Source organism: Streptomyces sp. NPDC093097 (genome assembly GCF_044754325.1).
Taxonomy (GTDB): domain Bacteria; phylum Actinomycetota; class Actinomycetes; order Streptomycetales; family Streptomycetaceae; genus Streptomyces.
Map to the genome: position 1 here is coordinate 1 of NZ_JBIVOW010000032.1, position 56,915 is coordinate 56,915.

Annotated in this window: 51 protein-coding genes and 1 pseudogene (1 of these 52 running past the window's edge); 7 read left to right on the forward strand and 45 right to left on the reverse strand. The window is 72.0% G+C overall.

Annotation, left to right across the window (positions count from 1 at the left end):
• Positions 1–124 precede the first annotated feature (124 nt).
• Entirely contained in the window at positions 125–1,510 is a 1,386-nt protein-coding gene (locus tag ACIQE0_RS35430; protein ID WP_402339754.1) for a uracil-xanthine permease family protein, read from the reverse strand.
• A gap of 371 nt (positions 1,511–1,881) precedes the next feature.
• Between ACIQE0_RS35430 and ACIQE0_RS35435 the strand changes: the two are divergent.
• The 3 genes and pseudogenes from ACIQE0_RS35435 to ACIQE0_RS35445 form a co-directional block, all read left to right on the forward strand.
• Positions 1,882–2,706: pseudogene (locus ACIQE0_RS35435) on the forward strand (solute carrier family 23 protein); the annotation flags it as partial.
• Positions 2,707–2,862: 156 nt separating this feature from the next.
• Entirely contained in the window at positions 2,863–3,618 is a 756-nt protein-coding gene (locus tag ACIQE0_RS35440; RefSeq protein WP_366336799.1) for a DUF5995 family protein, read from the forward strand.
• 102 nt (positions 3,619–3,720) lie between these two features.
• Positions 3,721–4,653, forward strand: a complete 933-nt coding sequence (locus ACIQE0_RS35445; RefSeq protein ID WP_402339654.1) for a TIGR03619 family F420-dependent LLM class oxidoreductase — start codon at positions 3,721–3,723, stop codon at positions 4,651–4,653.
• A gap of 175 nt (positions 4,654–4,828) precedes the next feature.
• Here the strand turns inward: ACIQE0_RS35445 and ACIQE0_RS35450 are convergent, their stop codons facing one another.
• Together ACIQE0_RS35450 and ACIQE0_RS35455 are read right to left on the reverse strand one after the other, a co-directional pair.
• On the reverse strand, positions 4,829–6,520 hold the full coding sequence (locus ACIQE0_RS35450; RefSeq protein WP_402339657.1) for a flavin monoamine oxidase family protein: 1,692 nt from the start codon (positions 6,518–6,520) through the stop codon (positions 4,829–4,831).
• A gap of 163 nt (positions 6,521–6,683) precedes the next feature.
• A complete protein-coding gene (locus tag ACIQE0_RS35455) occupies positions 6,684–7,490 on the reverse strand; it encodes a carbon-nitrogen hydrolase family protein (RefSeq protein ID WP_402339660.1) in 807 nt (268 codons plus the stop codon).
• A gap of 343 nt (positions 7,491–7,833) precedes the next feature.
• Here ACIQE0_RS35455 and ACIQE0_RS35460 point away from each other — a divergent pair, with 343 nt between their 5' ends.
• Positions 7,834–8,358 (forward strand): nuclear transport factor 2 family protein, encoded by a 525-nt coding sequence (locus ACIQE0_RS35460; RefSeq protein ID WP_402339663.1) that lies wholly within the window; start codon positions 7,834–7,836, stop codon positions 8,356–8,358.
• A 25-nt stretch (positions 8,359–8,383) separates the two neighbouring features.
• Here ACIQE0_RS35460 and ACIQE0_RS35465 read toward each other — a convergent pair whose 3' ends face one another.
• From ACIQE0_RS35465 to fmt, 10 genes are all read right to left on the reverse strand, one after another.
• Positions 8,384–8,839 (reverse strand): Lrp/AsnC family transcriptional regulator, encoded by a 456-nt coding sequence (locus tag ACIQE0_RS35465; RefSeq protein WP_366336809.1) that lies wholly within the window; start codon positions 8,837–8,839, stop codon positions 8,384–8,386.
• A gap of 10 nt (positions 8,840–8,849) precedes the next feature.
• A complete protein-coding gene (locus ACIQE0_RS35470; protein ID WP_366336811.1) occupies positions 8,850–10,322 on the reverse strand; it encodes an amino acid permease in 1,473 nt (490 codons plus the stop codon).
• A gap of 352 nt (positions 10,323–10,674) precedes the next feature.
• Entirely contained in the window at positions 10,675–12,138 is a 1,464-nt protein-coding gene (locus ACIQE0_RS35475; protein WP_366336813.1) for a GuaB1 family IMP dehydrogenase-related protein, read from the reverse strand.
• A gap of 167 nt (positions 12,139–12,305) precedes the next feature.
• The gene (locus ACIQE0_RS35480) at positions 12,306–12,749 is read right to left on the reverse strand and encodes a barstar family protein (RefSeq protein ID WP_366336815.1); all 444 of its coding nucleotides are present in this window, start codon (positions 12,747–12,749) and stop codon (positions 12,306–12,308) included.
• Positions 12,746–13,219 (reverse strand): ribonuclease domain-containing protein, encoded by a 474-nt coding sequence (locus ACIQE0_RS35485; protein WP_402339668.1) that lies wholly within the window; start codon positions 13,217–13,219, stop codon positions 12,746–12,748. Before ACIQE0_RS35485 ends, ACIQE0_RS35480 begins: the two co-directional genes overlap by 4 nt.
• A 58-nt stretch (positions 13,220–13,277) precedes the next feature.
• Positions 13,278–14,267 carry a sugar-binding transcriptional regulator gene (locus ACIQE0_RS35490; RefSeq protein ID WP_402339671.1) on the reverse strand — a complete coding sequence of 330 codons (990 nt, stop codon included), beginning with the start codon at positions 14,265–14,267 and terminating at the stop codon, positions 13,278–13,280.
• A gap of 205 nt (positions 14,268–14,472) precedes the next feature.
• A complete protein-coding gene (gene rpe, locus ACIQE0_RS35495) occupies positions 14,473–15,153 on the reverse strand; it encodes a ribulose-phosphate 3-epimerase (RefSeq protein WP_366336821.1) in 681 nt (226 codons plus the stop codon).
• Between the two features lie 209 nt (positions 15,154–15,362).
• Positions 15,363–17,585, reverse strand: a complete 2,223-nt coding sequence (locus tag ACIQE0_RS35500; RefSeq protein ID WP_402339675.1) for an NADP-dependent isocitrate dehydrogenase — start codon at positions 17,583–17,585, stop codon at positions 15,363–15,365.
• A gap of 147 nt (positions 17,586–17,732) precedes the next feature.
• The gene (locus ACIQE0_RS35505; protein WP_366336824.1) at positions 17,733–19,172 is read right to left on the reverse strand and encodes a transcription antitermination factor NusB; all 1,440 of its coding nucleotides are present in this window, start codon (positions 19,170–19,172) and stop codon (positions 17,733–17,735) included.
• 105 nt (positions 19,173–19,277) lie between these two features.
• On the reverse strand, positions 19,278–20,216 hold the full coding sequence (fmt, locus tag ACIQE0_RS35510; RefSeq protein ID WP_402339678.1) for a methionyl-tRNA formyltransferase: 939 nt from the start codon (positions 20,214–20,216) through the stop codon (positions 19,278–19,280).
• A gap of 250 nt (positions 20,217–20,466) precedes the next feature.
• On the opposite strand from fmt, the gene ACIQE0_RS35515 reads away from it, so the two are divergent.
• Positions 20,467–21,006, forward strand: a complete 540-nt coding sequence (locus ACIQE0_RS35515; RefSeq protein WP_402339680.1) for a hypothetical protein — start codon at positions 20,467–20,469, stop codon at positions 21,004–21,006.
• A gap of 282 nt (positions 21,007–21,288) precedes the next feature.
• Here ACIQE0_RS35515 and ACIQE0_RS35520 read toward each other — a convergent pair whose 3' ends face one another.
• The 14 genes from ACIQE0_RS35520 to pyrR form a co-directional block, all read right to left on the reverse strand.
• Positions 21,289–23,418: a primosomal protein N' gene (locus ACIQE0_RS35520; RefSeq protein ID WP_402339683.1), complete on the reverse strand. Its 2,130-nt coding sequence runs from the start codon at positions 23,416–23,418 to the stop codon at positions 21,289–21,291.
• A gap of 114 nt (positions 23,419–23,532) precedes the next feature.
• Positions 23,533–24,741 carry a methionine adenosyltransferase gene (gene metK / locus ACIQE0_RS35525; RefSeq protein ID WP_366336832.1) on the reverse strand — a complete coding sequence of 403 codons (1,209 nt, stop codon included), beginning with the start codon at positions 24,739–24,741 and terminating at the stop codon, positions 23,533–23,535.
• Positions 24,742–25,016: 275 nt separating this feature from the next.
• Positions 25,017–26,282, reverse strand: a complete 1,266-nt coding sequence (gene coaBC / locus ACIQE0_RS35530) for a bifunctional phosphopantothenoylcysteine decarboxylase/phosphopantothenate--cysteine ligase CoaBC (protein ID WP_402339686.1) — start codon at positions 26,280–26,282, stop codon at positions 25,017–25,019.
• 105 nt (positions 26,283–26,387) lie between these two features.
• Positions 26,388–26,663: a DNA-directed RNA polymerase subunit omega gene (gene rpoZ / locus ACIQE0_RS35535; protein ID WP_039638039.1), complete on the reverse strand. Its 276-nt coding sequence runs from the start codon at positions 26,661–26,663 to the stop codon at positions 26,388–26,390.
• 78 nt (positions 26,664–26,741) lie between these two features.
• A complete protein-coding gene (gmk, locus tag ACIQE0_RS35540) occupies positions 26,742–27,359 on the reverse strand; it encodes a guanylate kinase (RefSeq protein WP_384102771.1) in 618 nt (205 codons plus the stop codon).
• Positions 27,360–27,397: 38 nt separating this feature from the next.
• Positions 27,398–27,721 carry an integration host factor gene (locus ACIQE0_RS35545; RefSeq protein ID WP_016572363.1) on the reverse strand — a complete coding sequence of 108 codons (324 nt, stop codon included), beginning with the start codon at positions 27,719–27,721 and terminating at the stop codon, positions 27,398–27,400.
• A gap of 205 nt (positions 27,722–27,926) precedes the next feature.
• A complete protein-coding gene (pyrF, locus tag ACIQE0_RS35550) occupies positions 27,927–28,763 on the reverse strand; it encodes an orotidine-5'-phosphate decarboxylase (protein WP_366336837.1) in 837 nt (278 codons plus the stop codon).
• Positions 28,760–29,869, reverse strand: a complete 1,110-nt coding sequence (locus ACIQE0_RS35555) for a quinone-dependent dihydroorotate dehydrogenase (protein WP_366336839.1) — start codon at positions 29,867–29,869, stop codon at positions 28,760–28,762. The genes pyrF and ACIQE0_RS35555 overlap by 4 nt, the downstream gene beginning before the upstream one ends.
• An 81-nt stretch (positions 29,870–29,950) precedes the next feature.
• Complete coding sequence (gene carB / locus ACIQE0_RS35560; RefSeq protein WP_402339692.1) at positions 29,951–33,262, reverse strand: carbamoyl-phosphate synthase large subunit; 3,312 nt, start codon at positions 33,260–33,262, stop codon at positions 29,951–29,953.
• The gene (gene carA, locus ACIQE0_RS35565; protein WP_366336843.1) at positions 33,255–34,397 is read right to left on the reverse strand and encodes a glutamine-hydrolyzing carbamoyl-phosphate synthase small subunit; all 1,143 of its coding nucleotides are present in this window, start codon (positions 34,395–34,397) and stop codon (positions 33,255–33,257) included. Before carA ends, carB begins: the two co-directional genes overlap by 8 nt.
• Positions 34,394–34,978 (reverse strand): hypothetical protein, encoded by a 585-nt coding sequence (locus tag ACIQE0_RS35570; protein ID WP_366336845.1) that lies wholly within the window; start codon positions 34,976–34,978, stop codon positions 34,394–34,396. Before ACIQE0_RS35570 ends, carA begins: the two co-directional genes overlap by 4 nt.
• Complete coding sequence (locus tag ACIQE0_RS35575; RefSeq protein ID WP_402339696.1) at positions 34,975–36,261, reverse strand: dihydroorotase; 1,287 nt, start codon at positions 36,259–36,261, stop codon at positions 34,975–34,977. Before ACIQE0_RS35575 ends, ACIQE0_RS35570 begins: the two co-directional genes overlap by 4 nt.
• Before the next feature lie 5 nt (positions 36,262–36,266).
• On the reverse strand, positions 36,267–37,289 hold the full coding sequence (locus ACIQE0_RS35580) for an aspartate carbamoyltransferase catalytic subunit (protein WP_402339699.1): 1,023 nt from the start codon (positions 37,287–37,289) through the stop codon (positions 36,267–36,269).
• Positions 37,290–37,384: 95 nt separating this feature from the next.
• Positions 37,385–38,023, reverse strand: coding sequence for a bifunctional pyr operon transcriptional regulator/uracil phosphoribosyltransferase PyrR (gene pyrR / locus ACIQE0_RS35585; protein ID WP_366336851.1), 639 nt, complete (start codon positions 38,021–38,023; stop codon positions 37,385–37,387).
• Positions 38,024–38,245: 222 nt separating this feature from the next.
• On the opposite strand from pyrR, the gene bldD reads away from it, so the two are divergent.
• Positions 38,246–38,746 carry a transcriptional regulator BldD gene (gene bldD / locus ACIQE0_RS35590; protein ID WP_018539834.1) on the forward strand — a complete coding sequence of 167 codons (501 nt, stop codon included), beginning with the start codon at positions 38,246–38,248 and terminating at the stop codon, positions 38,744–38,746.
• Between the two features lie 234 nt (positions 38,747–38,980).
• Here bldD and nusB read toward each other — a convergent pair whose 3' ends face one another.
• From nusB to rpsD, 15 genes are all read right to left on the reverse strand, one after another.
• On the reverse strand, positions 38,981–39,418 hold the full coding sequence (gene nusB / locus ACIQE0_RS35595; RefSeq protein WP_366336853.1) for a transcription antitermination factor NusB: 438 nt from the start codon (positions 39,416–39,418) through the stop codon (positions 38,981–38,983).
• A 2-nt stretch (positions 39,419–39,420) separates the two neighbouring features.
• The gene (gene efp, locus ACIQE0_RS35600; protein ID WP_016572352.1) at positions 39,421–39,987 is read right to left on the reverse strand and encodes an elongation factor P; all 567 of its coding nucleotides are present in this window, start codon (positions 39,985–39,987) and stop codon (positions 39,421–39,423) included.
• 66 nt (positions 39,988–40,053) lie between these two features.
• A complete protein-coding gene (locus tag ACIQE0_RS35605) occupies positions 40,054–41,160 on the reverse strand; it encodes an aminopeptidase P family protein (protein ID WP_402339705.1) in 1,107 nt (368 codons plus the stop codon).
• Positions 41,161–41,226: 66 nt separating this feature from the next.
• A complete protein-coding gene (locus tag ACIQE0_RS35610) occupies positions 41,227–42,150 on the reverse strand; it encodes a Pro-rich N-terminal domain-containing protein (protein WP_402339707.1) in 924 nt (307 codons plus the stop codon).
• A 229-nt stretch (positions 42,151–42,379) separates the two neighbouring features.
• Positions 42,380–42,820: a type II 3-dehydroquinate dehydratase gene (gene aroQ, locus ACIQE0_RS35615; RefSeq protein ID WP_366336859.1), complete on the reverse strand. Its 441-nt coding sequence runs from the start codon at positions 42,818–42,820 to the stop codon at positions 42,380–42,382.
• A gap of 73 nt (positions 42,821–42,893) precedes the next feature.
• A complete protein-coding gene (gene aroB / locus ACIQE0_RS35620) occupies positions 42,894–43,985 on the reverse strand; it encodes a 3-dehydroquinate synthase (RefSeq protein ID WP_366336861.1) in 1,092 nt (363 codons plus the stop codon).
• Positions 43,982–44,539, reverse strand: coding sequence for a shikimate kinase (locus tag ACIQE0_RS35625; protein ID WP_366336863.1), 558 nt, complete (start codon positions 44,537–44,539; stop codon positions 43,982–43,984). Before ACIQE0_RS35625 ends, aroB begins: the two co-directional genes overlap by 4 nt.
• Positions 44,536–45,720 carry a chorismate synthase gene (gene aroC, locus ACIQE0_RS35630; protein WP_384102745.1) on the reverse strand — a complete coding sequence of 395 codons (1,185 nt, stop codon included), beginning with the start codon at positions 45,718–45,720 and terminating at the stop codon, positions 44,536–44,538. The genes ACIQE0_RS35625 and aroC overlap by 4 nt, the downstream gene beginning before the upstream one ends.
• A gap of 112 nt (positions 45,721–45,832) precedes the next feature.
• Positions 45,833–46,660, reverse strand: coding sequence for a shikimate dehydrogenase (locus tag ACIQE0_RS35635; RefSeq protein ID WP_366336867.1), 828 nt, complete (start codon positions 46,658–46,660; stop codon positions 45,833–45,835).
• A gap of 10 nt (positions 46,661–46,670) precedes the next feature.
• On the reverse strand, positions 46,671–48,458 hold the full coding sequence (mltG, locus tag ACIQE0_RS35640; protein WP_366336869.1) for an endolytic transglycosylase MltG: 1,788 nt from the start codon (positions 48,456–48,458) through the stop codon (positions 46,671–46,673).
• Positions 48,459–48,584: 126 nt separating this feature from the next.
• Positions 48,585–49,049: a Holliday junction resolvase RuvX gene (ruvX, locus tag ACIQE0_RS35645; protein ID WP_384102850.1), complete on the reverse strand. Its 465-nt coding sequence runs from the start codon at positions 49,047–49,049 to the stop codon at positions 48,585–48,587.
• A 14-nt stretch (positions 49,050–49,063) separates the two neighbouring features.
• Complete coding sequence (gene alaS, locus ACIQE0_RS35650) at positions 49,064–51,733, reverse strand: alanine--tRNA ligase (protein ID WP_402339713.1); 2,670 nt, start codon at positions 51,731–51,733, stop codon at positions 49,064–49,066.
• Positions 51,733–52,068 carry a DUF6167 family protein gene (locus ACIQE0_RS35655; protein WP_366336873.1) on the reverse strand — a complete coding sequence of 112 codons (336 nt, stop codon included), beginning with the start codon at positions 52,066–52,068 and terminating at the stop codon, positions 51,733–51,735. Before ACIQE0_RS35655 ends, alaS begins: the two co-directional genes overlap by 1 nt.
• Positions 52,069–52,076: 8 nt before the next feature.
• Positions 52,077–52,511, reverse strand: a complete 435-nt coding sequence (locus ACIQE0_RS35660; protein WP_366336875.1) for a DUF948 domain-containing protein — start codon at positions 52,509–52,511, stop codon at positions 52,077–52,079.
• A gap of 413 nt (positions 52,512–52,924) precedes the next feature.
• Positions 52,925–53,536: a 30S ribosomal protein S4 gene (rpsD, locus tag ACIQE0_RS35665; protein ID WP_366336877.1), complete on the reverse strand. Its 612-nt coding sequence runs from the start codon at positions 53,534–53,536 to the stop codon at positions 52,925–52,927.
• Positions 53,537–53,718: 182 nt separating this feature from the next.
• On the opposite strand from rpsD, the gene ACIQE0_RS35670 reads away from it, so the two are divergent.
• Positions 53,719–54,513, forward strand: coding sequence for a DUF2470 domain-containing protein (locus tag ACIQE0_RS35670; protein WP_402339718.1), 795 nt, complete (start codon positions 53,719–53,721; stop codon positions 54,511–54,513).
• Between the two features lie 27 nt (positions 54,514–54,540).
• On the opposite strand, the gene ACIQE0_RS35675 is transcribed toward ACIQE0_RS35670, so the two are convergent.
• The 3 genes from ACIQE0_RS35675 to hisS all read right to left on the reverse strand — a co-directional run.
• Positions 54,541–55,899 (reverse strand): replication-associated recombination protein A, encoded by a 1,359-nt coding sequence (locus ACIQE0_RS35675; protein ID WP_402339721.1) that lies wholly within the window; start codon positions 55,897–55,899, stop codon positions 54,541–54,543.
• Positions 55,900–56,002: 103 nt separating this feature from the next.
• Positions 56,003–56,644: a vitamin K epoxide reductase family protein gene (locus ACIQE0_RS35680; RefSeq protein ID WP_402339724.1), complete on the reverse strand. Its 642-nt coding sequence runs from the start codon at positions 56,642–56,644 to the stop codon at positions 56,003–56,005.
• A 192-nt stretch (positions 56,645–56,836) separates the two neighbouring features.
• Positions 56,837–56,915, reverse strand: the 3' end of a protein-coding gene (hisS, locus tag ACIQE0_RS35685; protein WP_402339726.1) for a histidine--tRNA ligase. The gene runs 1,184 nt beyond the window's last position; the window shows 79 of its 1,263 coding nt (coding positions 1,185–1,263); its start codon lies off the right edge, out of view; the stop codon is at positions 56,837–56,839.

Sequence of the window (56,915 nt, forward strand, 5' to 3'; positions counted from 1 at the left end):
CCCGCAGTACCGGCCCGAGACCCTCGACGGCTTCATAGCCGGCACCGGCCTGACCCTCGACACCCCAACGTCACCCTGACAAGCCGAAGTCAGTAACGCGATTGAAGCAGCGGTTGGCCTTATCTCAGCCGCTACTGCCGGCAGAACCGTCGTAGTCACTGGTCCCAGCGTCAAGGAGCGGCATACCGCGCTGCCCGGCTACCTGTGAGAGCCAGCGCAGGCCGTGGTAGCCCGTCAGCACGATGAGCGTCCCGAGTGCGATGCCGCCGAGTTCGAAGTTCTTCGTGAACTTCAGGGAGACGCCGCCGATTGCCATGATGATGCCGGCAGCGGCAGGGATGAGGTTCAGCGGCACGGTGAAGTCGACCTTGTTGCGAATCCAGATCTGCGCGCCCAGCAGGCCGATCATGCCGTAGAGGATGACGGTGATGCCGCCCAGCACCCCGCCGGGGATCGCGGCCACCATCGCGCCGAACTTCGGGCACAGGCCGAACAGCACTGCGAAGCCGGCTGCGGCGGAGTACGCAGCGGTGGAGTAGACCCGGGTCGCCGCCATCACACCGATGTTCTCGGCATACGTCGTGGTGGCGGGGCCGCCCACAGCGGTGGACAGAACTGTCGCCGTGCCGTCGGCGACGATGGCCATGCCCATCTTGTCTTCGAGCGGGTCGCCGGTCATCTCACCGACCGCCTTGACGTGCCCGGCGTTCTCGGCCACCAGCGCCACCAGGACGGGCAGCGCCACCAACACCGCCGAGGCCGAGAAGTTCGGCGCGTGGAACGTGGGCAGCCCGATCCAGTCAGCCTTTTGAACGCCGGAGAAATCGATGCGCCAGTGGTCGGTGATCTTCCCCGCGCCGTTGGGTGAATGAATCATCCCCGTGGTGCGGTCGAGCACCCAGGACAGGACGTACCCGAAAACCAGGCCCAGGAAGATCGCGATCCGCGACCAGAAACCTCGGAGCACAACGAGGGCGAGGCCGGTGAACAACATGGTCGCAAGCGCCGTCCACTGATCCTGCGGCCAGTAGGTCGACGCCGTCACAGGGGCGAGGTTGAAGCCGATGAGCATGACGACTGCGCCCGTCACCACGGGCGGGAGAACTGCGTGGATCACACGCGCTCCCAGAATGTGGATGACGATGCCGCACCCCGCCAAGGCAGCACCCACCACGAGCATCGCGCCCGTCAGGGTGCCGGCGTCGCCTCCCTGCCCCGCGATCACGGCCGATACGCCGACGAAGGAGAGCGAGGACCCCAAATAGCTCGGGATGCGTCCGCGGGTCATCACCAGGAAAAGCACCGTGGCAACGCCAGATGCCATGAGGGCGAGACTGGGGTCCAACCCCATAAGAACCGGAGCGACAAAACACGCGCCGATCATCGAGACGACGTGCTGGGCACCGAGCGCGATCGTGCGGCCCCACGTCAAGCGTTCTCCAGGCTTGACGACCTCACCTGGCTTGAGGTTCCGCCCATCTCCGTGAACCTTCCACCCCAAGCCGACCATGAACACTCTCCACTTCTGCAACGCCCTGCACGTCAACAGAGCCGAGGTGATTCATAGTCGAACTACTGCTTCAGGACAAACTTGACCCGAAGTAGTTGCCGATCCGCGGCATTAATCCACTTCTGTCTCCATATCTATCCTGCGCTGCCTACAAGATCGCTAACGTCCCCATATGGATCTTGGCGATTGCCGCACGGTTGGCGATCGGCCTCGGACGCCCCGCTCCATGCCGGAGCCGGACGCGGCTACGAAGTTCTTGGCCAACACGCTCGCGAACATAGCCGCTTGGCGGGCGGCAGATACCGCGCAGCAGCCGCAGACAGGTGCCGCTCAAGAGCTGGCCGCGCGGTTCACCCCGCGAGAGTTCGAGCACGTGGTTCGGCTGCTCACTGTCGTTCGTCGGCGTCGCGGCCGTCATCCGGGCGCAGGGCGGCACCAGCGCCACGGTCACCGGCGCGGTGCTGGTGGTCGGCGTGGCGCTGTTCCTGATCGGACTGGCGGTGCAGCGGTTCGGGGCGCGGATCATCCACGCCGCGATGCCGCCGGTGGTGACCGGCGCCGTGGTGATGCTGATCGGCTTCAACCTGGCACCGGTGACGGCTGGCACGTACTGGCCGCAGGACCAGTGGGTGGCGCTGCTCACCATGCTGTTCACCGGGCTCGCGGTGGTCTGCCTGCGCGGTTTCTGGTCGCGGATCGCGATCTTCCTGGGCCTGGTCTTCGGCTACGGCATCTCCTGGGTCTTCGACCGGGCCTTCGGGATGATCCACTCCGTCAACGGCGCGGGGAAGGTCACCGACCACTGGCGGCTCGACTTCTCCGCGGTCGGCAAGGCCGACTGGATCGGCTTGCCGTCCTTCCACGGCCCCAGCTTCCAGTGGTCGGCGATCCTGGTGGCGCTGCCCGTCGTGATCGCCCAGATCTGGGTGCACAACAAGGTGGACCTGCGCAATCCGCTCAACCTCGTCCCGGTCGCCGCGGGCATCATCATCGGCATCGGCGGCGTCAGCCTGCACCTGACCCCCACCTTCGAACTGAGCGGCATCGCGCTGGGCACCATCGTGGTGCTCACCGGCTACCACGTCCTGCGGGCCCTGACCCCCGCGCACCTCAAGCAGCAGCAGCCGCTGCTGGACGAGGGCACCTCGGCCTACGACCGGCCGGACGGCCCGGAGGCCCCGGGCGACCGGGCGTAACGCCGGCGCGGTGATGGTCCGGGCCCGACCGCTCGACAGGCCCCGCCCGGACCGTCACCCGGCGCGCCCCGCAGCAGGCCGCGGGTTTGCCCTGATCCGCTCAACACACCCCCGCCATCGGCGTATTTCGGGGCATAGCGATGCCACGCTGAGCGGATGACGACCCTTCAGCAGCACGGCGGCAGCGGCCCGCAGCGCACCGCCGCAGAACCCGCCCCCCACGTCGCCGACGGCGCCGGACCCGCGCCGGCCACCGGGGTGGCACACGTACTGGAGCGGATGCGGGCGCTGGACCGGGCGCTGCCCGCCGACGACGGGGTGGCCGTCTTCAACCGGGTCTATCTGACCGTCACCGAGGCCGTCGCCCGGCAGGTGGGGGACGGCGCGTTCGAGGACGCCGAGGCCGCCGGGGAACTGGACGTCCAGTTCGCCCGCCGCTACTTCACCGCCGTCGACGCCGACGCCACCGGGCTGCGGCCGCCGGCCTGCTGGCGGCCGCTCTTCCACCTGCGGGGCCACCCCGGCATCCGCCCGCTCCAGTTCGCCCTGGCCGGCATCAACGCGCACATCGGCCACGACCTCGCACTGGCCGTCGTGGACACCTGCCGGGCGCTGGACTGCGAACCGCCCGCCCTGGAAGGCGACTTCGACCGCATCGGCACGATCCTGACCGGTCTGGAGGAGGGCATCCGGGAGACCCTGATGCCCGGCCCCGACCTCCTGGACATCGCCGATCCGCTCACCCACCTCATCGACTCCTGGAGCCTTGCGATGGCCCGCGACGGTGCCTGGGCCGCGGCCCGGATGATGTGGGGTGTCCGCCGACTCCCGGACGTGGCCGAGGAGTTCGCCGACCGCCTGGACGCGAGCGTGGGGCTGATCGGCCGCTGCCTGCTGACTCCCCTGGGGTAGCTCCGACGGCCGACGCGGGGGCTGTCCTGCGGGCGGCATCACGACGCGCGGCGCGCCGCGATCCCGTGCTGTCGCCCGGCACCCCGTCGTAGGGTGCCGCCCATGACGTTACGACTGGGACTGGGCCTGCCCCAGATGCCGCAGTACGACCCGCGGCGCGACGTACGGGCCGCGGCCCGCGCCGCGGAGGAGATCGGTTACGACAGCGTCTGGGTCTTCGAGCGGACGCTGTTCCCGCGCGAACCGCTCGACGGGCTCTACGGCGTACCGGGCCTGCCCTGGCCCGACTTCTACCGCCACTGCGCCGACCCGCTGGTCACCCTCACGCTGGCCGCCGCCGTCACCGACCGGGTCCGGCTGGGCAGCAGCGTGCTGGTCTCCGGTCTGCACGCGCCGTTCCCGCTCGCCCGGACGCTGGCGACGCTCGACGCGGCCAGCGGCGGGCGGGTGCTGGCGGGCCTGGGCACCGGCTGGTCGCAGGACGAGTACCGGGCCGCCGGGGTCACTCCGCACGCCGACCGCGGCGACCAGATGGACGAGCTGCTGGATGTCTGCGCGGCCGTCTGGGGCCCCGACCCGGTCGCCTACGAGGGCCGCTGGACGCGGATCGCACCGGCCTCGATCGGGCCCAAGCCCGCGCGCCCGATCCCGGTCTACCTGGCCGCGCAGGGCCGAAGGGCGCTGGAGCGGTTGGCCCGGCGCGCCGACGGCTGGCTGCCGGTCCAGCTGACGGGCGGGCAACTCACCGGGCAGCTGGCGCGGTTGGCCGCCGCGACCGAGCGGCACGGCCGCGACGCCGCGGAGCTGGACGTGGTGCTGCGGGTCGGGGTCGGGCTGACCGACGCACCGCTGCCCGCGGCCGACCGCCGCCCGTACACCGGCAGTCACGACCAGGTGCTGGCGGACCTCGCCGGGGCCGCCGAGGCCGGGGCCCATGAGGTCCTGCTGGACTTCCAGCAGCACTGCCGGGACGGCGCGGAGCTCACCGACCGGGCCGCCGACCTGCACGCCCGGATCCGGACGGCCGGGCTGTAGCACCGGCCTCGCGCACCCGGCGGCGGTCTCGCGCTCGGGCACCGCCCCCGACTCGGAACCGGACCCGGACGACCGTGCGGACGCGAACGACGACGGGCCCCGGAATTCACATCAACCGGGGCCCGCCGTACGTCAGTTGCGACGCCGGTCAGCTGCGACGTCCGCCAGCCGGCGCTCAGTCCTCCGGGAGCTCCACCGGCGCGATCGCGTCGTAGACGTCGCCGGGGCCCGGGTTGGCCGCGTCGGTGCCGCCGCCGAGGTGGTGCATCACGCCCCACACCGCGTTGAGCGCGGTCTGGATGGCACCCTCGGCCCAGCCCGCCGTCCAGGAGATGTCGTCGCCGGCGAGGAAGATGCCGCGCTTGTCCTCGGGGAGCAGCTCCTGCATGAAGTGGGTGAACAGGCGCCGCTGGTAGCGGTAGTGGCCCGGCAGGTTGGCCTTGAACGCGCCCATGAAGTACGGCTCGTTCTCCCAGGACACGGTCACCGGGTTGCCGATGATGTGCTTCCGGATGTCGACCTTCGGATAGATCTCGCCGAGCGACTTGAGCATGACCTCCAGGCGCTCGTTGGCCGACAGCGGCAGCCACTTCAGGCTGTCGTCGCACCAGGTGTAGGACAGGCAGATGACGGCCGGCTGGTCCGGGCCGTTGTCGAGGAGGTACGTGCCACGCGTCATCCGGTCGGTGAGCGTCATCGACATCACGTCGCGCCCGGTCTCCTCGTCCTTGTCCAGCCAGAACGGCCGGTCCACGGGCACGAAGAGCTTGCTGGACTCCATGTAGTGGGTGCGCTCGATCGCCGTCCAGTGGTCGATCGGGAACAGGTCGTCGTCGCAGTCGATCTTCGACAGCAGCATCCACGACTGGGCGGTGAAGACCACGGCCTTGTAGGAGCGGATGTCGCCGGAGGCGTCGGTGACGGTGATGCGGTTGCCGTCGGTGCGGTGCAGCCGGGTCACGGCCGGGCGCGGCGCGCCGCCGTGCAGCGAGGACAGCGAGGTGCCCGGCGCCCAGTGCACGGTCTTGGCCGGCTCGCGCTCCCACAGGCGCAGCGGCAGCTGCTGGGAGCCGCCGACGATGCCGCGGTGGTGGTCGTCGGCCTCGGTGTAGACGACCCGCAGGATCTCCAGGATGGAGTTGGGGAAGTCGGTGTCCCAGCCGCCGGTGCCGAAGCCGACCTGGCCGAAGATCTCGCGGTGCCGGAAGGAGGTGAACGCCTCGGAGTCGCAGAGGAAGCCGTAGAAGGTCTGGTTGTCCAGCTTCTCGACGAGCTTCGCCCAGATCTCGCGGATGCGCGGCACATCGCGCTCGCGCATCGCCTGGTTCATGTCGGAGAAGTCCGCGCCCTCCTCCAGGCAGGCGTTCCACGCCTCGGCGACCTGGCGGTAGACCGCGGGCAGGTCGTCGACGGTCTCGGCGTAGTGCGACTCGCCCTTGAGGTCGACGACGGTCGAGGGGGTGGACTCGGCGAGCGGGTTGGGAAACGGCGAGGTCGTCAGGCCCACCAGGTCGATGTAGTACTGGAGCGCCGTCGAGGACGGCGGGAAGCGCATCGCGCCCAGCTCGCAGTTGAGCTGCTCGTCGCAGCCGTCGAAGCCGACGGTGCGCAGCCGGCCGCCGATCTGGTCCGCCTCGTAGACGACGGGCTTGAGGCCCATCTTCATCAGCTCGTACGCGGTGACGATGCCGGAGAGGCCGCCGCCGACGATGGCCACCTCGGTGCCGTGCTCGGTCGCCGGGATCTGGCCGAGGCCCGCCGGGTGCGCGAGGAAGTCGTCGTAGGCGTAGGGGAAGTCCGGGCCGAACATGGTGATCGGCGGCTGCGCTGCGGTGTGCGGGACGGCGGGGGGCACCGTGGACGTCATCGGGCGGACTCCTTGCGGGCGGTACGGGCAGGACGGGCGGATATCAGGGCGTTTCGGGCGCGAGCGGGCACGGCGGGGCACACGCGTACACGAGGGGGTGTCAGCTCACGGCAGCGGGCCGGAGCGCGTCAGGGCAGATCGGGGCCGTCGGCCGCGGGGCCGGTCACGTCAGGCCGGTGTAGAGCTCCGGCCGCCGGTCGAGCAGATAGGGGTTGTCCTCCCGCGCCTGCGCAAGGAAGGCCGGGTCGACGGCGGCCTGCACCAGCTGCTCGGTGCGTCCGGCGCGGGTGCGGACGACCCCGTCCGGTCCGGCCAGGCAGCTGAGCCCGATGAACTCCAACTCCCCTTCCGCACCGACCCGGTTGATGTACGCGACGTACATCTGGTTCTCGAAGGCGCGCACCGGGATCATCTGCTCCGGCACGATCTGGAAGGGGTGCATCTGCGCGGTAGGCACCAGCAGCAGGTCGGTGCCGGCCAGCGCGTGCGCCCGGACGTTCTCCGGGAACTCCACGTCGTAGCAGACCAGCAGGCCGATCCGGATCCCGTCCAGCTCCGCCTGGACGACCTGCCGGTCCCCCGGGGTGAACCATTCCCGCTCGTAGCAGCCGAAGAGGTGGGTCTTGCGGTAGTTGGCGAGCGGGGTGCCGTCGGGGCCGATCAACTGGGCGGAGTTGTAGACCGCGCCCGGCTCCTCGGCGGCGCGCTCGGGGTAGCCGTAGAGCACCGCGATGCCGTGTTCGGCGGCGATCGCGGCGACGGCCCGGGCGCTGGCGCCGTCGGCCGGTTCGGCCAGGCGGTGCAGGTCGGCGTCGATGGCGTAGCCGGTGAGGAAGAGTTCGGGGCAGGCCAGCAGCCGGGCGCCGGTCGCGGCCGCCTCGCGGGCCGCGTCGGCGAGCACCGTGAGGTTGTACGCGACGTCACCGGGCCGTCCCGAACTCTGGAGCAGGGCGGTGTGCAGCGGCGACATGGGACCCCTCGACGGTGACGGTACGGGCGGGACGCAATGACGGTACGGGCCGCCGATGATCCGGGACAAGGCGCCAGCGTTGCGCGGCGACGGACGATTCGTTGCGCTTTCAAGGGCCACCGCGGCGATTCGTTGCACGGGACATCCGCGCTGGTGGCGCGGGACACCGGCGGGTGACGCCAGACTCCCACGACGGGGGGCCGGTCCGCGCACCCGCCACCGCAACGACGGCCGGTCCGTCCACCCACCACCGCCCCGCCACCGCTCCCCCGCGGCGGGACGGGCGGAGCACCCGCCGCCCCGCCGTTGACCTCAAGCCAGCTTGAGGTTGCAGGATCACCGCATGACCGCGAACGAGACCGCACCCACCGCCCCCGCCCCGTCGACCGCCGAGGCCACCCGACGCCCCACCGAACGACAGCTCCGACTCCTCGTCGACCGCGCCGAGATCACCGACCTGTTGGGCCGCTATCTGCGCTCACTGGACGAGGGAGTCTTCGACGACGCGTGGGGGCGCGCCTTCTACGCCGAGGACGCCATGGCGCGGATGCCGATCGGCACGGTCCGCGGCCGGGACGCGGTGGTGGCGCGCATCCGGGAGGGGATGGCGCTGTTCGACCGGACCGTGCACCTGGGCGGCACCGCCGTCATCGAGGTCGACGGCGACCGGGCCACCGCCCGCGCGCCCCAACTGAGCACCCATGTCCTGGCGGACGGGCCCCAGGCGTTGTTCGTCTCCGGCGGCCAGGCAGACACCGAACTGGTGCGGACGCCGGACGGCTGGCGGATCGCCGCCTCCGCGCTGCACATCGCCTGGACCCGGGGCACCCCGCCGCGCCTGCCGGCCGGGTGGGGCCCGGCGGAGTAGGCCTGAGGGGCCCGAAAGACACGCCCTAGCTGGGCGCGCCCGCCCCGTAGCGCCGCAGGAGCGGGGAGAGGACGAGGACGGACTTGGTGCGTTCGACGAACGGTTCCCCGGCGATCCGTTCCAGGACCCGCTCGAAGTGCCGCATGTCGGAGGCGAAGACCTGCACCAGGGCGTCCGCCTCACCGGTCACGGTGGAGGCGGACGCCACTTCCGGGTAGCGCGACAGGCCGCGGTGGATCGCCTCGGGCGAGGTGTTGCGGCGGCAGAAGATCTCGATGAACCCCTCGGTCTCCCAGCCGAGGGCGGCCGGGTCGACGCGCACCGTGAAGCCGGTGATCGCGCCGTCCGCCCGCAGCCGGTCCACCCGGCGTTTGACCGCCGGGGCGGACAGCCCGACCTCCTGGCCGATGTCCGCGTAGCTGCGGCGGGCGTCTTCGGCCAGGGCGTGGACGATGCGTTCGTCGAGATCGTTCAGTCGCACTGCGGGTGGTTCACTTTTCTGCGGTGGCCAATCGGGAGCGGCGCATGCCGTATCCGAAGTAGATCACAAGGCCGACCGCCATCCAGACACCGAAGACCACCCAGGTCACCAGGCCGAGGCTGCCCATCATGTAGATGCAGAGCAGGAAGCCGATCGCCGGGAAGAGCGGCGCGAACGGGGTGCGGAACGCCCGCGGCATGTCCGGCCGGGTCCGGCGCAGCACGATCACGGCCACGTTGACCAGCGCGAACGCGAAGAGCGTGCCGATGCTGGTGGCGTCCGCCAGCTCACCGAGCGGCACCGCGGCGGCGAGCACACCGCAGAAGAGGGAGACGATCACGGTGTTGACCCGGGGCACGCCGGTCTTGGGGTGGATCTTGGAGAACACCGTGGGCACCAGCCGGTCGCGGGACATCGCGAAGAGGATCCGGGTCTGGCCGTAGAGCACGGTCAGCACGACGCTGGCGATGGCGACGACGGCGCCGAAGGCCAGCAGGACCGACCAGTAGCCCTGACCGGTGACCGTCTTGAGGATCCCGGCGAGCGCGGCCTCCGAGCCCTTGAACTGCTGCCACGGCAGGGCGCCCACCGCGATGGCCGCGACCAGGCAGTAGAGCGTGGTGACGATCACCAGCGAGAGCATGATGGCGCGCGGCAGGTCGCGCTGCGGGTTCTTGGCCTCCTCGCCGGCCGTGGAGGCGGCGTCGAAGCCGATGTAGGAGAAGAACAGGGTGGCACCGGCGGCGCTGACGCCCGCCATGCCCATCGGCATGAAGTTGGCGTAGTTGCCGGACTTCACGCCCTGGAACGCGACGGCGCAGAACATCAGCAGCGTGACGATCTTGACGAGCACCATGATGGTGTTGGCCCGGGCGCTCTCCCTGGCACCGCCCAGCAGGAACACCATCGCCAGCAGCACGACCAGCAGCGCGGGCAGGTTGAAGAAGCCGCCCTGGCCCGGCGGTGCGGAGAGCGCGGCGGGGATGGTGAAGCCCAGCGTCCCGCCGAGGAACTCGTTGAGGTACTGGCCCCAGCCGACCGCGACCGCGGCGACCGAGACGCCGTACTCCAGGACCAGGCACCAGCCGCAGACCCAGGCGATCAGCTCGCCGAGGGTGGCGTAGGCGTAGGAGTAGGACGAGCCGGAGACCGGGATGGTGCCGGCCAGCTCGGCGTAGGAGAGCGCGGAGAACAGCGCCGTGATGCCGGCGATGACGAAGGACAGCACGACCGCGGGGCCGGCGTCCGGGACGGCCTCGCCGAGGACCACGAAGATGCCGGTGCCGAGCGTGGCACCGATGCTGATCATGGTCAGCTGCCAGACACCCATCGAGCGGCGGAGCGTACCCCCCTCGCCCTGGCCGCCCTCGGCGACCAACCGCTCGACCGGCTTGCGGCGCATCAACCGAGTGCCGAGTCCGCTACCTGCGGGCGGCGGGGAATAGCTGTCCCCCGGGGGCGGGGCGGCGCCGTTCTCCAACACTGGGGCTCCTTCGTCGCTGCCGGTCAGACTGACACATTCCGGCACATTCCGGTGACAGGACCGCAGCGGTCGGCAGGCAGGACGAACCGCCTTGCAGCAGGAGACCGCCGAGCAGGCGGTCGCCGCCACTCCACGTACAGCGCATGACCCTACGGCCCCTCGCTGACCTGCCGTAATGCAGGTTCCTTGCGCAATCGTGGTAGATCGTTGCGCTTGGCGGCGAAGTGCGGCGAATCGTTGCGCGCTCTCACAGTCAATCACGCGCCTGTCCGGAGAACGCGACCGGCCCCGCACCTGGCGGTGCGGGGCCGGTCGAGCGGCGGTGGCCGAAAGTCGTCGGTGGGCTCGCGGGTCAGTTCCAGCTGTCGTGCAGCGGCTTGCCCTCGGCGTAGCCGGCGGCGCTCTGGACGCCGACCACGGCCTTCTCCGTGAACTCCGCCAGGGAGGCGGCACCGGCGTAGGTGCAGGAGCTGCGGACGCCCGCGATGATCGAGTCGATCAGGTCCTCGACGCCGGGGCGGGCCGGGTCGATGAACATCCGCGAGGTGGAGATGCCCTCCTCGAACAGCGCCTTGCGGGCGCGGTCGTAGGCCGACTCCTCGCTGGTGCGGTTGCGCACCGCACGCGCCGAGGCCATCCCGAAGCTCTCCTTGTACGGCCGGCCCTCGGCGGTGTGCTGGAGGTCGCCGGGCGACTCCAGGGTGCCGGCGAACCACGAGCCGACCATGACGTTGGACGCGCCGGCGGCCAGCGCCATGGCCACGTCGCGGGGGTGGCGGACGCCGCCGTCGGCCCAGACGTGCTTGCCGTACTTCCTGGCCTCGGCGGCGCACTCCAGCACCGCGGAGAACTGCGGCCGGCCCACACCGGTCATCATGCGGGTGGTGCACATGGCGCCGGGGCCGACACCGACCTTGATGATGTCCGCGCCGGCCTCGATGAGGTCGCGCACACCGGAGGCGGCGACGATGTTGCCCGCGACGATCGGGACCTGCGGGTCCAGCGCCCGGACCGCCTTGATCGCGCTGATCATCGACTCCTGGTGGCCGTGCGCGGTGTCCACCACGAGGGTGTCCACGCCGGCGTCCAGCAGCGCCTTGGCCTTGCCGGCCACATCGCCGTTGATGCCCACGGCGGCCGCGATCCGCAGCCTGCCGTCGGCGTCGGTGGCGGGGGTGTAGAGGGTGGCGCGCAGCGCGCCCTTGCGGGTGAGGACGCCGACCAGCCGGCCGTCCGCGTCGACCGCGGGGGCCAGCTTGCGGTTGGCGGCGTCGAGGCGGTTGAACGCCTCGCGCGGGTCGATGTCCGCGTCCAGCACCAGTAGGTCCTTGGACATGACCTCGGAGACCTGGGTGAAGCGGTCCACCCCGGCCATGTCGTGCTCGGTGACGACGCCGACCGGCCGGCCGCCCTCGACCACGATGCCCGCGCCGTGCGCCCGCTTGGGCAGCAGCGACAGCGCGTCCGCCACGGTGGAGACCGGGGACAGCACGATCGGGGTGTCCAGCACCAGGTGGCGCTGCTTGACCCAGGTGACGACGTCGGTGACGACGTCGATCGGGATGTCCTGGGGGATGACGACCAGACCACCGCGGCGGGCGACGGTCTCGGCCATGCGGCGACCGGCGATCGCGGTCATGTTGGCGACCACCAGGGGGATGGTCGTGCCGGAGCCGTCCCGCGAGGCGAGGTCCACGGCCTGGCGGGAGCCCACCGCCGAGCGGCTGGGCACCATGAACACGTCGTCGTAGGTCAGGTCGTAGGGCACCGAAGAACTCTCTTCGAGGGCGCCGTTCTTCGGGTTCAGGAATCGCATACCGCCAGGATACGGGCCCTGACCTGGTCTCATGCGATAGTCCTACGACCTCTCGGGGGCTGTGTGGGATCCGCCAATCCGGGGGTCCGGCCACTGGGACGCCGCCTCACGCAACGCGCCCGTGACGTCGCGGAACGGCGCCCCGCGCGGCCCCGTGAACCGGGCGGTCAGACGCCCTGCCGGCCGCGCCCGCCGGCCATGATCACCGCGAGCCCGGTGGCGGTGTCCCGCCAGTACCCGACGGCGTCCGCCAGCACCTGCTCAAACACCCCCCACTCCTCGGGAGCGGCGGACGCATACGTCTGCCAGCCGGTGACGACCAGCAGCCGGCCGCGCGACGGGGGGCACCAGGACAGATCGGTCAGGCAGTCCGCCAGCGCGTCCCAGTTGGCGCCGAAGTAGGCGGGGAAGTCCAGCGCCGCGGCGCACCGGGCCATGAAGGCGGCCTTGTCGCCCACGTCGGCGAGGTCGAGCGCGGCGGCGTTCCAGCCCGCGTCCCCGGCCGCGGCCAGGGCGTCCGCCACCGGGCGGTCGGCCGGCCACGGGAGCACCCCCGCCGGCGTCCGCCCGTCGAGCACCGCGGCCAGCGCCGGGGGCACCTCGGGGCTCACCGGAGCACCGCCTTGAAGGACTTGTAGTGGTCGTCGGTGTAGAAGAACTCGTGGTGCTTGCCGGCGATCAGGCGGCGGGCGCCGCGGTTGCGGGAACCGGGGGTGTCGACCGTGTACTCGTGGTAGTAGCCGCGCGGCTCGTTCGGCAGCCGCTTCTCGTAGTTGCCGAAGACGGTGCCGTCCTTCGGGTACGGGAACGGCCCGCCGGCGTCGATCAGCTTGAGGGTGTGCTGCGCCTCGGTGGGCAGCCCCTTCGCCGGGACGGTCGGGTAGCCCTTGGCCCAGGGCGGTGCGGTGCCGCCGCCGGGCGAGCGGTTGTCGGCCGTGGCGGTCGCGACCGGATGGTGCGCGCCGGCCGAACTCCCCTTGCCGGCACCGCCGGTGGAGCAGCCGGTCAGAACGAGGAGCAGGGCGGCGAGCAGCGCGCCGAGGACGGCGGCGGCCCGGCGCGGGGCGGTGTGGATCAGCATGCGCCGATGCTGTCACAGCCGCGCGCGGGCTGCTCGCCGGTGGGGACGCCGCCCCGGCTCAGTGCCCGTCGGGGTCCGCGCGGTCCAGCGCCGGCCGGGGGCCGGGGCCGGTCTCCAGCAGCAGGTGGTCGGCGGCGGCGGTGTCCGTCACCAGGCTCGTCACGAGCCCGGAGCGGAGCACCGCGCCGATGGCCGCGGCCTTGCGCCGGCCGCCGGCGATCGCCACCACCTCGGGGATCCGGCGCAGCCGGTCCGCCTCCACCGTGATGCACCGCTCGCCCAGGTCGCGGCCGATGCGCCGCCCCTCGGCGTCGAAGAGGTGCGCGGACATCTCGGCGGCCGCGCCCAGCGAGGCGTAGTGCTCCCGCTCCTCCTCGGACAGCATGTCGTAGACGGTCGAGACGCCCGGCTCCCAGGAGCCGATGGAGACGCAGGCGACGGTGACCTTGTCGAAGTACTCGAAGGCGCGGGAGATGCCGGTCTGGCCGCGCAGCGCGGCGGCGGTCGCCGAGTCCGGCAGCAGCATCGGCGCGTAGATCGGGTGCGCCTCGCCCCCGGAGACGTCGGCCGCGCGGCGGACCGCCTCGACCGAACCGCGGTCGGCGGTCCCGGCGTCGTAGACCCCGGTCAGCTGGACGACCGTGCACGGCGGCAGCTGGTGCAGCGCGGCCGCCATGTGGATCGTCGAACGGCCCCAGGCGAGGCCCAACACATCGCCCTCGGCGACGAGTTCGCCGAGCAGGTCGGCGGCCACCTCGCCGAGGTTCTCGGGGTCGGCGGCGTCCTCCGTGGCGTCGGCGGGCGACTCCACGACGACGGCGTGCCGCAGGCCGTAACGGGCGCGCAGGGCGTCGGAACGCTCCGCGTCCAGTTCGGAGGGCACCCGGATCTCGATCCGCACGAGATCGCGCTCCAGGGCCGTCTCCAGCACGCGGGCGACCTTGAATCGGCTGACGCCGAACTCCTCCGCGATCTGGATCTTGGACTTGCCCTCAAGGTAGAAGCGGCGGGCCATGGCCGCGGCCTGCACCAGCTCGGCAGGGCCCATTCCGGACTGTGGGCGGCTGGCTACCACGAAAATCTCCCCTTTTGCGCATCTGATCGAGTCTTTGCTCATCCTTTCAGAAACCCGAGGTGTACGGGGTCCAGGACGGGCACGACGGGCATGAACGCTCGGTAGCCGTCAGGTCAACCGACGGCGGTGCGCGCCGGACGGGCCGGGACCGGCCGCCATGGCGGGCCGTACGGCACGGTCAGTGGGCGCAGCCCCAGCTCGCGGCCGTCGCCGCCTCGGCCTTCTCCCGCAGGTCGCGGACGGCCTTGGCCGGATCGTCCGCCCCGTACACCGCGGAGCCCGCGACGAACACGTCGGCGCCGGCCTCCGCGCAGCGCTCGATGGTCTCCGCCGAGACCCCGCCGTCCACCTGGAGCCACATCTGCAGGCCGTGCCGCGAGATCAGCTCACGGGTGCGGCGGATCTTCGGCAGCATGATGTCCAGGAACGCCTGGCCGCCGAAGCCCGGCTCGACGGTCATGATCAGCACCATGTCCAGCTCGGGCAGCAGGTCCTCGAACGGCTCGATCGGGGTCGCCGGCTTCAGCGCCATCGACGCCCGCGCGCCCTTGGCCCGGATCTCCCGCGCCAGCCGCACCGGCGCCCCGGCCGCCTCCGCGTGGAAGGTGACCGAACCGGCCCCGGCCTCCACGTACTGCGGCGCCCAGCGGTCCGGGTCCTCGATCATCAGGTGCAGATCGAGGGGGGTCTCCGTCGCCTTGCTCAGCGCCTCGACGATCGGCACACCGAGCGTGAGGTTGGGCACGAAGTGGTTGTCCATCACGTCGACATGGAGCCAGTCGGCGCCCTCGACGGCCTTCGCCTCCTCGGCGAGGCGGGCGAAGTCGGCGGACAGGATGCTGGGGTTGATCAAGGCCATGCCCCCAGTATGCGGGTCCGCTCACGCCCGGACCGCGCCGGGCCGCCAGGTCCTGCCGGCACGCTCCCGTCGTCTGCCCGCGGAGCAGGCCGGACGGCGGGTGAGGGCGACGACGGGACCTGGAACCCCGCCACCCCGTACACGGGCCGGCACCAGGCCGCCCCGGCCGGACACGCGGCCCGGCCGGGGCGGACGAGGTGGTGCGGTGGTCAGCCCTTCAGGACGGCCAGCGCCTGGTTCAGCGTCTTCGACGGACGCATCACCGCGGACGCCTTGGCCGCGTCGGGGCGGAAGTAGCCACCGATGTCGGCCGGGGAGCCCTGCACGGCGATCAGCTCGTCGACGATGGTCTGCTCCTGCTCGGCCAGCGTCGCGGCCAGCGGCCCGAACGCCTCGGCCAGCTGCGCGTCGTCGGTCTGCTTGGCCAGCTCCTGGGCCCAGTAGAGCGCCAGGTAGAAGTGGCTGCCGCGGTTGTCGATGCCGCCCAGCTTCCGGCTCGGCGACTTGTTCTCGTTGAGGAACGAGCCGGTCGCGCGGTCCAGGGTGTCGGCGAGGACCTTGGCACGGGCGTTGCCGGTGGTGGTCGCCAGGTGCTCGAAGCTGACCGCGAGCGCGAGGAACTCACCCAGGCTGTCCCAGCGCAGGTAGTTCTGCTTGACCAGCTGCTGGACGTGCTTGGGGGCGGAGCCGCCGGCGCCGGTCTCGAAGAGGCCACCGCCGTTCATCAGCGGCACGACCGACAGCATCTTGGCGCTGGTGCCCAGCTCCAGGATCGGGAACAGGTCGGTCAGGTAGTCGCGCAGCACGTTGCCGGTGACCGAGATGGTGTCCTCGCCGCGGCGGATCCGCTCGATCGAGAGCTTGGTGGCCTCGACCGGGGAGAGGACCCTGATGTCCAGGCCCTCGGTGTCGTGCTCCGGCAGGTACTGCTCGACCTTGGCGATCAGCTGCGCGTCGTGGGCGCGCTCCTTGTCCAGCCAGAACACGGCCGGGTTGCCGGTGGCGCGGGCGCGGGTGACGGCCAGCTTGACCCAGTCGCGGATCGGGGCGTCCTTGGTCTGGCAGGCGCGGAAGATGTCACCGGCGGCGACGGCCTGCTCCAGGACGACGGTGCCGTCCTGGTCGACCAGGCGGACGGTGCCCGCGGCCGCGATCTCGAAGGTCTTGTCGTGGGAGCCGTACTCCTCGGCCTTCTGGGCCATCAGGCCGACGTTCGGCACCGAGCCCATGGTGGACGGGTCGTAGGCGCCGTGCGCGCGGCAGTCCTCGACGACGGCCTGGTAGACACCGGAGTAGGAGGAGTCCGGCAGCACCGCGAGGGTGTCGGCCTCCTGGCCGTCCGGGCCCCACATGTGGCCGGAGGTGCGGATCATGGCCGGCATCGACGCGTCGACGATCACGTCCGACGGAACGTGCAGGTTGGTGATGCCGTTGTCGGAGTCGACCATGGCCAGCGCCGGGCCCTCGGCGATCTCCGCGTCGAAGGACGCCTTGATCGCGTCGCCCTCGGGGAGGGCGGCCAGGCCCTTGAGGACGGTGCCCAGACCGTCGTTCGCGGACAGGCCGGCGGCGGCCAGCGTCTCGCCGTACTGCGCGAAGGTCTTCGGGAAGAAGGCGCGCACGACGTGGCCGAAGATGATCGGGTCGGAGACCTTCATCATCGTGGCCTTCAGGTGCACGGAGAACAGCACGCCCTCGGCCTTGGCGCGGGCGACCTGCGCGGCGAGGAACTCGTTCAGCGCGGCGGCGCGCATCACGGAGGCGTCGACGACCTCGTCCTTGAGCACCGGCACGGACTCGCGCAGCACGGTGGCGGCGCCGTCCTCACCGACCAGCTCGATGCGCAGCGCGCCGTCCTTGGCGATCACCGCGGACTTCTCGGTGGAACGGAAGTCGTCCGCGCCCATGGTCGCGACGTCGGTCTTGGACTCGGCGGTCCAGGCACCCATGCGGTGCGGGTGCGCCTTGGCGTAGTTCTTGACCGAGGCGGGCGCCCGGCGGTCCGAGTTGCCCTCGCGCAGCACGGGGTTGACGGCGCTGCCCTTGACCTTGTCGTAGCGGGCGCGGATGTCGCGCTCCTCGTCGGTCTTCGGGTCGTCCGGGTAGGCCGGGAGCGCGTAGCCCTGCTCCTGGAGCTCGGCGATGGCCGCCTTGAGCTGCGGGATGGAGGCCGAGATGTTCGGCAGCTTGATGATGTTGGCGGCGGGCGTCTTGGCCAGCTCACCGAGCTCGGCGAGGGCGTCGGGGATCCGCTGCTCCTCCTTGAGGTACTCGGGGAACACCGCGATGATCCGGCCGGACAGCGAGATGTCGCGGGTCTCCAGCGTCACCCCGGCCGTCGCCGCGTACGCCTCCACCACCGGCAGGAACGAATACGTCGCCAGGGCCGGGGCCTCATCAGTGTGGGTGTAAATGATGGTCGAGTCAGTCACCGGGTCCGCTCCATCCACGTCTTCAAAATTGCTCGACATCAAGATATCAACATTGCTCGACATCAAGATATCTCCTCGCCCGGTCCGCCTCCGCGGGGGTCCGCTCCCCCGCCCGACCGGAACCGGCCACCGCCGACGGCGAACCCGTCAGGCGGTCCGCCGCAGCAGCGCCAGATACATCGCGTCGGTCCCGTGCAGATGCGGCCACAGCTGCACGTCCGGGCCGTCGCCGAGCGCCGGGACGCCGGGCATCAGCGGCCGGGCGTCGATCCACTCGGCCTCGGCCGCCGGACCGCCCCGCCCCTTGAGGACGTCCTCCACCACCGCCCGGGTCTCCGCCGGATGCGGCGAGCAGGTCGCATAGCCCACCACGCCGCCGACCCGCACCGCCGCCAGCGCCTGCCGCAGCAACTCCCGTTGCAGCGGCGCGAATCCGGCGAGGTCCTCGGGGCGGCGGCGCCAGCGCGCCTCCGGCCGCCGGCGCAACGCGCCCAGGCCGGTGCACGGCACGTCCACCAGCACCCGGTCGAAGGCCCCCGGCCGCCACGCCGGGCGGGTGCCGTCCGCGGCGATCACCGCGTACGGACCGGGGTTGCCCTCCAGCGCCCGGGCCACCAGCCGCGCCCGGTGCGGCTGCTTCTCCGACGCCAGCAGGGCCGCGCCCCGCTGCGCCGCCAGCGCGCCCAGCAGCGCCGCCTTGCCGCCCGGTCCCGCGCAGCCGTCCAGCCAGGTCCGGTCCGGGCCGTCCAACGGCGCGTCGGCCAGTGCCATGGCGACCAGCTGACTGCCCTCGTCCTGCACTCCGGCGCGGCCCTCGCGCACCGCGTCCAGCGCGCCCGGCTCCCCGCCCTCGGCGAGCCGGACCGCATACGGCGACCACCGGCCCGGCACCGCGCCGTCCTCGTCCGTGGCCGCCAGCAGCTCCTCCGCGGTGGCCCGGCCGGGCCGCGCCACCAGCGTCACCTCGGGACGCTCGTTGTCCGCCGCCAGCAGGTCCTCGATGCCCGCCCGGCCGCCGCCGAGGGCGTCCCACAGGGCGGAGACGATCCAGCGCGGATGCGCGTGCACGATCCCCAGGTGCTCCTCGGGGTCCTCGTCGTACTCCGGAGCCACCCGCTCCAGCCAGCCGTCCAGATCGTCCGCCGCGACCTTGCGCAGCACCGCGTTGACGAACTTCGCCCGGCCGTCGCCCAGCACCACCCGGGCCAGCTCCACCGTGGCGCTGACCGCCGCGTGCGTCGGGATCCGCGTACCGAGCAACTGGTGCGCGCCCAGCGTCAGTACGTCCAGCACCGGCGGGTCCACCTCGCGCAGCGGCCGGTCCACGCAACGGGACAGGATCGCGTCATAGGTGCCCTGGCGGCGCAGTGAGCCGTAGACCAGCTCGGTGGCCAGCGCCGCGTCCCGGGCGTCGAAGTCCCCGCCCTCGCGCGCCTTGCGCAGCAGCGGCGGCAGGACGAGGTTGGCGTACGCGTCCCGCTCGTCCACCGCCCGCAGCGCCTCGAACGCGAGGACCCGGACCGGGTCCTTCTTCGGACGGCGGTAGGGCTTGCGGGTGCCATGGCGGCGGGGCGGCTGCTCACTCACGAAAAAGGTGCTCCGGTGTTACGGGTTCGGGTTCCGCCCCAGCCTACGCGGGCCCCTGGCCGCCGGCGCGCGCGGACGGCCCCCGGGACCGCACCGCGCGGCCGGTCAGCCGCCCAGCCGCTCCCCGGCCGCGATCCGCACCCCGCGCGCCCAGTCCGCGCCCTTCATCGGCTTCTTGCCCTGCGGCTGCACCCACACCAGCTCGACGGGGTGGCTGCCGGTGCCCACGTGCACCGCCTTCTTCGTGACGGCCAGCTCGCCCGAGGCCAGTACGGCCCCGTCGTACCCGGGGGCGAGGGCGCCCGACATCACCTTCAGCCGCTCCCCGCGGAAGACCGTCCAGGCGCCGGGCGCCGGCGCACACCCCCGGACCACCCGGTCCACCCGGAGCGCCGGCGCGCTCCAGTCGATCCGGGCGTCCTCCACCTCGATCTTCGGGGCGAGAGTGATCCCCTCCGCCGGCTGCGGCACCGCCTTGAGCGTGCCGTCCTCGATGCCGTCCATCGTGGCCACCAGCAGCCCGGAGCCGGCGAACGCGAGCCGGGTCAGCAGATCGCCGCTGGTGTCCGTCGGCCGGACCTCCTCGGTGATCACCCCGTACACCGGACCGGAGTCCAGCCCCTGCTCGATCTGGAAGGTGGCGGCACCGGTGATCTCGTCACCGGCCAGCACCGCGTGCTGCACCGGTGCCGCCCCCCGCCACGCGGGCAGCAGCGAGAAGTGCAGATTGACCCACCCGTTGGCCGGGATCTCCAGCGCGGCCTTGGGCAGCAGCGCCCCGTACGCCACCACCGGGCAGCAGTCCGGGCCGATCTCCCTCAGCCGGGCGAGGAAGTCCTCGTCGCGCGGCTTGACGGGCTTGAGCACCTCGATGCCGGCCTCCTCCGCGCGCTCCGCGACCGGGCTGGCGACCAGCCGGCGGCCCCGCCCGGCCGGCGCATCGGGCCGGGTCACGACGGCCACCACCTCATGCCGATCCGACGCGATCAGGGCATCGAGGGCGGGTACGGCGACCTCGGGGGTACCGGCGAAGACAAGCCTCATGGGTGGCGTACTACCTCTCACACGCAGCGGAACGACGCATCAGTCTATGAGCCCTGGCCCAGGCCATGGGCCGGAACGCCAGGGGGCGTGCGAAGTTATCCGCGCCCCACGCATACGCTCGCACGCCCCCATACCGTGACCAGAGCCGCTCCTGGCGCGTTGGTCAAGCAGCATTGACCGAATTCCGGGCCGCTTTGGCGGCCCGATCGCTTTCACCTTCCTTTTCCACGCCGGTTCGAGAGGCTTGCTCATGGCCGACCACGCAACCCACGACGCCCAGGCGCGCGCCAGCCTGCATCTCCTGGTGCGGGACATCGAGCGGGTCCGCCGGCAGGTGGACGCGCTGCGCACACTCACCGCGCAGCTCGGCAACGTCTACCGGCCGCGGCGCACGGGCCCCTCCGCGGGCTTCGTCGTCTACGGACGGGCGCCCGCCCCCACCGTGCGCCTGGCCCAGGAGCTGCGCGACAGCGTCGAAACGCTCGTCACCGCTGCGGTCGACTTCGACCGCTCCCTGGGCTTCTCCTGGGACGCGGTGGGCTCCGCACTCGGCGTCACCAAACAGGCGGTGCACCGCCGTTACGGCGCCCGGCGGGCGACCGCCCAGCCGGCCGGCGACACCACCGACACCCCGGTGCGCTCCACCGACGCCTCCGCCGCCCGCGCCGTCAGCATGGCCGGCGGCCTGACCGGGGCCCCCTCCGTCCCCGCCGCCCGCTCCATGCCCACCCAGTCCTCCCCCCGCGACGAGGCCCGCCCCGGCGCCTTCCCCGGCCCCCGCAACGGCTGACCGCCCCTCACGGACGCCGGCCCCCGACGGACACCACGCCCCGACGCCCGGGACCACCCGTCGCACCACGGTCCCGGGGCGACGTGCGGGCGCACCCAGCCGGCGACGGCTCGACCGCGGAGCCGAGGCCGGCGCACACGACCCGACCGTCCGGAACGCCTGCCGGCCACGAGGCCCGAGGCGGACGACGCGGACGAGGACGGACCGACGGACGGCCCCCAGAGGCCCACGCAGCACACACCTCCGCTCCCCTCGGCCCCGTCCGACGGACTCCGGTGCATCTCAGCCCAGGTCCGGCGGATCGATCCGCACCCGGACCGGCTCGCCCTCCCTTTTGACCAACCGGGCCGCACGGGCGGCCTTCAGCGCCGCCGCCAGTGCCGCACCCTGACCGGGCCGGACCCGTACGAGCGCGCGCTCCCACACCTCGCCCGGCGGCGGGTCGCCCGGCCGGCGCGGCCGCCCGGCGTCCGGCGCCGGCAGCGGCACCGGGCCCAACACCTCGGCCCCCTCGGGGAGTTCGGCAGCACGCAGCAGACCGGCCACGTCCTCGGGCCGGCCCGTCACCGAGGCCATCCGCGACACCGGCGGGAACCCCAGCTCCGCCCGCTCGGCCAGCTCGCGGACCGCATGGCCGACCGGATCCCACCGCACCAGCGCCTGGACCGGGCGCAGGGTCGGCTCCGCGATCACCGCGACCGTGCCGCCCGCCTCCTGGCCGCGGACCAGCGCGGCAGCGCCCAGCCAGCGGCGCAGCGCCTCCTCGCCGGCCCGCAGATCCGGCCGGCCCAGCAGCGCCCAGCCGTCCAGCAGCAGCGCGGCGGCGTAGCCCTCGCCTTCCGCGACCGGCTCCGCGCCGGGCGTGCTGACCACCAGGGCGGGGGCGGCGGGCACCGACGCCAGGACGTGGTCGCGCCCCGAGGTGCGCACCGGAACCGCCGGGAAAGCCCGGCCCAGCTCCTCGGCCGTACGCCGCGCCCCGACGATCTGCGCCCGCAACCGGGACCCGCCGCACTCCGCGCAGTGCCAGTCCGACTCCTCGCGGCCGCACCAGGCACAGGACAGCTCGCCGGCCTCGCGCGCCTCCAACGGGCCGGCGCACGCCCGGCAGCGGGCCGGTTCCCGGCACCGCTCGCAGGCCAGCCGGGGTGCATAACCGCGCCGCGGCACCTGCACCAGCACCGGGCCACGGGTGAGCCCGTCGCGCACGATCCGCCACGCCATCGTCGGCAGCCGGGCGGCGCGCGCCGCGGCGTCCCGCGCCTCGTCGCCGTCGCCGACCGTGCGGACCAGGGGGGCGGTGGCCCGTATCCGCTCGCGGTCGGCGGTCAGCGGCCGCGCCCAGCCGGTCTCCACCAGCTGTGCCGCCTCGACCGTGCAGCTCAGCCCGCCGAGCAGGAACCCGGCCCGCTCGCTGACCGCGCGCTGGATGAGCACCTCCCGGGCGTGCGGTTGCGGGGCGTGCGGATCGCTGTGGCTGCCGTCCCCGTCGTCCCACAGGGCGACCAGCCCCAGCCCGGCGACCGGCGCGAACATCGCCGCGCGCGTCCCGATCACCGCCCGCACCGAGCCCCGGCTGACCGCCAGCCAGCGCCGGTACCGCTCCTCGGGCCCGCACTCGGCCGTCAGCAGCACATGCCGACCGGCCCCGATCAGCTCACCGAGCGCGGCGTCCACCCGCGCCGCGGCCCGCCCGTCGGGCACCACCACCAGCGCCCCGCGCCCCCCGGCGAGCGCCGCGGCCGCCGCCCGCGCCAGCTCCTGCGGCCAGCTCGGCCCGGGCAGCGCCGTCCACACCGCCCGCGGCGCGTCCCCTCGCGCCAACGCGTCCAGGAACCCCGGGCCGGCCCCGTAACGCTCCCAACTGCCGGGCGCCGGCGGGTCGTTGGGAGGCAGCGGCGCGGGCGACGACTCGGCCTCGACCCGCGCCCGACGCGGCGGCACCGCCAGCTGCACCACGTCCGCCAGCGATCCGGCGTAGCGGTCGGCGACCGCCCGGCACAGCCCCAGCAGCTCCGGGCCCAGCACCGGCTCCGGCGAGAGCACCTGGGCGAGCGGCGCCAGCACCCCCTTGAAGTCGCTCTCCGCGACCCGCTCCACGATGAAGCCGCTGACCAGCCGGCCGCCCTCGCGCCGCCCGCCCTTCTCCCCGGCCCCGAACCGCACGCGCACCCGCACCCCGGGCCGCGCCTCGGCGTCCATGGCGGCCGGCACCGCGTAGTCGAAGAACCGGTCGAGGTGCACCAGCCCCTTGTCCACCAGCACCCGCGCCACCGGCAGCTCCGGCGCCAGCGCGGCCCCCCGCCACGTGCGCGGTTTGGCCCGCTCCGCCTTCGTCTCCCGCACGGCCTCCCGGATCAGGGCCAGCTGCTCGCCCTGCTCCCCCGGATCCCGCCCGTTCTCCCTGCTCACAGCATCCAGTCTTAGCAGACGGCACTGACAGCGGGCGGCGCCGGCGAACGGCCGAGGACCCCGGACCGCTCAGCGGTCCGGGGCCCTCGGTGGGAACCCTTGCGGTGCGGAGCCTTACAGGCCCGCGGCCTTGCGGAGGGCGTCCACCCGGTCGGTGCGCTCCCAGGTGAAGTCCTCCAGCTCACGGCCGAAGTGGCCGTAGGCGGCGGTCTGGGCGTAGATCGGGCGGAGCAGGTCGAGGTCGCGGATGATCGCGGCCGGGCGGAGGTCGAAGACCTCGCCGATGGCCTGCTCGATCTTGTCGGTGTCGACCGCGTTGGTGCCGAAGGTCTCGACGAAGAGACCGACCGGCTCGGCCTTGCCGATCGCGTAGGCGACCTGGACCTCGCAGCGCGAGGCGAGGCCGGCGGCGACCACGTTCTTGGCGACCCAGCGCATGGCGTAGGCGGCGGAGCGGTCGACCTTGGACGGGTCCTTGCCGGAGAAGGCACCGCCGCCGTGGCGGGCCATGCCGCCGTAGGTGTCGATGATGATCTTGCGACCGGTCAGGCCGGCGTCGCCCATCGGGCCGCCGATCTCGAACCGCCCGGTCGGGTTGACCAGCAGGCGGTAGTTCTCGGTGTCCAGCTTGATGCCGTCCTCGACGAGCTGGGCCAGCACGTGCTCGACGACGAACTCGCGGATGTCGGGCGCCAGCAGCGAGTCCAGGTCGATGTCGCTGGCGTGCTGCGAGGAGACCACCACGGTGTCGAGGCGGACGGCCTTGTTGCCGTCGTACTCGATGGTGACCTGGGTCTTGCCGTCGGGGCGGAGGTAGGGGATGGTGCCGTTCTTGCGGACCTCCGACAGCCGGCGCGAGAGGCGGTGCGCCAGGTAGATCGGGAGCGGCATCAGCTCGGGGGTCTCGTCGCAGGCGAACCCGAACATCAGGCCCTGGTCGCCCGCGCCCTGCCGGTCCAGCTCGTCGTCGTCGCCCTCGACGCGGTACTCGTGGGCGGTGTCGACACCCTGGGCGATGTCCGCGGACTGCGCGCCGATGGACACCGAGACGCCGCAAGAGGCGCCGTCGAAGCCCTTCTTGGACGAGTCGTAACCGATCTCCAGGATCTTGTTACGGACGAGGCTGGGGATGTCGGCGTACGCCTTGGTGGTCACCTCGCCGGCCACGTGCACCAGGCCGGTGGTGATCAACGTCTCCACGGCGACCCGAGAGCTCGGGTCTTCCTTCAGGAGCGCGTCGAGAATGGTGTCGCTGATCTGGTCAGCGATCTTGTCGGGGTGGCCCTCGGTGACGGACTCCGAGGTGAACAGGCGGCGGGACACATCGCTCCCTGGGGTTGCAGCGGCTGCTGGCTGATCATTTAGCGGAACGGCCGAGAGCTGCGCTCGGCCGGATCCACTGCCAGTTTATCGGTCGTGTGTGGCGCTCGGGCACGCAGTCTCGATTTATGGAACCCCCGTGACCTGGGACACCACGGCCTCACGGTAGTGACGATCACCTCGAGAATCAGCCGGGTCAAGAGGGCACGCCGATTTTCGGGGGGTGTGTGAGGGCTCTTCCGGACCCGGTACGGGGGATTCCGCCCGGCGCTGAAAGGTCAGTCGCGCGGGGCGGCCAGACGGGGGATGACCAGGTCCCACACCGTGTCGGCGAGGGCTTCCTTGGGTCCGTAGGGGACGGGGGTCTCGGTGCCGTCCGTGGCCAGGATCACTGCCTCGTTTTCGGCCGAACCGAAGGTCTTGTGCTCACCGACCTCATTGACTACCAGGAGATCACAGCCCTTACGGGCGAGCTTGGCCCGGCCGTTGGCGAGCACGTCGTCGGTCTCCGCGGCGAAGCCGACGACCAGCTGGCCGGGGCGGGCCCGATCGGCGGAAAGCTCCGCAAGGATGTCCGGATTCCGCACCAGGGCGATGGGTTCCGGCTCCTGGCCGTCCCGCTTCTTGATCTTGCCGGTGGCGTAGGTGGCCGGCCGGAAGTCGGCGACCGCGGCGGCCATCACCACCGCGTCGGCGTCGGCCGCGGCCTTGAGGACGGCCTCGCGCAGCTGCCGGGCGGTGCCGATGTGGAGCACGTCCACGCCGGCCGGGTCGGGCAGTTCGGTGTTGCCGGCGACGAGGGTGACCCGGGCGCCGCGGGCCGCGGCGGTGCGGGCCAGGGCGTAGCCCTGCTTGCCGGAGGAGCGGTTGCCCAGGTAGCGCACCGGGTCCAGCGGCTCCCGGGTGCCGCCGGCGCTGACCACGACGTGGCGGCCGGCCAGGTCCTGCGGCAGCCCCTCGGCACCGCGGGCCAGTACCTGGCGGCACAGGTCGAAGATCTCCACCGGGTCGGGGAAGCGCCCCTTGCCGGTGTCGACGCCGGTGAGCCGGCCCACCGCGGGCTCGATGACCAGCGCGCCGCGGCGCCGCAGCGTGGCGACGTTCTCCTGGGTGGCGGGGTTCTCCCACATCTCGGTGTGCATCGCGGGCGCGAAGACCACCGGGCAGCGGGCGGTGAGCAGGGTGTTGGTCAGCAGGTCGTCGGCGAGGCCGTGGGCGGCCTTGGCGAGCATGTCGGCGGTGGCCGGGGCGACCACGACGAGGTCGGCGGCCTGGCCGATGCGGACGTGCGGGACCTCGTGGACGGACTCCCAGACCTCGGTGGTGGCCGGGTTGCCGGACAGCGCCGACCAGGTGGCCTCCCCGACGAAGTGCAGCGCCGAGGCGGTCGGCACGACCCGCACGTCGTGGCCGGATTCCGTCAGCCGCCGCAGCAGCTCGCACGCCTTGTAGGCGGCGATCCCGCCACTGACCCCCAGGACGACCCTGGGCCGCTCCCGCTTCTCCATTGCTTCCCCGCTCCCCGAGCCTCGGTCCGAACGCATGTCCCTCAACCTATGCCCTCCGGGCACGCCAAGGGCCCGGCAGGTGCCCCAGTCACATGCTGGGAGGCGCCCCTGCCGGGCCCTTGGTGAGGGATGCCGTGCCGCTTACTGGCCGGCCGGGCCCTCGATGGCCTCCGAGGTCAGCAGACCCGCGTTGATCTCGCGCAGCGCGATCGACAGGGGCTTCTCGTGGACGTGGGTGTCCACCAGCGGACCGACGTACTCCAGCAGGCCCTCGCCGAGCTGGGAGTAGTAGGCGTTGATCTGGCGCGCACGCTTGGCGGCGTAGATCACGAGGCTGTACTTCGAGTCCGTGGCCTCGAGAAGCTCATCAATGGGCGGGTTGATGATGCCCTCGGGTGCGGTGATGGAAGAGGACACTCTCTACCTTCCGAAAGGGGATGAAGCAGGTGGTGGCGCAAAGCGCCGAAAACCATGGCGTCGGGATCGGGACCGGAGTCAGTCGCCGGTGGCCCGCTCCTCAACAAGACGCAGCATCAAGGCTAGCAGCTCACGGCTGACGTCCTCGACGGAGGTGTTGACGAGTGTGACGTCGAACTCCTTCTCCGCCGCGAGCTCGATCCGGGCGGCCTCCAGGCGCCGCTCGATGACCTCCGGCGCCTCCGTGCCGCGGCCGGTGAGCCGGCGGACCAGCTCCTCCCAGCTCGGCGGGGCCAGGAAGACCAGGTGGGCGTCGGACATGGACTCGCGGACCTGGCGGGCGCCCTGCAGGTCGATCTCCAGCAGGACGGGCTCGCCGGCCTCCAGCCGGTCCATGACCGCCCTGCGCGGCGTGCCGTAGCGGTTGCCGGCGAACTCGGCCCACTCCAGCAGCTCGCCGTTGGCGATCAGCTTGTCGAACTCCTCGTCCTCGACGAAGAAGTACTGGACGCCGTGGCGCTCCCCCGGGCGCGGCTTGCGGGTGGTCGCCGAAACCGACAGCCAGATTTCAGGGTGGACCTTGCGCAGATGCGCGACGACCGTGCTCTTGCCGACCCCCGAGGGGCCGGAGAGCACGGTCAGGCGCGGCTGCGCCGGGGGTACGGGGGCGGACCCCCGGGAGACTGCTGAACTCATGCAGCGATTATTCCAGCTCCCCGGCAGTGCCGAGAAACTCAGGAACCAGTGCTCCCGAACTCACGCTCCAGCGATGCGATCTGGTTGGAGCCCAGACCGCGGACCCGGCGGCTCTCGGAGATGCCGAGCCGCTCCATGATCTGCTTCGCGCGGACCTTGCCCACGCCGGGCAGGGACTCCAGGAGCGCGGAGACCTTCATCTTGCCGATGACGTCGTTTTTCTGGCCCTGCTGGATGACCTCATGGAGGGAGGCACCGGAGTGCTTGAGCCGATTCTTGACCTCGGCGCGCTCCCGGCGAGCCGCGGCGGCCTTTTCGAGCGCGGCAGCGCGCTGTTCAGGGGTAAGGGGCGGAAGAGCCACGCCTACGTCACCTCGGATGTCGAACTGTCGGATACGGACCGGTGTGGAACCTAGTCGCCCCGCCGCAACGGGGCAACGAGCAACGCGCTTACGTGCAGTGCTCTCGTCGGAGACTAGCGGCCGATCGCGCTGGAGTCAGCGAGAACAGACGAAAAGTCCTGGTCAGACTCAGCTGACCAGGACATTTCGGTACTAACCGACCTCGTTATACGACCGCCGCGCGCACTTCGTCGGCGAACCGGGTCGCCGACGCGCGCAGTGCGCCGGCATCCGGGCCGTGCTTGAGGACGCCCCGGCTGACGCTCGGGACCACGTTGCGGACCGTCGCGCCGAAGACCGTGGGCAGGTCCGCGGGGGTGGCGCCCTGCGCACCGATGCCGGGGGCCAGCAGCGGGCCGTTGACCGCCAGGTCGAACGCGGAGAGATCGCCGAGCGTGGCGCCGACCACCGCGCCGAAGGAGCCCAGCGGCTCCGCACCGGCGTTCTCGGCGGCGAGGTGGCCGAGCACGGTGGCGGCGACGGTGCGGCCGTCCTCCCGGACCGCCCGCTGCACCTCCGCGCCCTCCGGGTTGGAGGTCAGACCGAGCACGAAGAGCCCGGCGCCGCTGCGCCGCGCCAGCTCCACGGCCGGCTTCAGCGAGCCGTAGCCGAGGTACGGGGAGACCGTCAACGCGTCCGAGAACAGCGGGGAGTCCGGGTGCAGGAACGCCTCGGCGTAGGCGCTCATGGTGGAACCGATGTCGCCGCGCTTGGCGTCCATGAGGATCAGTGCGCCGCGTTCCCGGGCCTCCTCGACGGCGGTCTCCAGGACGGCGACACCGCGCGAGCCGAACCGCTCGAAGAACGCCGACTGCGGCTTGAAGACCGCGACCTGCTCGCCGAGCGCCTCGACGACGGTCCGGGTGAACCGGGCCAGGCCCGCGACGTCGTCGTTCAGGCCCCAGTCGGCCAGCAGCGAGGCGTGCGGGTCGATGCCGACGCAGAGCGGACCGCGCTCGTCCATGGCACGGCGGAGGCGGGCGCCGAAGGGTTCGAGGCTCATCCGGTCACCTTCTTGTGGTCGGCGCCGACCGCGTCGGCGAGGGTGGCGTAGGGGCTGGTGCGCAGGCGCGCGGCCAGGCCCTTGTGGATCGCGCGGCACCAGAACGGGCCCTGGTAGACGAAGGCGCTGTAGCCCTGGACGAGGGTGGCGCCGGCGAGGATGCGCTGCCAGGCGTCCTCGGCGGTCTCGACGCCGCCGACGCCGATCAGGGTGATCCGGTCGCCGACCCGGGCGTACAGGCGGCGCAGGACCTCCAGGGAGCGCTCCTTGAGGGGGGCGCCGGAGAGGCCGCCGGTCTCGGCGGTCAGCTTCGGGTCCGAGGCCAGGCCCAGGCCGTCGCGGGCGATGGTGGTGTTGGTGGCGATGATGCCGTCCAGGCCCAGCTCCAGGGCGAGGTCGGCGACCGCGTCGACGTCCTCGTCCGCCAGGTCGGGGGCGATCTTGACCAGGAGCGGGACCCGGCGCTCGGTGACCGTGCGGTCGGCGGCCTCGCGGACCGCGGTCAGCAGCGGGCGCAGGTGGTCGACGGCCTGGAGGTTGCGCAGCCCCGGCGTGTTCGGCGAGGAGACGTTGACGACCAGGTAGTCGGCGTGCCGGGCCAGGCGCTCGGTGGAGGTGACGTAGTCGGCGACCGCCTCGCCCTCCGGGACGATCTTGGTCTTGCCGATGTTGACGCCGACGGTGGTCCGGAAGACCGGGTTCCGGGCGGCCAGGCGGGCGGCGACCGCCGCCGAGCCGTCGTTGTTGAAGCCCATGCGGTTGATCAGCGCACGGTCCGGCACCAGCCGGAACAGCCGCTTCTTGGGGTTGCCGGGCTGCGGCTGGGCGGTGACCGTGCCGATCTCGACGTGGTCGAAGCCGAGCATGGCCATCCCGTCGATGGCGACGGCGTTCTTGTCGAAGCCGGCGGCCAGGCCGAAGGGGCCGTGCATCCGGCGGCCCAGGGCCTCGGTGCGCAGCTCCTTGTACCGGGGGGCGAGGACGGCCGCGACGAAGGTGCGCAGCACCGGGACGCGCACGGCCAGACGGATCCAGCGGAAGGCCAGGTGGTGGGCCTTCTCGGGGTCCATGCGCTGGAAGACCAGCTGGAAGAACAGGCGGTACATGGGGTGGAGGGGCCTTTTCGCGAGGGGGTCGGGGTGGGCTCATGAAGAGGGGGACACCGCCGTGGTGTCCCCCTCCCGGGCCTACTCCTCGCGGGCCGCGGTCAGATGTCGGGCGTGCTCCTGGAGGGAGCACACCCCGACGTCACCGCGGGACATCGCCTCGATGCCCTGGACGGCGGCGGCCAGCGCCTGGACCGTGGTCAGGCAGGGGATGCCGCGGGCCACGGCCGCGGTGCGGATGTCGTAGCCGTCGAGCCGACCGCCGGTCCCGTAGGGGGTGTTGACGATCAGGTCGACCGCGCCGTCGTGGATCAGCTGGACGATGGTCTTCTCGCCGGCCGGACCCTCGCCCTCGGACTGCTTGCGCACCACGGTGGTCTTGATCCCGTTGCGGCGCAGCACCTCGGCGGTGCCGGAGGTGGCCAGCAGCTCGAAGCCGTGGGCGACCAGCTCACGGGCCGGGAAGATCATCGAGCGCTTGTCGCGGTTGGCGACGGAGACGAACGCCCGGCCCTTGGTGGGCAGCGCGCCGTAGGCCCCGGACTGCGACTTGGCGTAGGCCGTGCCGAAGACCGAGTCGATGCCCATGACCTCGCCGGTGGAGCGCATCTCCGGGCCGAGGACGGTGTCCACACCGCGGCCGGAGCGGTCCCGGAAGCGCGACCAGGGCAGGACCGCCTCCTTGACGGAGATCGGGGCGTCCAGCGGCAGCGTGCCGCCGTCCCCGGCCTTGGGGAGCAGGCCCTCGGCGCGCAGCTCGGCGATGGTGGCGCCCAGCGAGATCCGGGCGGCGGCCTTGGCCAGCGGGACCGCGGTGGCCTTCGAGGTGAAGGGCACGGTCCGCGAGGCGCGCGGGTTGGCCTCCAGGACGTAGAGGATGTCCCCCGCCATCGCGAACTGGATGTTGATCAGGCCGCGGACGCCGACACCCTTGGCGATGGCCTCCGTCGAGGCCCGCAGCCGCTTGATGTCGTAGCCGCCCAGGGTGATCGGGGGCAGTGCGCAGGCGGAGTCGCCGGAGTGGATACCGGCCTCCTCGATGTGCTCCATGACGCCGCCGAGGTAGAGCTCGTGGCCGTCGTAGAGCGCGTCCACGTCGATCTCTATGGCGTCGTCGAGGAACCGGTCGATGAGGACCGGGTGCTGGTCGATCAGACCCGCGTGCCGCTCCAGGTACCCGGCCAGCGAGGGCTCGTCGTAGACGATCTCCATACCGCGGCCGCCCAGGACGTAGGACGGGCGGACCATGACCGGGTAGCCGATCTCGGTGGCGATCGTCTTGGCCTCGTCGAAGGAGAAGGCGGTGCCGTACTTGGGGGCCGGCAGGCCGGCCTCGGTCAGCACCCGGCCGAACGCGCCGCGCTCCTCGGCGAGGTCGATCGCCTCGGGCGAGGTGCCGACGATCGGCACGCCGTTGTCCTTCAGCGCCTGCGCCAGGCCCAGCGGGGTCTGCCCGCCGAGCTGGACGATGACACCGGCGACCGGGCCCGCCTGGGACTCCGCGTGCACGATCTCCAGCACGTCCTCGAGCGTGAGCGGCTCGAAGTACAGGCGGTCGGAGGTGTCGTAGTCGGTGGAGACGGTCTCCGGGTTGCAGTTGACCATCACGGTCTCGTAGCCGGCGTCGCTGAGCGCGAACGAGGCGTGGACGCAGGAGTAGTCGAACTCGATGCCCTGGCCGATGCGGTTGGGGCCGGAGCCCAGGATGATCACCGCGGGCTTCTCGCGGGAGGCGACCTCGGTCTCCTCGTCGTAGGACGAGTAGAAGTACGGGGTGCTGGCGGCGAACTCGGCGGCGCAGGTGTCGACCGTCTTGTAGACCGGGCGGAGGCCGAGGGCGTGCCGGACCTCGCGGACGACCTCCTCGCGCAGACCGCGGATGGCCGCGATCTGGGCGTCGGAGAAGCCGTGGCGCTTTGCTTCCGCAAGCACCTCGGGATCGAGCTTGGCGGCGGCCGCGATCTCGTCGGCGACCTCCTTGACCAGGAAGAGCTGGTCGACGAACCACGGGTCGATCTTCGTGGCGTCGAAGACCTCCTGCGGGGTGGCACCGGCCCGGATCGCCGCCATCACGGTGTTGATCCGGCCGTCGGTGGGGACCTTGGCCCGCTCCAGCAGCTCGGCCTTCTCGCCCGGCTCGCCGGCGAAGTCGAACTGGCTGCCCTTCTTCTCCAGCGAGCGCAGCGCCTTGTTGAGCGCCTCGGTGAAGTTGCGGCCGATGGCCATCGCCTCGCCCACCGACTTCATGGTGGTGGTGAGGGTGGCGTCGGCGGCCGGGAACTTCTCGAAGGCGAACCGCGGCACCTTGACGACGACGTAGTCCAGGGTCGGCTCGAACGACGCCGGGGTCTCCCGGGTGATGTCGTTCGGGATCTCGTCCAGGGTGTAGCCGACGGCCAGCCTGGCGGCGATCTTCGCGATCGGGAAGCCGGTGGCCTTGGAGGCCAGGGCCGAGGAGCGGGAGACCCGGGGGTTCATCTCGATGACGATGACCCGGCCGTCCTCGGGGTTGACCGCGAACTGGATGTTGCAGCCGCCGGTGTCCACACCGACCTCGCGGATGACCGCGATGCCGATGTCGCGGAGGATCTGGTACTCGCGGTCGGTGAGCGTCATGGCCGGCGCGACCGTGATCGAGTCGCCGGTATGCACGCCCATCGGGTCGAAGTTCTCGATGGAGCAGACGACCACGACGTTGTCGTGCTTGTCGCGCATCAGCTCCAGCTCGTACTCCTTCCAGCCGAGGATGGACTCCTCCAGGAGCACCTCGGTGGTCGGGGAGAGCGTGAGGCCCTGGCCGGCGATCCGGCGCAGCTCCTCCTCGTCGTGGGCGAAGCCGGAGCCGGCGCCGCCCATGGTGAAGGACGGGCGGACGACGACCGGGTAGCCGCCGAGCTCCTCGACGCCCGCCAGGACGTCGTCCATGGAGTGGCAGATGTAGGAGCGCGCGGACTCGCCGTGGCCGATCTTGCGGCGGACGGCCTCCACGACCTCCTTGAACTGGTCGCGGTCCTCGCCCTTGTGGATCGCCTCGACGTTGGCGCCGATCAGCTCCACGCCGTACTTGGCGAGGGTGCCGGCCTCGTCCAGCGAGATGGCGGTGTTGAGCGCCGTCTGGCCGCCGAGGGTCGGCAGCAGGGCGTCCGGGCGCTCCTTGGCGATGATCTTCTCGACGAACTCCGGGGTGATCGGCTCGACGTAGGTGGCGTCGGCGATCTCCGGGTCGGTCATGATCGTGGCCGGGTTGGAGTTGACCAGGATGACGCGCAGGCCCTCGGACTTGAGGACCCGGCAGGCCTGGGTGCCGGAATAGTCGAACTCGGCGGCCTGACCGATGACGATCGGGCCGGAGCCGATGACCAGGACGGACTGGATATCGGTGCGCTTAGGCACGCTGGCCCTCCATCAGAGAAACGAAGCGGTCGAAGAGGTACGCGGCGTCGTGCGGGCCGGCGGCCGCCTCGGGGTGGTACTGGACGCTGAACGCCGGCTGGTCCAGGAGCTGGAGCCCCTCCACCACGTCGTCGTTGAGGCAGACGTGGGAGACCTCGGCGCGGCCGAAGGGGGTGTCGGAGACCTTGTCGAGGGGGGCGTCCACGGCGAAGCCGTGGTTGTGCGCGGTGATCTCGACCTTGCCGGTGGTGCGGTCCTGCACCGGCTGGTTGATGCCGCGGTGCCCGTACTTGAGCTTGTAGGTGCCGAAGCCCAGTGCCCGGCCCAGGATCTGGTTGCCGAAGCAGATGCCGAAGAGCGGGGTCTTGCGGGAGAGCACCTCGCGCATCACGGAGACCGGGTGGTCGGCGGTGGCCGGGTCGCCGGGGCCGTTGGAGAAGAACACGCCGTCGGGGTCGACCGCGTAGACGTCCTCGGCGGTGGCGGTGGCCGGCAGGACGTGCACCTCGATGCCGCGCTCGGCCATCCGGTGCGGGGTCATGCCCTTGATGCCGAGGTCGATCGCGGCGACGGTGAACTTCTTCTCGCCGACGGCCGGGACGACGTACGACTCCTTGGTGGCGACCTGCGCGGAGAGGTCGGCGCCCTGCATCTCGGGCTGCTGGCGGACCTCGGCGAGCATCGTGCCCTCGTCGGGCAGCGCGTTGCCGGAGAAGATGCCGACCCGCATCGCACCGCGCTCGCGCAGGTGGCGGGTGAGCGCCCGGGTGTCGACACCGCAGATGCCGACGACGCCCTGGTCGCGCAGCTCCTCGTCGAGGGAGCGCCGGGAGCGCCAGTTGGACGGGATCCGGGCGGGGTCGCGGACGACGTAGCCGGACACCCAGATCCGCGCGGACTCGGGGTCCTCGTCGTTGACGCCGGTGTTGCCGACGTGCGGGGCGGTCATGACGACGACCTGGCGGTGGTACGAGGGGTCGGTCAGGGTCTCCTGGTAGCCGGTCATGCCGGTGGAGAACACCGCTTCGCCGAAGGTCTCCCCCACGGCCCCGTAGGCACGGCCGCGGAAGGTGCGGCCGTCCTCCAGGACGAGTACGGCGGGGATCTTGCCGGTCCCCTTGGTGGAGGTCGTCATCGTGCGCCTTCCGTTTCGGTGTGCTCGGTGGTGTGCTCGCTGCGGAGCCGGTTGAGGGCCTCGACCCAGGCCGGGTGCTCGCCGGCCTGGTCGGAGCGGAAGCCGGAGTCGATCTGCCGGCCGCCGTGCTCCCAGGTGACGATCAGCAGACCGCCCTCGGGGAGGACCTTGCCGGCGATGCCCGCGTCGAGGCGGGCGCCGCGCAGGGCGGCGGCCGGGACGAAGAAGTCCGCGGCCCCCGGCCGCTCGACGGCCAGGCCCTGGTCGGTCAGGGTCAGTTCGGCGCGGCTGCGGGTGCCCAGGCCGCGGGCGACGATCCGGTCGAGCCACTGCCCGGCGGTGGTCGAGCCGTGGTAGCGACCGCTGAGGGTCAGGCGCGGCTCGCCCGCGTCGTCCGGGGCGGACGGCAGCTCGGGCAGATCGCCCTGGAGGGTCCCGCGCCACTTCCATCCCTGGCGCATCAGCCAGTAGACGAAGACGACGAAGACCAGGAGGCCGACCACCCAGGCGATGCGCCCGGACCAGTCGGTGACCGGGGCGGAGTGCGGTGCCGCGGCCAGAGGAATGAATTCGAGAGTCACGCGAGCTTCCCGTCGACGACCGTTGCGCGGCCCCGCAGGAAGGTGTGGGTGACGCGTCCCGGCAGCTCACGGCCCTGGTAGGGGGTGTTGCGGCTGCGGGAGGCGAAACCCGCGGGGTCCACCTCTCCACGGTAAGCGGAATCGACCAGCGTCAGGTTGGCGGGCTCGCCGGCCGCGATGGGGCGGCCGTGGCCGGCCAGCTGCCCGATCCGCGCCGGGGCGGCGGACATCCGGTCGGCGACGCCGGCCCAGTCCAGCAGCCCGGTCTCGACCATGGTGTGCTGGACGACCGACAGCGCGGTCTCCAGGCCCACCATGCCCATCGCGGCCGCGGCCCACTCGCAGTCCTTGTCCTCGTGCGGGTGCGGGGCGTGGTCGGTGGCGACGATGTCGATCGTGCCGTCGGCGAGGGCCTCGCGCAGCGCCCTCACGTCGCGCTCGGTGCGCAGCGGCGGGTTGACCTTGTAGACCGGGTTGTAGGAGCGCACCAGCTCGTCGGTGAGCAGCAGGTGGTGCGGGGTGACCTCGGCCGTCACATCGATGCCGCGGGACTTGGCCCACCGGACGATCTCGACGCTGCCGGCGGTCGAGAGGTGGCAGACGTGGACCCGGGAGCCCACGTGCTCGGCGAGCAGCACGTCCCGGGCGATGATCGACTCCTCGGCGACGGCCGGCCAGCCGCCCAGCCCCAGCTCGGCCGAGACGATGCCCTCGTTCATCTGGGCGCCCTCGGTCAGCCGCGGCTCCTGGGCGTGCTGGGCGACGACGCCGCCGAACGCCTTCACGTACTCCAGCGCCCGCCGCATGATCACCGCGTCGTGGACGCACTTGCCGTCGTCGGAGAAGACCGTGACACCGGCCGCCGACTCGTGCATCGCGCCCAGCTCGGCGAGCTTCTTGCCGTCCAGGCCGACGGTGACGGCGCCGATGGGCTGCACGTCGCAGTAGCCGTGCTCCTTGCCGAGCCGGTAGACCTGCTCGACGACGCCGGCGGTGTCCGCGACCGGGTAGGTGTTGGCCATGGCGAACACCGCGGTGAAGCCGCCGCTGGCCGCGGCCTGCGTGCCGGTCAGCACGGTCTCGGAGTCCTCGCGGCCCGGCTCGCGCAGGTGGGTGTGCAGGTCCACCAGGCCCGGCAGCAGGACCTTGCCCTCCGCCTCGACGATCTCGGCGCCCTCGGCGGACAGCCCCGTGCCGACGGCCTCGATGGTCTCGCCGTCGATCAGGACGTCCTGCGGCGCGCCGCCGAGCACCTTCGCACCGCGGATCAGGATCTTGCTCATGGGTCTTACTTCTCCTCGGTACGGGATTCGGAGGCGGACGCGGGGCGCTTGGCCCCGGGGGTGGTGGCGGGCCCGGTGAGGGCCGGCTCGTTGCCGCCGAGCAGCAGGTAGAGGACGGCCATGCGGACGGAGACGCCGTTGGCGACCTGTTCGACGACGGTGCAGCGGTCGGAGTCGGCGACCTCGGCGGTGATCTCCATGCCGCGGACCATCGGCCCGGGGTGCATCACGATGGCGTGCTCGGGCATCCGCGACATCCGGTGGCCGTCCAGGCCGTAGCGGCGCGAGTACTCCCGCTCGGTCGGGAAGAACGCCGCGTTCATCCGCTCCCGCTGCACCCGCAGCAGCATCACGGCGTCGGACTTCGGGAGCACCGCGTCGAGGGCGTAGGAGACCTCGCACGGCCAGGTCTCGACGCCGACCGGGACGAGCGTGGGCGGCGCGACGAGGGTGACCTCGGCGCCGAGGGTGTGCAGCAGGTCGACGTTGGAGCGGGCCACCCGGCTGTGCAGCACGTCGCCGACGAGGGTGATGCGCTTGCCGGCGAGGTCCTGGCCGAGCCCGGCGTCCGGGCCGACGAGCCGGCGCCGCATGGTGAAGGCGTCCAGCAGGGCCTGGGTGGGGTGCTGGTGGGTGCCGTCGCCGGCGTTGATGACGGGGGCGTCGATCCAGCCGGAGGTGGCCAGCCGGTACGGGGCGCCGGAGGCGCTGTGCCGGATGACGACGGCGTCGACGCCCATCGCCTCCAGAGTCTGGGCGGTGTCCTTGAGGGACTCGCCCTTGGAGACGCTGGAGCCCTTGGCGGCGAAGTTGATGACGTCCGCGGAGAGCCGCTTCTCGGCGGCCTCGAACGAGATCCGGGTCCGGGTCGAGTCCTCGAAGAAGAGGTTGCAGACGGTGCGTCCGCGCAGGGCGGGCAGTTTCTTGATCGGCCGGTCGGCGACCCGGGCCATTTCCTCGGCGGTGTCGAGGATCAGCACGGCGTCGTCCCGCGTGAGATCGGCGGCCGAGATGAGGTGGCGCTTCATCCGGTTTCTCCGGGGGTGAGGGAGGTGTACGGGAATGTCCGTCGAGCGGGCATGGCTAGCGGCCCGGGGTCACCGGGTCCGTATGCGCGTGTGCGTCAGCGCCCGCCGGCCGGGGTTTCCCGCTCGGCTTCCGCGGACGCGGCGTCGACGCCGGTGCGGGGCGTGGTGGAGCGCAGGCCGAGCAGCACGGCGTCGCGGCCGTCCTCCTCGGTGAGCTGGACCTTGACGGCCTCCCGCAGCGAGGTGGGGAGGTTCTTGCCCACGTAGTCGGCGCGGATCGGCAGCTCGCGGTGGCCGCGGTCGACCAGGACCGCCAGCTGCACGGCGCGCGGGCGCCCGATGTCGCCGAGGGCGTCCAGGGCGGCCCGGATGGTGCGCCCGGAGAAGAGGACGTCGTCGACGAGGAGGACCAGCCGGCCCTCGATGCCGTCGCCGGGGATCTCCGTGCGACCCAGCGTGCGGGCCGGGCCCAGGCGCAGGTCGTCGCGGTACATCGTGATGTCGAGCGAGCCGACCGGAATGGCGCGGCCGGTGATCTCCTCGAGCTTGGCGGCCAGCCGCTGGGCGAGGAAGACGCCGCGGGTGGGGATTCCCAGCAGCACCACGTCGTCCGCGCCCTTGGCGCGCTCGACGATTTCGTGGGCGATACGGGTGAGCATCCGCGCGATGTCCGGGCCTTCGAGCACCGGCCGCGCAGGAACGCGACTACTCGCGTCGGAACTGTGTGCGTCCATACGAAACGGACCTCCTTCTCCGCCTCACGGGACGGACTTTAAAGGACGTCGAAATTACGGGGTTCAGGCTATCAGGAGGCTGTCCAGGACCTGCACACCCCCCTGACGGGTGATGCCCTGGCCCATTCGGCTTGACGAAGTCAGATTACGCTGCGTAACCTCACAGTGAGTTACCAGCCACGCGGCGAAGCCGCATGTCGATATAGCCGTCTGGGGAGCTTTATGTCCAGCGAATACGCTAAACAGCTCGGGGCCAAGCTCCGCGCCATCCGTACCCAGCAGGGCCTCTCTCTCCATGGCGTCGAGGAGAAGTCCCAGGGCCGTTGGAAGGCCGTGGTGGTGGGGTCCTACGAGCGCGGCGACCGCGCCGTGACCGTACAGCGCCTCGCCGAGCTGGCGGACTTCTACGGCGTGCCGGTGCAGGAACTGCTGCCGGGCACGACGCCGGGCGGCGCCGCCGAGCCGCCGCCGAAGCTGGTGCTGGACCTGGAGCGCCTGGCCCACGTCCCGCAGGAGAAGGCCGGCCCGCTGCAGCGGTACGCCGCCACCATCCAGAGCCAGCGCGGCGACTACAACGGCAAGGTCCTCTCGATCCGTCAGGACGACCTGCGCACCCTCGCGGTGATCTACGACCAGTCGCCCTCGGTGCTCACCGAGCAGCTGATCAGCTGGGGCGTGCTGGACGCCGACGCCCGTCGGGCCGTGCAGCACGAGGAGATCTGACGCTCCCTCAAGCCCCGCGCTTCACACGCAGAAACGTACCGCCGCTCCGGGCCGCCCGGGGCGGCGGTCGTCGTTCACGGAGCCTCTCCGGGAGGCCCCCCGCCCGGGAACGGGACGACGCGGCGCGAGCGAGCAGGCCGCAGACAGCCGACGGGCCCGGAGCGATGAAGGTCATCGCTCCGGGCCCGTCGTCGTGCCTCGGATCGTCAGCCGGTCACCGGCCGTACGGCCGACTCAGCGCGCGTCCTCGCGGCGCAGCCCCGGCTTCAGCTCCTTGAGCCGGGCCAGCAGGCCGTTGACGAAGGACGGCGAGTCGTCCGTGGAGAACTCCTTGGCCAACTGCACGGCCTCGTCGATCGCCACCGCGTCCGGGGTGCCGTCCACCCACAGCAGCTCGTAGGCACCGAGCCGGAGGATCGAGCGGTCGGCCGCCGGCATCCGGTCCAGGTCCCAGTCGACCGAGTAGGTGGAGATCAGCTCGTCGATGCGGGCGATGCGCTGCGCGTACCCCTCGACCAGCTCCAGGGTGTACTCGTGTACCGGCGGCTGGCGCGGGTCGGTCCGGGCGTGGCGCATCCAGTCCGCGAGCACGGACTGCACATCGGCACCGCGCTGGTCGGCCTCGAAGAGGATCTGGAAGGCGCGCTTACGGGCCTTGGTGCGGGCAGCCACGGTTAGCTGTTCACCCGGCCGAGGTAGTCGCCGGTACGGGTGTCGACCTTGATCTTCTCACCGGTGGTGATGAAGAGCGGGACCTGGATCTCGTAGCCGGTCTCCAGCGTGGCGGGCTTGGTGCCACCGGTGGAGCGGTCGCCCTGAAGGCCCGGCTCGGTCTCCTTGATGACCAGCTCGACGGCGGCCGGCAGCTCGACGTAGAGGACCTGGCCCTCGTTCTGCGCGACGACGGCCTCGAAGCCCTCAAGCAGGAAGTTGGCGGCGTCACCGACGGTCTTGCGGTCGATGTGCAGCTGGTCGTAGGTGTCCATGTCCATGAAGACGAAGTAGTCGCCGTCCATGTACGAGAACTGCATGCCGCGCTTGTCGACGGTCGCCGTCTCGACCTTGGTGCCGGCGTTGAAGGTCTTGTCCACCACCTTGCCGGAGAGCACGTGCTTGAGCTTGGTACGGACGAAGGCCGGGCCCTTACCGGGCTTGACGTGCTGGAACTCGACGACGGACCAGAGCTGGCCGCCTTCGAGCTTGAGCACCATGCCGTTCTTGAGGTCGTTCGTGGAAGCCACGGTTGCGGAATCTCCTGGACTGCAGGTGGTGGATGCCGAGGAACCGCCCCTTGCGAGCCGGATGGCTCACAGGGCGAGCAGCTCCTTGGTCGTGATCGTGAGTAGCTCGGGTCCGCCGTCCGCCTCGGGGCGGACGACGAGGGTGTCGTCGATTCGGACACCCCCACGGCCCGGGATGTGGACCCCTGGCTCGACGGTGACCGGCACGCAAGCGTCCAGTTTACCCATGGCGCCGGGTGACAACTGAGGGTCCTCGTCGATTTCCAGTCCGACACCGTGCCCGGTCCATGGTCCGAGGCCCTCGCCATGGCCCGCGGTCTCCAGGATCTGCCGCGCCATCCGGTCCACCTCGTGGCACTCCACGCCCGGCGCCAGCGCCTCCCGGCCGGCCTTCTGGGCCGCGAAGACCAGGTCGTACAGCTCGATCTGCCAGTCCGCCGGCGTGGTGCCGATGACGAAGGTCCGACCGATCTCGCAGCGGTAGCCGCGGTAGTTCGCGCCCAGGTTGACGGTCAGGAAGTCGCCCTCCTCGACCCGGCGGTCGGTGGGCAGGTGCCCGGCACGGCCGGAGTTCGGGCCGGTGGCGACGGAGGTGGGGAAGGCCGGGCCGTCCGCGCCGTGATCGACCAGGCGCCGCTCCAGCTCCAGCGCCAGGTGCCGCTCGGTGCGGCCGACCAGGATCGACTCCAGGAGCTCCCCCAGCGCCTGGTCGCTGATCTCGGCGGCGATCCGCAGGCAGGCGATCTCGTCGTCGTCCTTGACCAGCCGCTGCGCCTCGACGGCACAGGCCAGGTCGGCGAGCCGGATCCGGGGCGCGGCCTGGGCCATCGCCCGGTGGCGGGTGACCGTCAGGTGGTGCTCCTCCACCGCGAGGATCTCCGCGCCCTCCCTGGCGGCCAGGTCCGCGGCGGCCACGGCGGGGTCGCCGCCGCGGGCGGGCAGGACCGAGACCCGGACGTCGTCGGCGGGGTGCCCCTCGGTGGGGTCGCCGGTCAGCGGGCGGCCGCAGAGCAGGACGTCCTCAACGGGGCCCAGCAGCAGCGCCGCGCCGGGCGGGGTGCAGCCGGCGAGGTAACGGACGTTGGCGGGGCGCGAGATCAGTGCGGCGGTGTTTCCGGCCGCGGCTCCGCGATCGCGCAGCCGCGCGCGACGGACCGCGTACAACTCGGACATATCGCCAGCGTACGACCGCTCTCCCTGGGCGGCCGGTCGAGACGGCCGCCCGGGGGACGGGGGCGGCTACCAGCTGGGCGGGCTGGCGAGGCCGCGGGCGACAACCTCGTCGAGGGCCCGCACGGTGGTGGCGACGTCGTGCTGGGAGTTGTCGATGATCGGCAGGCCGGAGCCGTACCAGCCGGCCATCCGGCCGTGGATCCGCGCCACCTCCTCGTCGGAGAGGCGGCGGTTGCCGGTGCGCCGGGCGTTCCGCTCCAGGACGACCTCCAGGCCCGGGAGCAGCACGATCGGCAGCAGACCGGGGCCGACATGGCGCTTCCAGCCGCCGAGGCCGACGACTGGGCGGTCCGGGAAGACGGCGTCGTCGAGGATGCAGGAGATGCCGTTGGCGAGGAAGTTGCGGGCGGCGAAGCCGCAGGTGCGGCGGGCGAGGCGGTACTGGGCCTCGGAGTTGTCGTTCCAGCCGGACTGCGGGTCGGCGAAGCCGGAGCGGACCCACTCGCGGACGTCGTCCAGGCTGATGTGCGCGGTCGGCACCCGGCGGCTGTCGGCCCAGTGCCGGGCGACGCTGGTCTTGCCGGCGCCGGCCGGGCCGATCAGCAGCACCGCGACGGCGGCGTGCGCGGCGTCCGGGGCGGCGTTGCCGGGCGGCGGGCTGGGCAACGGGACGGGCGCGCCGGGGGGCAGCTGGACGTGGCCGGTGACGTCCCCGCTGTGCGGGGCGGGCGGGTTCGGGGGCGGTGCGGCAGGAGGGGTCAGGGGCGGCGCGGTGGGCGGGGCCTGGTGGGGCGCGGGGGCGTGCCAGCCCTGGCCGGGGGCGCCGGGCGCCGGGGGGTTGGGGGGCGGCGGCGGGGCCGCGGGGGCGTGCGGTGCGGCGGGCGGACGGTGCCCGCCGGGGTGGGGCGTCCAGTTCGCGGTCATGCCGGCGCCGGGGGTGTGAAGCGGGCCGCGGGGCGGTGGCAGCGGAGCCCCCACTGCGTACTGCATCCGGTGGCTCTCCGTCTCGTGCGGTCGACGTGGTGCGGGACGGCGCACCGGGCGGGGCGGCCCGGTGCGCCGGGGCGGCAACTGCGGGGCGGGCACGGGCCGTTGGTGCCCCGCCGCCGGGTGGCCCTGCGGTGAACCGTACTCCCCCGGCGGCTGCCAGGAGGCTTCCCTACCCCCGGCGTCCGTCGGATGAACGGCCGAGGGCGGGGCTCTCCGGACAACGCGGTGGTCAGCCGTCCAGTTCCTCTGCGAGGGCGCGCAGCGCGAGCCGGTAGGAGCCGATACCGAAACCGGCGACGGTGCCGCTGGCGACGGCCGCGACGACCGAGGTGTGGCGGAACTCCTCGCGCGCGTAGGGGTTGGAGATGTGCACCTCGATCAGCGGGGCGGTGCGCTGCGCCGCCGCGTCCCGCATCGCGTACGAGTAGTGCGTGAACGCACCGGGGTTGATCACGACCGGCAGCGAGCCGTCGGCGGCCTCGTGCAGCCAGCGGACCAGCTCGCCCTCGTCGTTGGTCTCCCGCACCTCGACCTCGAAGCCCAGCTCCTTGCCGAGCCGGGCGCACTCGGCGACCAGTCCGGCGTAGGAGGTGGCGCCGTAGACGTCGGGCTCGCGGGAGCCCAGCCGGCCGAGGTTGGGGCCGTTGAGGACCAGCACCTTGCGGCTCATGCCGAAACCCCGCTTCGCTCGGCCCGGCCAGCGCCGGGCGCGCACCTTCCCACGATTCCCGCGCCGCGCTCGCTCATGCGGCGATCTCCGCGTGCGCGGCGAGCAGCATCGCCGGGTCCGGGCTCTCCAGGACGACCGGCTTGGCCAGGCCGTCCAGGACGATGAAGCGGAGCCGGTCGCCGCGGGACTTCTTGTCGACCTTCATGGTCTCCAGCAGCTTGGGCCACTGGTCGCCGCGGTAGGTCAGCGGCAGCCCGACGGAGGCCAGGACGGCGCGGTGCCGGTCGGCGGTGGCGTCGTCCAACCGGCCGGCGATCCGGCCGAGTTCGGCGGCGAAGACCATGCCGACGGAGACCGCGGCGCCGTGCCGCCAGTTGTAGCGCTCGTTCTTCTCGATGGCGTGCGCGAGAGTGTGGCCGTAGTTGAGGATCTCCCGCAGCCCGGACTCCTTGAGGTCCGCGGAGACCACCTCGGCCTTGACCCGGATCGCCCGCTCGATCAGCTCGGCGGTGTGCGGGCCGTCGGGGCGCTTGGCGCCCTCCGGGTCGGACTCGATCAGGTCCAGGATCACCGGGTCGGCGATGAAGCCGGCCTTGATGACCTCGGCCAGCCCGGAGACGTAGTCGTGCACCGGGAGGGTGTCGAGCGCGGCCAGATCGCAGAGCACCGCGGCCGGCGGGTGGAAGGCGCCGACGAGGTTCTTGCCCTCGGCGGTGTTGATCCCGGTCTTGCCGCCGACCGCGGCGTCCACCATGCCCAGCACGGTGGTCGGGACGGCGATCCAGCGCACCCCGCGCAGCCAGGTCGCGGCGACGAAGCCGGCCAGGTCGGTGGTGGCGCCGCCGCCCACGCCGACGATCACGTCGGTGCGGGTGAAGCCGGTCTGGCCGAGCGCCTTCCAGCAGTAGGCGGCGACCTCGGCGGTCTTGGCCTCCTCGGCGTTGGGCAGCTGGATGGCGATCGCCTCGTAGCCCTGGCCGGCCAGGTCCTCGCGCAGCGCCTCGCCGGTGGCGGCCAGCGCCTCCGGGTGCAGCACGGCGACGCGCTTGGCGGCCCTCCCGATCACACCGGGGAGTTCGCCCAGCAGCTGCCGCCCGACGAGGACCTCGTAGGGCTCGGTGCCGGCGGTACCGCCGACGTGGATCCGGGTGGCGTGCTCCGTCATGCCTGTTCCTCCCTGCCGGTCCGGCCCGCGGGGTCCGCCCCGGCCGGTCCGAGCTCCAAAGCGTGCACGATCGCGTCGGCGACCTCCTGCGGGGTGCGGTCCCCGGTGGCGATCACGGCGCGCGCGACCTCGGTGTAGAGCGGGCGGCGCCGCTCCATCAGCTCGCGCCACTGCTTGCGCGGGTTGACCGCGAGCAGCGGGCGGGGGGCGTCCAGGCCCACCCGCTTGACGGCGTCGGCGAGTTCGACGTCCAGGAAGACCACCGGCAGGCCGGTCAGCAGCTTCCGGGTGCCGTCGTCCATGATCGCGCCGCCGCCGAGGGAGAGCACCCCGGCGTGCGCGTCGAGGGCGGTGCGGACCGCCTCCCGCTCCAGCGCGCGAAAGTGCGGCTCGCCGTCCTCGATGAAGATCTCGGCGATCGGCTTGCCGGCGGTGCCGACGATGTCGGCGTCGGTGTCGCGGTAGCCGACGCCCAGCCGCCCGGCCAGCAGTTCACCCACGGTGGACTTGCCGGCGCCGGGCGGGCCGACCAACACGACGACGGGCGCGGTCACTTGATCGCCAGGTTGTCGAGGAAGCTGCGGACGTTGCGCCGGGTCTCCGGCACGCTGTCGCCGCCGAACTTCTCCACCACCGCGTCCGCCAGCACCAGCGCCACCATCGCCTCGGCGACGATGCCGGCGGCCGGGACCGCGCAGACGTCGGAGCGCTGGTGGTGCGCCTTGGCGGCCTCACCGGTGGCGACGTCGATCGTCGCCAGGGCCCGCGGCACGGTGGCGATCGGCTTCATCGCGGCCCGGACGCGCAGGAGTTCACCGGTGGTCAGGCCGCCCTCGGTGCCGCCGGAGCGGCCGGAGGAGCGCTTGATGCCCTCGTCGGTGGCGAGGATCTCGTCGTGCGCCTTGGAGCCGGGCACCCGCGCCAGGTCGAAGCCGTCGCCGACCTCGACGCCCTTGATGGCCTGGATGCCCATCAGGGCGGCGGCCAGCCGGGCGTCCAGCCGGCGGTCCCAGTGGACGTGCGAACCGAGGCCGACCGGCACGCCGTAGGCCAGCACCTCGACGACGCCGCCGAGCGTGTCGCCGTCCTTGTGGGCCTGGTCGATCTCGGCGACCATCGCCTTCGACGCGTCGGCGTCCAGGCAGCGCACCGGGTCGGCGTCCAGCTTCTCGACGTCGGCGGGGGTGGGGTAGGACCCGTAGGGCGCCTTGGCGGCGGCCAGTTCCACGACGTGCGAGACGATCTCGATGCCGGCGGTCTCCTTGAGGAAGGAGCGGGCGACCGTGCCCAGGGCGACCCGGGCCGCGGTCTCGCGGGCGGAGGCGCGCTCCAGGATCGGGCGGGCCTCGTCGAAGCCGTACTTCTGCATGCCCGCCAGGTCGGCGTGGCCGGGGCGGGGGCGGGTCAGCGGGGCGTTGCGGGCCAGTTCGGCGAGCTCGGCCTCGTCCACCGGGTCGGCGGCCATCACCTTCTCCCACTTGGGCCACTCGGTGTTGCCGACCATGATCGCAACGGGAGAGCCCAGCGACCGGCCGTGCCGCACGCCGCCGAGGAAGGTGACCTCGTCGCGCTCGAACTTCATCCGGGCACCGCGGCCATAGCCGAGCCGGCGGCGGGCCAGGGCGTCCGCCACCATCTCCGTGGTGATCGGCACGCCGGCGGGAAGGCCCTCCAGCGTCGCCACGAGTGCGGGGCCGTGCGACTCCCCCGCCGTCAGCCAGCGCAACCTGCTCAACGGTGCTCCTCAGTCCTGCTCATCTTGCGCGCATACGCGTATCTGCTCTGATCCTCCCACGCCGCGGGGGCCGCGCGGCGCCCCGTCCAGGGTGCGGACCGCCGCGGACCGGTCAGCGGGCGGCGAGCGCCGCCTCGCCGGCCCGGCGCATCGCGGCCAGCGGCGCCGGCGCCCGGCCGGTCATCTGCTCGACCTGGAGGACGGCCTGGTGGACCAGAAGGTCCAGGCCGCCGACGACGGCACCGCCGCGGTCGGCCCAGGCGGCGGCCAGGGCGGTCGGCCAGGGCTCGTAGAGCACGTCGAAGAGGGTGCCGGGCCGCGCGGGGACGGCGGCGGCGAGGCGGTCGGTGCTGCCCGCCGGGGTGGTGGCGATGACCAGCGGCGCGTCGAGGGCCGCGGCGGCGTCGTCCCAGGGGGCGGTGCGGACCGGGACGCCGAGCCGTTCGCCCCAGCCGCGCATCTCCTCGGCGCGGGCGGCGCTGCGCACATACGCGGTGACCTCGCCGGTGCAGATCCGGGAGAGCGCGGCCAGCGCCGAGGAGGCGGTGGCGCCGGCGCCCAGGACCGCGGCCCGCTCGACCCGCTCGACGCCGCGCTCGCGCAGCGCGGCGAGCATGCCGGGGATGTCGGTGTTGTCGCCGCGCCGGCGTCCGTCGGGGGTGAACACGACGGTGTTGACCGCCTCGACCGAGGCCGCGGTCGGGCTGATCTCGTCCAGCAGCGGGATCACCGCGCGCTTGAGCGGCATGGTCAGCGACAGGCCGGCCCACTCGGGGCCGAGCTTCTCCAGGAACGCGGGGAGGGCGGCCTCGTCGACCTCGTGGCGGCCGTACTCCCAGCCGGTGAGCCCGAGTTCGTCATAGGCGGCGCGGTGCAGGACCGGCGAGAGGGAGTGCGCGATGGGCGATCCGAGGACCGCCGCCTTCTTGGTGTCGGACACGGACTTGCCTTCAGTTCCCGTTCTGCTTCTTCTCTTGCTGCCGCTTGTTGAATTCCTGGACGAGCTTCTCGTGGTCCTTGAGGTTGGTGGTGAAGTCCGTCTTCTTACCGTCGATCGAGATGAAGTAGAGCCACTTCTGAGAATCGTCCGGATTGATCGTCGCCTTCAGCGCGTCCGCACCGGGGTTTCCGATCGGGCCGGGCGGCAATCCCTTGTAGAAGTACGTGTTGTACGGATCGTCGAAGTGCCGGATCTCGTGCGTACTGATATCGATCTTGCTCTGGTTCTTGAGGTAGTTGAACGTCGAGTCGAATTCCAGCTTCTGGTTGGTGTCCACATTCGTCGGCGCCAACCGGTTGTAGACGACCGCGGCCATCTTCCGGAAGTCATCGTGCGTCATGCCCTCGGCCTGGGTGAGGCTGGCGACGGTGACGAGCTGGAGCGGAGAATCCAGATGGAATTTCTTGGCGTTCGTTTCGAGATCGTACTTCTGGTATTCCTGGTCGGCCCGCGAGACCATCTCCCGGAGCACGTCGGCCGGTTTGGCGTGGTCGCCGACGCTGTACGTGGACGGGTAGAGGAAGCCCTCCAGCGGGTCCTTGATCTTCGAGGAGTCGTCGGCCCAGGAGGGCAGCCCCAGACTCTTCGCCTGGTTGTGCGCGATGTCCTTGGTGGTGCCCGACGTGAGCTTGAGCTTTTTGTCGATCATGTCGTAGACCGCGCTGGCCCGCAGGCCCTCCCGGATCGTCAGGCCGTTGCGGCTCTTGGGATCCAGCATCAGCTCGATGGCGGCCGCCGCCGACATCTGCTTGCGCAGGGTGTACGCGCCGGGCTGGAGGGTCCTCGCCTGCTTGTTCTCGGCGGCCGCCTCGGTGAACGCACCCGCGCTCTTGATCACGCCGTTGTGGGCGAGGATCGTGCCCATCTCGGAGAGCGGCACACCGCCCGGGATCTCCACCTGGACATCGCCGCTGCCCTGGCCCTCGTAGTCGGGCGACGAACCGAAGTGGCGCATGAAGAAGTCGTAGCCGAAGTAGCCGACGGTACCGACCGCACCGGCGAAGACCAGCGTCACGACCAGACAGGCGGTACCGCTGCGCCGCTTGTTCTTCTTGTTCTTCTTGTCCTTCCGGCCCCGGCGGTCGCGGCCGGACCGGCCGTCCTCGTCCTCGCCATAGCCGTCGGCGTCGTCCTCGTCGTCGGCGAAGAACGAGTTCTCCCGGCCCGGCGCGCGCCGGGGCGCGGGCTCATCGGCGTCCGGCGCCGCCCGCCAGTCGTCCCCGGCCGTCGCCGGGTCCTCGTACGAAGGCCCGGCCTGCGGGTGCTGCTGCGGGCCGGGCCCCTCCGGGTAGCCGCCCGGTCCGTGCGGCGGCACCTGCTCGTACGGCTGGTGCGGATCGGGTGCCCCGGGCATCCCGTGCTGCGGGGCGGACAACTGCGGGCCCTCCTGGTACCCGTAGCCGTCCTGACTCCCGTAGTGCTCCTGCCCGGCGTAGTGCGGGCCGGCCTGGTGGTGCGGGTCGGGGTAGCCCTGGCCCGGCTGGAGGTACGGATCGGCCGGCTGCTGCTGCCCGTACGGGTCGTACGCCGGCCGGCCGTCCTGCGGCGGTGCGCCCTCCCAGCCGCCGTGGCCCGCCGGGTACGGCTGCTGGGGGTACTGCTGTTGGGGATACCCGCCGGACTGCTGCCCGGTCCACTGCGGCTGCTGCTCCCGGCGTCCGTACGGGTCCCGGTCTCCGTAGAGCGGGTCGTCGGGATGCCACGGTTCGGAGCCGTAGCCCCGGCCATACTCGGTCATCGATCCCCTAGAGACGAGAGGCGGGGCGCGCCATCCGGGCAGCGCCTGCGGTGCTGATCCGCCTCTGCTTGCACGCGCGGCTGTTCGAACCGCCGCCACAACGCGCGGAACGTTACCGTACCGCGATCAGAGGACCACCTCGACGCTCTCCCCGGGCGGCCGCCCGGAGGTGCGTTCGGTCTCCAGCGCGCTCTGCAGGATGACCACCGCGGCGGCCTGGTCGACCACCGAGCGGCCCTTCTTGCTGCGGACACCGGAGGCCCGCAGCCCGTGGGTGGCGGTGACCGTCGACATCCGCTCGTCGACCAGCCGGACCCCGACGGGGGCGATGTTCTGCGCCAACTCCCGGGCGAACGCCCGGACTTTGGCCGCGGCCGGCCCCTCTCCCCCACTGAGGGAGCGGGGCAGGCCGACCACGACCTCAAGCGGCTCGTACTCCTCGACGATCGCCTTGAGCCGCCGGTGCGCGGCCGGGACGTCGCGTCCCGGCACGGTCTCGACGGGGGTGGCGAGGACCCCGTCGGGGTCGCACGAGGCGACCCCGATCCGGGCGTCCCCGACATCCACGGCGATGCGGCGACCGCGTCGCATCTCGCTCACGGCCGTCAGGCCGCCTCGGCCACGAGGTGCTCGACGGCACCGATGGCCTCGGGCACCGCGGCGGCGTTCTGGCCACCGCCCTGGGCGACGTCCGGCTTGCCGCCGCCGCCACCGCCGAGCGTCTTGGCGGCGGTGCGGACCAGATCACCGGCCTTGATGCCGCGCTCGCGGGCGGCCTCGTTGGTGGCGATGACGGTCAGCGGACGCCCGCCCGCCACGGTGAAGAGGGCCACGACCACGGCGCGGTCGCCCTGGATCCGGCCGCGCACGTCGAGGACCAGCTTGCGCAGGTCGTCGGCGGAGGTGCCGTCCTGGACCCGGGCGGCGACCAGCGCCACCCCGCGGACGTCCTTGGCGCCCTCGGCGAGGCCGGCCGCGGCCTGGAGCACCTTCTCCGCGCGGAACTTCTCGATCTCCTTCTCGGCGTCCTTCAGCTTGGCCAGGACACCGGAGATCTTCTCCGGCAGCTCCTCCGGACGCCCCTTGACCAGCTCGGTGAGCTGCGAGACGACGGTGTGCTCACGGGCCAGGAAGCGGTAGGCGTCGACGCCGACCAGGGCCTCGACGCGGCGCACGCCGGAGCCGATGGAGGACTCGCCGAGCAGCTTCACCAGGCCCAGCTGGGCGGTGTTGTGGACGTGCGTGCCGCCGCACAGCTCCTTGGAGAAGTCGCCGATGGTGACCACGCGGACCCGCTCGCCGTACTTCTCGCCGAACTCGGCGATGGCGCCCTGCTTCTTGGCGTCGTCCATGCTCATGACCTCGGCGTGCACGTCGAGTTCACGCGACAGCACGTCGTTGATCTTCTGCTCGACGTCGGTGAGGACCGAGCCGGGCACGGCGGTCGGCGAGCCGAAGTCGAAGCGGAAGCGGCCCGGGGAGTTCTCCGAACCGGCCTGGGCGGCCGTCGGGCCCAGCGCGTCGCGCAGCGCCTGGTGGGTGAGGTGGGTGGCGCTGTGGGCACGGGCGATGGCCCGGCGGCGCTGGACGTCGATGACGGCGTACGCGGCGGAGCCGAGCACCACCTCGCCGACCTGCACCACGCCCTTGTGGACGGTGACGCCGGGCACCGGCTGCTGGACGTCGCGCACCTCGACGACGGCGCCGTTGTCCAGCTTGATGCGGCCGCTGTCGGCGAGCTGGCCGCCGCCCTCGGCGTAGAACGGCGTGCGGTCCAGCACGACCTCGACCTCGTCGCCCTCGTGGGCGGCCGGGGCCGAGACGCCGTTGACCACGAGGCCGGCGACGGTGGACTCGCCCTCGGTGTCGGTATAGCCGGTGAAGACCGAGGAGCCGGCGGCGTCGGCGATCTCACGGTAGGCCGACATGTCGGCATGGCCGTGCTTCTTGGCCTGGGCGTCGGCCTTGGCGCGCTCCCGCTGCTCCTTCATCAGGCGGCGGAAACCGTCCTCGTCCACCGACAGGCCCTGCTCGGCGGCCATTTCGAGGGTGAGGTCGATCGGGAAGCCCCAGGTGTCGTGGAGCAGGAACGCCTTGTCGCCGGGGAGCACCTTGCCGCCGGCGGCCTTGGTCTCGGTGACGGCGCCGTCGAGGATGTTGGTGCCGGCCTTGAGGGTCTTGAGGAAGGCGGCCTCCTCGGCGAGGGCGACCGTCTCGATCCGCTTGCGGTCCTGGAGGAGCTCCGGGTACTGCTGCCCCATCGTCCGGATGACCACGTCGAGCAGCTCGCCGACGACCAGGCCGGTGGCGCCGAGCAGCCGCATGTTGCGGATGGCCCGGCGCATGATGCGGCGCAGCACGTAGCCGCGGCCCTCGTTGCCGGGGGTGACGCCGTCGCCGATGAGCATCGTCGAGGTGCGCATGTGGTCGGCGACCACGCGCAGCGAGACGTCGGAGTCGTGGGCGGCGCCGTAGCGGACGCCGGTGAGCTCACCGGCCTTGTCGATGACCACCCGGAGGGTGTCGGTCTCGTACATGTTGTGCACGCCCTGCAGGATCATGGCGAGGCGTTCCAGGCCGAGGCCGGTGTCGATGTTCTTCGACGGCAGCTCGCCGAGGATCTCGAAGTCCTCCTTGCCGAGGCCCGCACCGCGCTCGTACTGCATGAAGACCAGGTTCCAGATCTCCACGTAGCGCTCGTCGTTGACGGCCGGGCCGCCCTCGACGCCGAACTCAGGACCCCGGTCGTAGTTGATCTCCGAGCACGGGCCGCAGGGGCCCGGGACGCCCATGGACCAGTAGTTCTCCTTCTTGCCCAGGCGCTGGATGCGCTCCTTGGGCACACCGACGACCTCGTGCCAGATGCGCTCGGCCTCGTCGTCGTCCAGGTAGACGGTGACCCAGAGCTTCTCGGGCTCCAGGCCGTAGCCGCCCTCCGCCACGGGAGTCGTCAGCAGCTCCCAGGCGTACTTGATCGCGCCTTCCTTGAAGTAGTCGCCGAAGGAGAAGTTGCCGCACATCTGGAAGAACGTGCCGTGCCGGGTGGTCTTGCCGACCTCTTCGATGTCCGGCGTGCGGACGCACTTCTGGACGCTGGTGGCGGTCTTGAAGGGGGGCTTGACCTCGCCGAGGAAGTACGGCTTGAAGGGGACCATGCCCGCCGGGACCAGGAGCAGCGTCGGGTCGTCCGCGATCAGCGACGCCGACGGCACGACGGTGTGCCCGCGCTCTTCGAAGAAGCGCAGCCAGCGGCGGCGGATTTCAGCCGACTCCATCAGTGGTCCTCATTTCCGGTCGGTCCGGTCAGGCCGGGGGTTCTCGTGGTTCGGTACGACGTGCCCCGCACCGCACGGCGCGGGGCGGGCAGCTCGCGCACCTCGGCGGGCTGGGCCAGTCCGAGGGCGTCGTGCAGTTGCTCTTCACGGTCCGCCATTCCGGCCCGTACGTCCAATGCAAATTGGCGCAGCCGGTGTCCGGTCTCGACGGCCTTGTCCGCGGCCTGCGCGGCGAGGCTGTCGGGCTGCAGCTTGCGCAGCTTTTGGTGGACCTTGTTGGTGGCCCACACCCCGGCGGCGGCGCCGGTGGTGAACCAGAATGCGCGGCGGAACATCGCGGTGATCAGTCCTTGGAGCGACGGGAGCGGCGCGCGCCGCGGCGGGCGCCGGGCAGGGTGCGGCCGACGATGACGGTGCGGTCCGGCTCGGGCAGGCCCTTCTTGCCGATCGCGCGCCGTACGCCGTAGCCGAACGCGGCCACCTTGACCAGCGGGCCGCCGAAGGCGGAGGAGACGGTCGAGGAGAGCGCCGAGGCGTTGGCGGTGACCTCCTGGACGTCGGCGGCGATGGCGTCGACGCGGGCGAGTTGGGTGTGCGCGGAGCGGACGGTCTCGGACGCGTCCGCGAGCAGCGGAACGGCCTGCTCGGACACCTGGCTCACCATCTTGGTGGTCGCCTTGAGGGTCTGCGCCAACCTCACCAGTACGAGGGCGAGGAACGACACGAGGATCGCCCAGAAGACGGCCACGAGGATCCCGGCCACCTCTCCACCGGACACGCTGGCACCACACTCCGACTGGTCTGCTCTGGTCTGGCTCGTCCTGCTCGAACGGCAACCTTGACCTTATCGCGCCGCGGCTGTCCGCCCGTACCGCGCTACCGCTCCGACGCGGGGCGCCGGGAGGGGGGATCGTACGGTCCGTATCGCTTCGCGTGCGCTCCGTTTCCGCGCGGGGCACGCGCTCTTGCGAAGCGGCCGCCGCGGGCGCGACTGCCGGTTTCCGCCGGGCAGTTCACCGGGGGCCGGCCTGGTGCGCCCGCCCGGGAACCGGGGCCGCCGGCCGACGAACTCCCGGCCGCGGCCGGGGAGTTGGCCGGACCGCAGCGCCCCGCACGCAGCAGCCCGCCGCCTCCCCGTCCGCGAGCGGCGGGGAGACGGCGGGCTGAGCAGCGGTGTGCCGGCCGAGTGGATCAGCGGGCGTAGTACTCGACGACGAGCTGCTCGTCGCAGATCACCGGGATCTCCTTGCGGTTGGGGTCCCGGTCCAGGCGGAACGCCAGGGCCTGGAGGTTGACCTCCAGGTAGCGCGGGGTCTCGCCGTCGGGGGCGTAGCCACCCTCGCGGGCCACCTGGAAGGGGTGCTTGTCACGGCTGCGCTCGCGGACCATCACCACGTCGCCGGGGCGGACGCGGAAGGACGGCTTGTCGACCTTGCGGTCGTTGACCGAGATGTGGCCGTGGACCACCATCTGGCGGGCCTGGTAGATCGTCCGGGCCAGGCCCGAACGCAGGACGAGCGCGTCCAGACGGCGCTCAAGCTCGACGATCAGGGCCTCGCCCGTCTTGCCCTCGACCTTCCGAGCGCGGTCGTAGGCACGGACCATCTGGCGCTCGCTGATGTCGTACTGAGCGCGCAGACGCTGCTTCTCCAGCAGACGGACCTTGTAGTCACTGGTCTGCTTGCGGCCCCGGCCGTGCTCGCCGGGCGGGTAGGGACGGGCCTCGAAGTACTTGACGGCCTTCGGCGTCAGCGCGATGCCGAGCGCACGGGACTTCTTGACCTTGGGACGCGACTGGTTCACGTGGAACGTTCCTCCATGTAAGTTAGGTGAGGCTTACCTTAGCGCGAGGAGAACGCATGTTTCGACCTGGGATCCACCTGCCCGGCGCGGACCGCACCGGGACGGGTCAGCCGCGTCCCGTGGAAGACGCCCAGCGGCCCTCGGCGGCTGAGCGCGTACGAACTCTCGTCGAATCCCATGGTATGGCGTCACTGAGCATCCCCGGAATCGAGGATTCCGACGTGACCGGCCTCGCCGCGCCCGTCTGCCGGACCGCGACACCCGAGGGAGACGTGCTGTTGCTGGTCCCCGGCGACTCCGCGGCCGCCCGGGCGGCCGCGCACGCCCAGGACGACGATCTCGCCGCCGTGATGGAGATCACGGACGTCGCCCCGGTCTCGGTGCCCCACCGGATCCGCGGCCGCGCCTGGATCGCCGGCTGGCTCACCCCCGTGCGCAACGACCAGCGCGCCCGCGCCGCCATGCTGCTCGCCGAGCGGCACCCGGTCGGCGAACTGCTGGGCATCGGCGAGGCACTGGCCCCGGACCCGGACCCGGGCCACTACGGGCGTCCCGCCTGGATGCTGCTGCGCCTGGAGGTGGGCGAGGCCGCGGTGGACGACCTGTGGGGCGCGGAGCAGTGCGAGCCCGACGCATTCGCCGCCGCCGCACCCGACCCGCTGATCGAACACGAGGCGGAGCTGCTCCAGCACCTGCACTCGGCCCACTCCGCGCAGGTCCGCGGGCTGTGCACACTGCTCGGCGAGCGCGGCGGCGAGGTCTGCGGAGTGCGCGAGAGCGCCGTACCGGTCGGCCTGGACCGCTTCGGGCTGCGGGTCCGCTTCGTTCAGGGCGCCGCGGGCCGCACCCCGGGAGCCGGCGGCACCGACGGTGCTCAGCGGTCCTTCGACGCCCGCTTCGACTTCCCCGAGCCGGTCCGGGACATCGCCGAGCTGCGCCGGGCGATGCACACCCTCTTCGAGGCCGCGGCGAGCTGACCGGCGTCGCGGCGCCGGCCGCCCCCGTCAGTCGCCCTTCTCCCCGCGCAGCCGGGCCCGGACCCGCTCGGTGACATCGGCATAGCGCGCCTCGGCGCCGTGCCGGGTGGGGGCGTAGTAGCGCGTGCCGTGCACCGCGTCCGGGGCGTACTGCTGGGCCGCGATGCCGCCGGGCAGATCGTGCGGGTACTGGTAGCCCTTGCCGTGGCCGAGCTTCTGGGCGCCCTGGTAGTGACTGTCGCGCAGATGCGCGGGGACCGGCCCGGCCTTGCCGGCCCTGACGTCCGCCAGCGCCGCGTCTATCGCCAGATAGGCGGCATTGGACTTCGGCGCCAGCGCGAGCGCGATGGTGGCCTGGCCCAGCGTGATCCGGGCCTCCGGGAAGCCGATCAGCGCCACCGCCTGGGCCGCCGCCACCGCCGTCTGCAACGCCGACGGATCGGCCAGACCGATGTCCTCACTGGCCGAGATCATCAGCCGACGGGCGATGAACCGCGGGTCCTCCCCCGCCTCGATCATCCGCGCCAGATAGTGCAGCGCGGCGTCCACGTCGGAGCCGCGGATCGACTTGATCAGCGCGCTGGCGACGTCGTAGTGCTGGTCGCCGGCCCGGTCGTACTTCACCGCCGCACGGTCGACCGCCTCCTCCAGCGTCTGGAGGGTGATCTCCTGATCCCCCCTGGCCAGCGCGGACCCGGCGCCCGCCTCCAGGGCCGTCAGCGCCCGCCGGGCGTCGCCACCGGCGATCCGCAGCAGATGCGCCTCGGTGTCCTCGGGCAGGGTGACCGCCCCGCCGAGCCCGCGGTGATCGGTCAACGCACGATGCAGCAGGGCCCGCAGATCGTCGTCGGTGAGCGGTTCGAGGGTCAGCAGCAGGGAGCGGGAGAGCAGCGGGGAGATCACCGAGAAGTACGGGTTCTCCGTCGTGGCGGCGATCAGCGTCACCCAGCGGTTCTCCACCGCGGGCAGCAGGGAGTCCTGCTGGGCCTTGCTGAAGCGGTGGATCTCGTCGAGGAAGAGGACGGTGTCCTTGCCGTAGCCGCCCGAGGCGCGGCGGGCACCGTCGATGACCGCGCGGACCTCCTTGACCCCGGCCGTGATCGCGGAGAGCTCGACGAAGCGCTTGTTGGTCGCCTGGCTCACGACGTACGCGAGCGTCGTCTTGCCGATGCCGGGCGGCCCCCACAGGAACACCGAAGACGGCCCCGCCGGCCCCCCGTTGCCCTCCCCCACCAGCCGCCGCAACGGCGAACCGGGCTTGAGCAGATGCTGCTGCCCGACGACTTCGTCGAGGGTGCGCGGGCGCATGCGTACGGCGAGAGGCGACCCCGCGGGGTCCTTCTCCTGACGGTCTTCCGCGGCGGCGGTGAACAGGTCGGGCTCCACGCTTAAGGAGCCTAAGCCACACCACTGACAACGCCCCGGCCGCCAGGTGCGGCGGCCGGGGCGAGAAGGCTTACGGACGGATCCGGGACGGCTCCCGGAGGACTCAGACCAGGCTGCTCCAGTACGACCACCAGCGGGTCAGGATCAGCAGCCCGATCACGCCGTACCAGAGCACCGGGACCACCCAGTGGAACTCCACCAGCGCGTTCCGCAGCCCCCCGGGCGCCGGGAGGATGCCGTGCTTGAGGTTGTGCACGGTGGTGTACCAGAACATCAGGATGGTGACGCACCAGGTCAACGTGCACCACAGGCACAGCGCGTTGATGGAGTACAGCGTCTGGGACATCAGCCACATGCAGAAGACCGAGGCCAGCAGGGTGCCCACGTTGAGACCGAGCCAGTACCAGCGGCGGAAGCGGGCCCCCGCCAGCAGCGCCATCCCGACCGCGATGACGACGCCGAAGCCGACCAGACCGGCCATCGGGTTGGGGAAGCCGAAGACCTCCGCCTGCTGGCTCTGCATGACGCTGCCGCAGGAGATGATCGGGTTGAAGCTGCACGCCGGCTTGAAGTTCGGGTCCTTCAACAGCTCGAACTTGTCCAGGGTGATGATCCAGGCAGCCAGCCCACCGAGCACGCCGGTGATCACCAGGAGCAGGGCGAAGGCACGACCCGAGCCGGTGGTCTCCGCGGCGCTCGCGCGGTCGTCGTCGGTGGACACGTCGTCAAGCGCTGTCGTCGTCATATGGCCGTTCCGTCGGTCCCGTGGGGAAGGAGGCGCGGCCGGCGGACCCGGCCGCGTCCTCATTGTGCCGCACCTCCCTGTGAACCCGGGGTGCCGAGCGCGGATACGGGGTGATTCCGCGGCCCCGGCGTTGACGCGAGGGCCCGGACGGCACGCTGCCGTCCGGGCCCTCGAAGTCCGCGTGTCCCGGGCTCAGCCGAGCGTCCGCTGCACTTCCTCGACCACCGCGTCCAGCGCGACCGCGGTCTGCTCGCCGCTCTGCAGGTTCTTC

Excerpts from the sequence above, each read along its gene's own strand:
- ACIQE0_RS35575 (WP_402339696.1), bottom strand. The coding sequence starts at position 36,261 with ATGAGCAAGATCCTGATCCGCGGTGCGAAGGTGCTCGGCGGCGCGCCG.
- coaBC (WP_402339686.1), bottom strand. The coding sequence starts at position 26,282 with ATGCGTTCGGACCGAGGCTCGGGGAGCGGGGAAGCAATGGAGAAGCGG.
- ACIQE0_RS35455 (WP_402339660.1), bottom strand. The coding sequence starts at position 7,490 with ATGTCGCCGCTGCACACCGCCCTGCTCCAGAGTTCGGGACGGCCCGGT.
- ACIQE0_RS35445 (WP_402339654.1), top strand. The coding sequence starts at position 3,721 with ATGACGTTACGACTGGGACTGGGCCTGCCCCAGATGCCGCAGTACGAC.
- ACIQE0_RS35490 (WP_402339671.1), bottom strand. The coding sequence starts at position 14,267 with ATGGGCCCTGCCGAGCTGGTGCAGGCCGCGGCCATGGCCCGCCGCTTC.
- ruvX (WP_384102850.1), bottom strand. The coding sequence starts at position 49,049 with ATGCGACGCGGTCGCCGCATCGCCGTGGATGTCGGGGACGCCCGGATC.
- mltG (WP_366336869.1), bottom strand. The coding sequence starts at position 48,458 with ATGACCGAGTATGGCCGGGGCTACGGCTCCGAACCGTGGCATCCCGAC.
- gmk (WP_384102771.1), bottom strand. The coding sequence starts at position 27,359 with ATGAGTTCAGCAGTCTCCCGGGGGTCCGCCCCCGTACCCCCGGCGCAG.
- ACIQE0_RS35655 (WP_366336873.1), bottom strand. The coding sequence starts at position 52,068 with ATGTTCCGCCGCGCATTCTGGTTCACCACCGGCGCCGCCGCCGGGGTG.
- pyrR (WP_366336851.1), bottom strand. The coding sequence starts at position 38,023 with ATGGACGCACACAGTTCCGACGCGAGTAGTCGCGTTCCTGCGCGGCCG.
- rpe (WP_366336821.1), bottom strand. The coding sequence starts at position 15,153 with ATGGCCTTGATCAACCCCAGCATCCTGTCCGCCGACTTCGCCCGCCTC.
- bldD (WP_018539834.1), top strand. The coding sequence starts at position 38,246 with ATGTCCAGCGAATACGCTAAACAGCTCGGGGCCAAGCTCCGCGCCATC.
- ACIQE0_RS35610 (WP_402339707.1), bottom strand. The coding sequence starts at position 42,150 with ATGCAGTACGCAGTGGGGGCTCCGCTGCCACCGCCCCGCGGCCCGCTT.
- pyrF (WP_366336837.1), bottom strand. The coding sequence starts at position 28,763 with ATGAGCCTCGAACCCTTCGGCGCCCGCCTCCGCCGTGCCATGGACGAG.
- ACIQE0_RS35475 (WP_366336813.1), bottom strand. The coding sequence starts at position 12,138 with ATGCGATTCCTGAACCCGAAGAACGGCGCCCTCGAAGAGAGTTCTTCG.
- ACIQE0_RS35460 (WP_402339663.1), top strand. The coding sequence starts at position 7,834 with ATGACCGCGAACGAGACCGCACCCACCGCCCCCGCCCCGTCGACCGCC.
- ACIQE0_RS35485 (WP_402339668.1), bottom strand. The coding sequence starts at position 13,219 with ATGCTGATCCACACCGCCCCGCGCCGGGCCGCCGCCGTCCTCGGCGCG.
- ACIQE0_RS35580 (WP_402339699.1), bottom strand. The coding sequence starts at position 37,289 with ATGAAGCGCCACCTCATCTCGGCCGCCGATCTCACGCGGGACGACGCC.
- ACIQE0_RS35680 (WP_402339724.1), bottom strand. The coding sequence starts at position 56,644 with ATGACGACGACAGCGCTTGACGACGTGTCCACCGACGACGACCGCGCG.
- fmt (WP_402339678.1), bottom strand. The coding sequence starts at position 20,216 with ATGAGGCTTGTCTTCGCCGGTACCCCCGAGGTCGCCGTACCCGCCCTC.
- aroQ (WP_366336859.1), bottom strand. The coding sequence starts at position 42,820 with ATGAGCCGCAAGGTGCTGGTCCTCAACGGCCCCAACCTCGGCCGGCTG.
- ACIQE0_RS35605 (WP_402339705.1), bottom strand. The coding sequence starts at position 41,160 with ATGTCCGAGTTGTACGCGGTCCGTCGCGCGCGGCTGCGCGATCGCGGA.
- ACIQE0_RS35430 (WP_402339754.1), bottom strand. The coding sequence starts at position 1,510 with ATGGTCGGCTTGGGGTGGAAGGTTCACGGAGATGGGCGGAACCTCAAG.
- ACIQE0_RS35555 (WP_366336839.1), bottom strand. The coding sequence starts at position 29,869 with ATGTACCGCCTGTTCTTCCAGCTGGTCTTCCAGCGCATGGACCCCGAG.
- ACIQE0_RS35515 (WP_402339680.1), top strand. The coding sequence starts at position 20,467 with ATGGCCGACCACGCAACCCACGACGCCCAGGCGCGCGCCAGCCTGCAT.
- ACIQE0_RS35450 (WP_402339657.1), bottom strand. The coding sequence starts at position 6,520 with ATGACGTCCACGGTGCCCCCCGCCGTCCCGCACACCGCAGCGCAGCCG.
- ACIQE0_RS35670 (WP_402339718.1), top strand. The coding sequence starts at position 53,719 with ATGGCGTCACTGAGCATCCCCGGAATCGAGGATTCCGACGTGACCGGC.
- ACIQE0_RS35440 (WP_366336799.1), top strand. The coding sequence starts at position 2,863 with ATGACGACCCTTCAGCAGCACGGCGGCAGCGGCCCGCAGCGCACCGCC.
- alaS (WP_402339713.1), bottom strand. The coding sequence starts at position 51,733 with ATGGAGTCGGCTGAAATCCGCCGCCGCTGGCTGCGCTTCTTCGAAGAG.
- aroB (WP_366336861.1), bottom strand. The coding sequence starts at position 43,985 with ATGACGGAGCACGCCACCCGGATCCACGTCGGCGGTACCGCCGGCACC.
- carA (WP_366336843.1), bottom strand. The coding sequence starts at position 34,397 with ATGACGACCTCCACCAAGGGGACCGGCAAGATCCCCGCCGTACTCGTC.